This window comes from Enterovibrio norvegicus FF-33 (assembly GCF_000286835.2).
Classification (GTDB): Bacteria; Pseudomonadota; Gammaproteobacteria; order Enterobacterales; family Vibrionaceae; genus Enterovibrio; species Enterovibrio norvegicus_A.
Window position 1 is genome coordinate 1,959,664 of sequence record NZ_AJYD02000038.1, and the last position, 55,224, is coordinate 2,014,887.

A 55,224-nucleotide genomic window follows, 5' to 3' on the forward strand; every position below is an offset into this window, starting at 1 on the left:
TGAAACATTAGATTAACATTTCACTATTGGGGCAAATTAAACGTATTTCAACCCAAACATTATCTCGACGTTGCTCAAGTATATTCACGAGTAACTTCAATCTGAAATTCGCCGACTTTCAACTTCTCTTCACGACAAATCCGATGCATACAGGTGTTCAAGCAGAGTGATTGTACGACTTGTTTTGATTCGGCATTCAAGCAACTGAACTCGGCGGCACAAAGCTGTCCTTGAACAAACAAACGTTCGAGCGTGTTTGCGCTTATTTCGATCTTTACCTTTTTTGCGCTAGCTCTCGATTTCCTCTCAAAACAATCAGGTTCTCTGAGTCTCTGATTGGTGTACTCATCGCCTCTGTCGCTCTGCATACTCAGCCTCCCATTTACGTTTACTTAACATTAAATGAGAATGGGTATCATTACAAATTAAATTACAGTGTAAATTTCCACCCTATAAGGTCAGATATATCGCGCTGGAGTGTCACCCGTCATCTTGCGAAAGAAACTAATAAATGCACTGTCACTGGAGAAACACAGCTTTTTGGCAACCTCAGAAACACTTGCACCATCAGACAAACATTCGATAGAGGCTTGTAACCGCCACTGTTGTCGCCATGATTGGTAAGGCATCCCCGTTTCTCGGGTGAAAATGCGGCTGATGGTTTTTGCGCTCGCACCAATTTTATCTGCCATATCTGTGAGTGGTTCTGGTAAGTGCTTCCCTTCCATGACATCTTCTAACCATACCTTTAAGCGCCTATCAGTCGGGAGTTTGAGAGATAAGTATTCTTCTTCTGCAGCATTAAGCTCTTCACAAAATACGGATAAAATCGTTTGCTGTTCGTTAATCGATTTATCCCATTCCCAATACGCCATTCTCTCGATGAGTTCTCGCAGCAGCCCATTAACTTCAATGATTTTAATGTCTGTCGGCAGTGTCAAAGAAACACAATGCTGAAAATACAAAGAGCGATAAGCAACGACATTTCTCATTACTGCGCAATGCTCAGTACCAGAAGGGATCCACGCTGCACGCGAAGGTGGCAGCACGCACCACACGCCAGCAAAATTGATGCTCATGCAGCCCGATGAAGCCAACAATAGTTGATGTTTCTTGTGTTTATGTATACCAGAATCGTGCGTACCTATTCGGGCAGCGACGCCGACGACCAAGTTGTTTATTTGATCTGCGTTGAAACGGGTATTTTCAGTAATTTCGGCCATTCGTCTATATATCAGTCGTTATTATGCTTGTATCCAAACAGCCATCGTTACACTAGTGTCAGCACGACAAACCTCACGATTATGCCAGCTCAAGAGTGTCACAGGCGTAAAATACAACCACATTGTCTCTTGCTAATACGGGGTAGGCATCAGTGTTGGTTTACTTTTTGTATCGAGGAAAACTGGCTAGGCGCTCATTAATCATACAGATCATGTTAGGCATATTGATGAATCAAAGACTTGGGCGAGAGTTTATGGCCGATGAGAAAACCGCCCGTATTCACGGGCGGTTTGCGATTTACATTTTAATGGCGGTGCAAAAGCTCACATCTGCTTGATGTGTCTTTGGATCAAAGCTGTGGTAAAGCTCAAAGCAAGGTCGGCTGTCGGTTTCAAAGCCCGACGCAATCACATCAGCCATGATCTCGTCCCATGCTGTAGGGTACTGACTGAAATCGGTGATCGTTTTTCGCATCACGCCATAGTGACCACCCGGAAAATCTTGTAACTCAATACCAGCAGCTACTTCTGTGTCTGATGGCACCATTAAACAAATATCAGTTCGGCATTTTTCAGCAGGCGTAATTTCAGGGTTATCGTGATAAATAAAAATACACGTGCTGCCAGCCAGCCCTTTGGCGCCCGCCCATTGATAGAGGCGACCTGATGCCGCTTCGTAACCATGCCCATAAGGTCCAGTGACACGAACATAAGCCAGTGTTGCTTGGTCGAATAATTGCGTTTCCATATATGCACTCCGTTGTGATGTGTTGGAGCCAGTATATGGATTGTCATTTGTGTCAGCGTTTCCAATCTTGCGCAGTGCGTGTCCAATCTTGCTGTTTCGAGAAAGCGTCGCAAACGCAGGGAGATCTTCACACTCTCGAAAAGCCGAAGGTGTGACACCGAAGTGTTGATTAAACGCTTTGGCAAGGCTTTGAGAGGAAGAAAATCCATACTCTAGCGCCACGTTAAGCACGGCCTGCTTTTTCTTAAAAAGATCATCGGCAGCAGCTTCTAACCTCAAGCGTCGGATGTAATCAGCCAACGTTTCTCCTTGTACCGCTTTAAAGGTGCGATGAAAGTGATACGGCGATAAGTTGGCCAGCGCTGCAACTTCAATCAAATTCAAGGGTTGATTAAAGTGTTTTTCCAAGTGACGGATCACGGGGAGCAAACGTTTTTGATAGTCGACTTTCATGGCGGAATATTCGCTTTGGGCAAGAACAGAACATCTAGCCTAGCTGAAGTAGAAGACCGTTCAATGGCACATCAAAACAAATGGGACAACTGCCCAACTTCAGCCAGAAATTACACGTCTTGTCGAACTCGTCACGCGTCTTGTTTTACCCATGTCGCGGGAAAACAGTGAAATCCTCATCCCAACGAGAGCAGGGTCACCAAATACGTTTGCATCTCTTCAATATGCAAATGGTTTAGGTATAGTTTCAGCACTGAGTTGTAGATAGTGAATGAACATGGATTTTGAGCAACAATTGGACCGCGCACATCAAGTGCTTCTCAAAAAGGGTTTTTCTGGCGCAGCCATCAACCCCATCATTTATCGCCTTGTGCGAAAAGCGGGCCTAAAAGTCCCCCCACCCCAATTTGCCCATATTGGCATTAACATTCTCGTTGGCACAGTTTGGTTCGGCACCTTGTGGGGCGTGATCATGTGGTTTATGCAATGGCAGAGCCTTGGTGTAACGTTGAACTACGCCGTCAATGCTTCTCTTCTGACGGGAATGATTTTCGGCTTAATGATGTCCATTTGGTACAAGATAAGTGCTAGACGAAAGTCATTGCCTAGCTGGCATTCTTTAGCCGAGTAAACGTTGAACAGCAATGTTTAATCAAGCACTGCTGAACAATTAAGCGTCAATGAATAAACAGTTTGGTTTGCCGGTTACCTTATTTGGGGGAATGGGTGACTGGCACACCAACCTTCAAAAGCACGATGAAACTGTCATCGTGCTTTCTTGTTTTACACACTATTTTTTCAATTCAGTGCGCTAAACGCTGTCTTCTAAGCGCTATCAACACGTTTAGTCATTAGAGTGTTTATTGGCTTTTCGCTTCCATCAGCTTTTTCAAGTTGCCCAGTCCTGCTTGATATAACCCTGTTACACCTCTCACTGCCGCATCATCAGTCAGGTACGGTGGAGGATCGCTTTCTGGAAAACCGCGAAAAAACTCGCCGCTCCACGTGACTTCACTGGCACTGTCTCCTTTAGCGACAACTGAAATGGTCGATTGATAATGTGTCACTGGCAACAAGTCGACATTCTCTTTCACGATTTTGTATTTCAATGTCATCGCAGCAGGGTCAATAGACACCAATTCTTCTTCGACAGATGCATCACCAATGAACAATTCCCTGACCGCGCCCGCCTCGTTCGGCGAACCTGAAATGAGGACATTTTTAGAAACACCCGGCACCCAAAAATCCGTCCCATCAAAGCCTATCACCCTCTGCCACACCTTTTGAGCAGGTGCGGCAATCTCAACTTTTTCTTGCACTGACAGTTGTTCCAAACCGTCTAGCGCCTTCACGGGTGACGCTATCAAACAAACCGCGAAAATTGCTGCATTTCGGACACACGAATTCATTGTTATCTTCCTTAAACGAAAAGAGATCTCAAATGAAACTAGTTGAATTTAGCGAGTGACAGATGGCATAAACATGGGAATGAGAAATTGAAATTTACGGTTTGGACAAGCATGAACCACCTGCGCAGCATTGCAGCCGCACAAGTGTGTCATCGCGTGAAGTTCAGTTAGTCTTCAAGACCACGCAGTCTTGCACTGCGACGGCGAAGCAGTTCAAGCGTGGTCAACAAGGCAATTGAAAGCACAACCAGCAAGGTCGCCGCAGCCAGAATTGTTGGGCTGATTTCTTCCCGTATGCCTGACCACATTTGGATAGGCAAGGTGGTTTGTTCAGGCCCCGCAATAAACAGCACCACCACCACTTCATCGAATGACGTGATAAACGCGAACAGTGCGCCAGAAATCACACCCGGCGTCACCAATGGCAATACCACTTTGAAGAAGGTCGTTACAGGGTTGGCCCCTAAACTTGCAGCAGCACGTGTTAGAGAGTGGTCAAAACCGCTTAAAGTGGCGGTGACAGTGATCACCACAAATGGAATACCCAACGCGGTGTGCGCAAGCACCACGCCTAAATAGGTGTGGGTCATCTGAAATCGGGAAAAGAAGAAAAACATCGCAGCGGCAGAGATTATCAAGGGCACGATCATTGGCGAGATCAGTATCGCCATGATGACGTCTTTGTAAGGCATGTAGCGGCTAGATAAGCCAAGTGCCGCAATGGTACCGAGTACTGTCGCCAAAATCGTTGAAGCGATTGCGACAATCACGCTGTTCTTCACGGCGGACTGCCAAGCGTCTGACGTAAAGAAATCTTCATACCAGCGCAATGAATATCCCGCAGGATCAAAACTCAGCATCTCAGGAGTAAAGGTAAAATAAGGTTCAGCGTTGAAGCTCAGCGGTAAAATGACGAGCAGCGGGCCAATCAGAAACAAGAATATTCCTGCACAAATCACGCGAAAGACCACAAACCATACTTTTTCGCCTGTCGTCGCACATTCTGGTAATGCCATCGTTATTTCCTACCCTAACTTCACGTTGTCGACGCCAACTAGGCGGTTATAAAGCCAATACAAAACCATCACGACCACCAGTAATATCGATGCAATTGCCGCTGCCAGACCCCAGTTCAGGGATGTTTGCATGTGATACGCAATAAAATTAGTAATGAAAGTACCGGTTTGACCGCCTACCAACGCTGGGGTGATGTAGTAACCAATCGAAAGAATGAACACCAGAATCGACCCTGCGCCGATGCCAGGTAGGGTTTGCGGGAAATAGATCCTTCGGAACGCCAGCGCCTGTGGCGCACCCATTGAGCGGGCAGCACGGACATAGCTCGGCGAGATGGTTTTCATCACGGAGTAAAGCGGAAGGATCATAAACGGCAGCAAGATATGCGTCATCGCAATCAAGGTGCCCGTTTGGTTATAGATCATTTGAATGCGGTTATCATCATCCAGCACACCCGCCCCCACCATTAAATCGTTCAGCACGCCCTGTTGCTGCAAAATGGCTATCCAAGTTGCGGTGCGAACCAATAGTGACGTCCAAAATGGCAGCAATACCAAGATCATCAACATGTTGGCTTTTTTGGCAGGTAAATTCGCCAACAAATAAGCGACGGGATAACCCAATAGCAAGCAAAGAAAGGTGATCGCCATACTCATATAGAGCGTGCGCCAAAATAGAGAGGTGTATATCTGTAAATATTCGGGTTGAGCAACAATATCGCCGTTGTCGTCGTAACGCAGGTCAACGGCATTAAGATAGTAAGAAAGCGTGTAAGGCGACGACTCTCGCTCGATCAGCTTCCAAGTGCCGATATCCATCCAGCGCTTATCCACTTTGGCCATCGCGTCTTTGTATGGCCCTTCTGTGATTCTTTTCGATTTTCGCGCCGATTTCATGATCAGCGAACGCATTCCTGATTTTTCATAGTTTAAGCGAGACGCAACTTTGCCGATGTTTCTCGCTTCAGCACCGATCTGTAAATCAGACACCAGTGCTGCATAAATTTCTTCATTCGGCAGTTCATTGCCGTCCCAGCTTTCGAGCGCTACCGTCGTTTGCGGCATGTAGGTAGCCACTTCTGGGTTTTCAACACTGCGTTGCAGCATATCAAAAATGGGGAGCACAAAAGCCACCAGCAAGAAGGCCAGCAAAGGAGCAACAAGCAAGAAGGCTTTGATTTTGTTACGACGAATTGAGCGCTGTTGGCTCACGCGAAGTGATACACCATCTGCCGTTTTAATATCGTTGGCTGAAGTTTCCTGCACCACACTCTCCCATTAGATAAAACGCAAAAAGGCGAGGATCGATATTCGAATCCTCGCCTACAACATCAACTTATTTCACTAACCACGCATTGAAGCGCTGTGCCAATTCGTCACCGTTATCCGCCCAGAACACATCGTCCTTCGGAATTGCGGTCGCGAAATTAGGTCCATAGGTTGGCATATGCGGTTTCATTTCAATGCCAGAGTCGGCATGGGTTGTCACCATACCTGCTGATGAGTTACGTGCAGGCCCATACGAAATGTATTTGGCTTGATCAGCAAGGCGCTGCGAATCCGTCGCAAAACGGAGGTAGTCTTTCACCTTGTCCAACTTACCTTTTGGCACAACCCAACCATCCAGCTCAAACACTTGGCCATCCCAAATGATGTCGAACGGCTGCTTCTCGTTAACGGCTGCGTTAAAGATGCGACCATTGTAGGCAGACGCGAACGCCACTTCTTTATCAGCCAATAGTTGTGGCGGCTGCGCACCCTCTTCCCACCAAATAACAGAATCTTTGATGGTATCCAGTTTCTTAAACGCGCGTTGAACGCCAGCTTCGGTGCTCAATACGTTATAAACATCAGAGGCGGGAACACCATCAGCAATCAAGGCCCACTCAAGGTTATTGATCGGCTTTTTCTGCAAAGAACGTTTACCAGGGAAGTTTTTCAGGTCAAACACATCTTGAATCTTGCTTGGTTGTTTACCGTCAAACATCTCAGAGTTGAACGCAACAATATTGGAGTACACGATGGATGGGACAAAACATTCACCCAAAGATCCTGCAAGGAAGTCTTTCGTCGCTGGCGTGCCATCTGGCGCCGCAGCAAGCAAAAGATCGTGATCGAGAGGCTCTGCTAGCCCTTCATCACAAGCAACAATGGCATCAGACGGCAGAATATCGACCAAATCCCAAGTCACGTTTCCAGCTTCAACCTGTGCACGCAAACCAGAAAGGCCATTTTGCGCCTTGTCGATGTTAACCACTTTTTGGCCTGTCTTTTCAGTCCAAGGTTCGTGGTAGGCTTTGGTTTGGCTCGCAGTATACGCTCCCCCCCAAGACACAACGTTCAGAGTTTCTTCAGCCATTGCTGTGGAAGCAACGCCAGTCAACCCAGCCAAAATGGCAATATGTAACGCAAGTTTCTTCATCGTCTTCTTCTCCGTGAGTCTTTCACTTATTGACGTCTGAGCAGGAGTAGGAATCCACTTCTTCGCCTAACGATCGACGATAGAAAAACTGCGTTCCATACTTACCCAATTCTTTCCCAACCATTGATCAACTAGCTTTGTGACCAGTCGAACATTTCCTTTGCATCAAAAAACACGAACCTAGAACGTATTAAGAGGCGTCCAAGGCTCTGCAATCTTCTTCAGACCAACCAACACTGATCATGTCCCCACGGCGAAGGTCTGGGTGACCTTCTGCATTGGGTGTTTTAATGATGAATTCGTTGCTGTCACACACTTTGACGCGTGTGCGAAGGTGATCGCCGAGGTAAATCACTTCCTCTACCTTGGCATTGAAAATATTAGGTAGCGCCCCTTGTTCAGGGTTGATGATAATACGCTCAGGACGAAGCGATAAGGTGGACACGTCCCCCTGCTTACCGACGGCAACGGGCTTGGCGGTAATGATGTCGCCATTAGGAACTTGAACCCTGCACAGGTTGTCGTCCAACGAAATTACATTCCCTTTGAGGCGATTGTTCTCGCCAATAAACTGAGCAACAAAGGCATTCGCAGGGCGCTCATAAAGCTCTTCAGGTGTCGCAAGTTGCTGCACCACACCATCATTAAATACCGCGATTCGATCTGACATAGTCAACGCTTCTGACTGATCGTGAGTCACGTAAATCATGGTCACGCCCAAATCTTCCTGAATGTGTTTGATCTCGTATTGCATCTCTTCACGTAGGTTTTTATCCAACGCGCCGAGCGGTTCATCCATTAATACCAGCTCAGGTTCAAATACCAATGCGCGTGCCACGGCAACACGTTGCTGCTGACCGCCCGACAAATGAGCAGGACGACGATGGCCGAATTCCGTCAAGCGCACCATATCGAGTGCTCGCTTCACTTTCTTTTCGATATCGGATTTTGAGAGATTGCGAACCTGGAGGGGAAAAGCGAGGTTTTCTTCCACCGTCATATGAGGGAAAAGAGCGTAATTTTGGAATACCAGACCAATACCGCGTTTGTGCGGTGGGAGCGTTTTGATCGGATTGCCATTGAGATAGATATCACCGTGAGTAGGCTGCTCAAAGCCTGCCATCATCATCAATACGGTGGACTTTCCTGAGCCCGATGGGCCAAGAAGAGTAATGAACTCACCTCGCTCGATATCCATCTCAAACCCTTTGACCACCAAAGTTCTGCCATCGTAGCTTTTCTGGATATTATCGAACTTTACAAAGGGGAACGCCGTGCTGTTTGAATTGCCATCCTGTTGCATGATCCATGCATTCCTTACACCTCTAAACAACCTAAAGCGTATAACACGGTGTTAACAATGATCAAAGTGCATGCTAACTAGTGAGAGGCTGATCATGAGCAATGCTTAAAATTCTTTCACAAACGCGTGGTGAAACTGTGCATTCAAATGTTAGAAACATCACGTTTATCAACAAATGCTAAACAATCCTTACATTCCCTTTGTTATCGTGGGCACAAATATAACAGTACACAATTTTCTATTGCTGGAGGCTTTGTAAATGCTTGCACGTTTAACCCCCTTGGCACTTCTTGTGCTCTCACCTCTCGCTAACGCGAGTGAATGCGGCGATGTCACCATTGCCGATATGAACTGGAATTCCGCGACGCTGATGGCGCACGTTGATCAATTCATCTTGCAAAATGGCTATGACTGCAACGCGGAGTTGGTTCCTGGCGATACCATGCCAACCGGCGTTTCGATGACAGAAAAAGGCGAACCGGATATTGCACCTGAATTTTGGAGTAACTCACATAAAGAGATGCTTCAAAAAGGCGTTGATGCCGGCAAACTGCGATTTGCAGGTAAAGCCTTCGCCGAAGGGGGAGAAGAAGGTTTCTGGGTGCCTAAGTACATGGTTGAAAAACACCCAGAGCTGGCCACCATCGAAGGGATTAAAGCCAATGCGAAACTATTCCCGCACCCTGAGGATGATAGCAAATCTGCCTTTATGACCTGTCCGTCAGGTTGGACATGCCAGATCACCGCAGGTCATCTATTTGACGCATTGAATTTAGAAGCATCTGGCTTTGAGCTGGTTGACCCCGGTTCTGGTGCAGCGCTAGCTGGCTCAATCGCCCGTGCTTACGATCGCGAAAAGTCGTGGTTTGGTTACTATTGGTCACCCACCCCTGTGCTGGGTCGCTACAACATGGTAAAAGTCGACTTTGGCGTTGACGCCGATCCTGCCCACTATGAAAGTTGCATCACTCAAGAAGATTGCACCAATCCAAAAGTGACGGCATATCCACCCTCAGCGGTGAACACGATCACCACAGAATCCTTTGCGCAGAAATCACCCGCGGCATATGAATACATTGCAAATCGCGCTTACGCAAACGCTGACATGAGTGCCATGATGGCATGGATGGAAGAAAACCAAGCCGACGGTGAAATAGCCGCGCTGGAATTTTTTGAATCCTACCCACAAGTGTGGACCCAATGGGTACCCGCAGATGTGGCAGACAAGGTTAAAAAAGCACTGTAGCGCGTTAACTGACCAGCAAACAAAGAAGCGGCCCAATGCTTTCACCTTGGGCCGCTTTTTTAGCCCCTTCGCAACGCCAATATTTCATTGATATCGGTGGTTTCTCGATACAGATTCAATGCTTCGTCTTTACGTTCAATCGCCAAAATCGACATTCGGTCAGCCAGTTCATTACCTTCAATGCCAACATGACCATTGACGTGATAAACAGTGATGTGAGATTTCAACGTTTGATAGAGCGCGTAAGCGGGCTGAATAATGTCGAGATTTTTAATTTCTCCCCCTGCCTTTTTCCATCCTTTCGATTCCCAACCCGACGCCCACTTGGTCACGCAATCAATCGAGTATCGAGAATCACAATAGATCGCCACAGACAGCCCTTGAGCAAGCTTCTCTTTGGCGATAATAAACGCTTGGTATAGTCCGTGAAGTTCTGCCGTGTTGTTGGTACCAACCGCCTGATAAAGCCCGTACCACAACTCACTGAGTGCATTGTTGTTATAGACCGCCAACCCTGTTCCGGCTTCGCCAGGGTTCGGTTCACAGCCACCATCCGTAAATATTTTGATATCAAACGGCATCTCAGTGATTTGCGTTTGTGTCAGTGCTGCGGACTTAGGTTTGGCGATTTTTGTTGCCGTTGCGGCCTTGCTTGACGTTGCGCTAGCCTTGCCGCCATAAGCTGCCTCAGCTTCGCCTAACGTAGGAAACGATTTGAATTTTGCGCCTTGAAAGCCGTCAACTTGCGCCTTGCACTGTGTCCAGTCAGTGTAAATACCGCTCTTACGACCTTTCCACACCACATAGTATTTTTTAGCCAAACTGATCCCTTACTTAAATTCCGACGATGCATTTAGCAAAAAGCACCCATCATACGGCTATTGCCGTGCAACATTCATTATTCATAAATCTGGCTTGCCTGCTACCGATCAGTTTGCACAATATTGCTGATGGCGCTGAAACAACCATGGGAAAGAATGCGTCAGCTGAATGAGCCAAAGTAGTATTTCTCACCTAAACAGGTAAAATCACGCCCCCATCGTGTTGCTGATAGATATTGACCATGCACCCAGACGCATTGTTTACCCCAGACGAACTGTTTACCCGCTTTAACGCCACCATCGATCAATTCGAGTTGCCGAGCGCGTTTACGTTCCCCTTTTACTATCAGCCACATCCGCTTTGTGTGCTTGCTGCCACTGAATTGCAGCAACACTTAGCCACGCAAATCGATTGGCAGCATGACTTTGGGCTAAGCGATGATTTCGAGCTAGACAATGACAAGGCATCAGCAGGCATGGGTAAAATGTTTGGCGTCTTGCTTGTACGTTCTCCAAGCGGTGAGCTCGGCTATTTCAGTGCTTTCTCTGGCAAAATTGCTGAGCAAAACATCCTGCCGAATTTCGTACCACCTGTGTTTGACATGCTGGCCGAAGCGTGTTTTTTCCAAACAGAGTTGGAAGCGATCACTGCCCTTAACGCGCAAGTCACTGCCCTTTCTGCCAACCCTCAAATATCGCACTTGAGTGGCAAAGTCGCGCAATACCAAGCCGACTACAAAGCGCTAGAGCAACAACAGCGCCAAACCATGATTGAAGGACGCGCCGAGCGTAAACAGCAGCGTCAAGACGCGGAACAAAAACTCAATGGAGAAGCTTTAAAATCCGCACTAGACGCGCTTGCTAAGCAAAGTGTTGCGGAAAAGAACGACCTCAAATATCTCAAAATGGCATGGGACAAAAAGATCGATGCCCTTCACTCTGAGTTAACCGCGCTAACCGCTGCAATCGACCATGCGAAACAGCAGCGTAAAACCTTGTCGAACGCACTGCAAAACAAACTGTTTGAGCAATATTGCTTCCTCAATGCGAACGGTGAAGAAAAATCCCTCAAAACCATTTTTGCTCCAACCACCAGCCCAACGCCGCCTGCGGGTGCAGGGGAATGCGCTGCGCCTAAGTTGCTGCACTATGCCTACAAGCACGGATACACCCCGCTCGCGATGGCAGAGTTTTGGTGGGGCGTTTCACCGAAATCAGAAGTGCGTCAGCATAAAAAGTTTTACCCATCATGCCACGGTAAGTGCAATCCTATTCTTGGGCACATGCTAGAAGGGTTAACGGTTGATTCAAACCCGCTCGAAACCAACTGGGCACAAGATAAAGCGCTAGAGGTGGTTTATCAGGACGACGCCATCATTGTCGTGAATAAGCCATCAGGCCTGCTTTCCGTGCCGGGCAAAACCATAAAAGATTCGGCCTACACCCGTGTGATTGCCATGCTTCCTGAGGTTAAAGAGATCTTTGTTCTGCATCGATTAGACATGGCGACATCGGGCTTGTTGGTCTTTGCCCTCACGCGACGTGCGAACAAGAGCTTACAAAAACAGTTCATTACTCGCGGCATAGAAAAACGCTATATCGCCATGGTGGAAGGCGTTGTTGAACAAACTCAAGGTGAGATCAATTTGCCAATGCGCGGCGACCCAGACGACAGGCCTCGTCAATTGGTCTGCTTTGAACATGGCAAGCCAGCAACAACTTATTGGCAGTTAATTTGTATTGAAAAGGGTCGCAGTAAGCTTCATATGTACCCGAAAACAGGCCGTACTCATCAGCTTCGCGTGCATTGCGCACATCACATGGGGCTGAATATGGCGATGGTCGGTGATGGTTTATATGGCGATAGAGATGCTCGCCTTCACTTGCATGCGGAACAACTCGCGTTTGATCACCCTTACACGCACCAACGCATGACGTTTAGCGTTGATTGTGATTTTTAATCAATAGAAGACAGAAACAACTGGCGGGCACAGCATACTCATATTTTGTTAAATGAGAGCCCGTGCCTTCCTATCTCTTCGAGAACTGGGAACATGGGATCACTCGGCTTTCAAACCACGCTCCACTCTCGCATCGCTAATACCCCCCGCATTAAACACATTCTGATAGCCTGCACCTTTAAGTGCATTCATTGCTTTGCCTGAACGAACGCCGCTGAGGCAATACAAGCGAATTTCCGTGTCTTTGTCAGGGTAAAGCGCACTGACTTCTTTAACGATCTCTGAATGAGAAACCCTTGCGTCACCCGGTATGTTATCGAAAAAATGCTCCGCAGCACTGCGGGTGTCTATCCAAACAGCCTCAGCATGGGCTGTCGCACTGAGCAGAATAGCCATTAGGGCAATGACAATGTGTTTAGTGCTCTGAAACGTCATGGTTTTCTTTTCCCTTAGCGATGAATGTTCCTATGGTTGCTGTTCCAATCTCTAACATTACCCATCTCCAATGCAAGCTTTGCTGAATGAGGTTCAGGCTTTACTCGCAGTTGTCTTGGTCAGATCAACAAACGTTTTTCGATCACCGAGCCTTTTTTATCTGATTGGGTGTTTTTCCATATTTCAATTTAAACACTCTGATAAAATTAGACACATTGTCATACCCCACCTCTAAGGCCGCATCCGTCACCGATATCGCCCCTCGTTCAAGAAGCGTATTTGCACGAACCATCCTTTTGTCTCGCAACCATTTTTGAGGCGTCACGTTATAAATATTTTTGAAGTCCCGATTAAAGCTAGAAATGCTTCTTCCAGATAATTGAGCCAAATCACTGACCGTTAAGTGCAGTATGTCTTCCGATTCAAGCAGCCGACGGAGATTTCGTTTGTTAGATATTGCCTTTTGGGCAAGCAATGCATGAATCAAATTTTTGTCACCCATATATGCTACAAGGTGCAATAACTCTTGGAGTTTAATATCCAAATAGCTTGAAGATTTTATATCAGACTGAATCGTACTGAAGAAATTGGCTAAGCCATTATCTTTTTCTTCCAGAAGGCAAAAGCCCTGATCTGTGTTTGAAACCAAATCGTCACTTTTCACCTTTTTCAAGTATTCGAGGATCGCCTGCTCATCAAAAAAGACCAAATAGGCTTTCAATGATTCGGTACTTTTTACGAAATCAGAATGCAAATTTAATCCTTGAGCAAGAAATATCGCCGACCCAGGGAACAACTCTGTTGTGCCGTTATCACTGTTAGTCAGCGTTTCACGACCACTTTCGATGTATATCAAACACGGTTGATTGGTATAAAACTCAATATCTGACAAGTCTTGTTCAAGCTGCTTTCGAAACACCACAGCATCGCCACTTTGCATCAGGACACTGACATCTTTCATCGCAAATAATGCCTGTGGAAGCACTAAAATATTCGTTTGTGTATATTCGTAAATTGTTTTCATTCTTGGCATTTACACCCATTCCATCGCGACCTACAGACTATAGCAATGACCAGCACAGAGCTTCACTCATCATGGGACATAAAGGAGCAAGTGGCCATCGGCGTCATGATAAAGTCACGCCAAACAGCCTTAAGTGGTGTGCCGATTTGGTGCTGCGCCCCCCTTTCCACCCTCCATGACCTCTTTATCTATCACAAGCCACTGTTTCGTCCCAACAAGGAAACACTCCTAACTTGCTCGCCGCATATACTTTTTACTGAAAGTCACCAATGAAGTGAGTGAACATGGCGTCGCAAACCGTGCTTTTGATCCGGTGCTACCTCTCGAACCACGAGACAAACACCCAGCCTGATCACCCAAGCGAAACCTTCCATGTTTTGCTGTATTCCCATGCCAATGTGGTCTCGTCATGGGCGCCTTCACCTTCACTTTTTGAACCATCAATTTGATAAGAGCATGGAGATTCACACATGAGTAAGTGGGTAATAGGGATGATAGTGATTGTTGTGCTCGCCTTCGGCACAGTGATTGGGTTCAACCTCTTTGTGAATAAAAAAATCGAAAACACACTGGCCAACTTGCCCGAGCCTGTGTATCCCGTGACCATCGAAAAGCTCACACCAACAGTGTGGCCACAAGGCATTAGTGCTATCGGTTTTATCGAACCCAACCAAGGGGTAGATGTATCCAATGAAGTCGCCGGTATTGTCACCGCGATTAACTTTGACAACGGTGGTTCAGCGAAACAGGGCACTGTGCTACTCAGCCTTGATGCTTCGGTGCAAAAAGCTGACCTCAAAGCGCAACAAGTACAACTTCCTTCCGTACGTGATGATTACAACCGCCTCGTCAAACTCTACAAAGAGCGCTCTGTATCTGAACAAAGCGTTGAAACAGCACAGTCAAAATACCAAGCAATGCTCGCCAATATTGAAAGCTTGCAAGCAACTATCGCATTGCGAGAAATCAAAGCCCCGTTTAACGGCCTACTCGGTATTCGAAACGTTAACCTCGGCCAATATGTGTCAGTAGGAACAGACATTGTTCGCCTTGAAGATCTGTCTGTGATGCGCGTGCGTTTTAGCGTGCCTCAGGCTGAATTAGGCAATATCAGTATCGGCCAAGCCATTTCGCTCACAGTCGAAGCTTTCCCTGGTCGCACCTACAAAGGCGCGATCAATGCTATTGAACCGGTAGTGAACAACCAAACGGGGTTAGTGATGGTGCAAGCCGAGCTGCCTAACGATGACAACTCCTTACGCGGCGGCATGTTTGCCGATGTGAACATCGCGCTGTCCAACCTCGACAATCAATTTGTGGTACCACAAACCGCCATTGTGTTCGCGCTATACGGCAACTCGGTTTATGTGGTGGAAAAGAAAGACAACGAAACCCGCGTCAAACAAGTCACGGTTGAAGTCACTCAACGCAATGGCAACGACGCATTGGTCACTGGCGCACTGAAATTTGATGATGAAGTCGTCACCACTGGCATATTGAACTTAGGTAACAACGCAAAAGTAGACATTGTGCCTAACCCAATTTCCGTACCCGATAAGATGCCGCAACTTTAAGGAGCCGGAAATGAAATTTACCGATATTTTCATACATCGTCCGGTAATGGCGGCGTCTCTCAGTGTGTTATTGCTGTTGCTTGGTTTGAACGCACTGAAAGATCTGCAAGTACGCCAGTACCCAGAAATGACCAACACCGTTATCACAGTGACCACGCCCTATCCCGGCGCTGACGCCAATTTGGTGGAAGGCTTTATTACTCAGCCACTAGAGCAAGCACTGGCACAGGTTGATAACCTGGATTTCATGACGTCAGCCAGTCAACTTGGCAGTTCCAGCATTGTGCTGAACATGATGCTCAATACCAACCCCGAAGGGGCTCTGGCAAATGTGCTTTCGCAAATTAACTCGGTGAGTAACCAGCTTCCTAAAGAAGCCTATAACCCCTCGGTCACTTCATCGACGGGTTCCACCACATCCATTATGTATATCTCGTTCTTTAGTGGTGATTTGAACTCAAGCCAAATTGCGGACTACTTGGAACGCGTGGTCAATCCGCAGCTCTCAACCGTTAATGGCGTGTCTAATATCGTCATGATGGGCGGTGCGCCGTTTGCGCTGCGAATATGGCCAGATCCGAAAAAGTTAGGACAATATGACCTTTCAACAACGGACCTCGTCAACATTTTGCAGCAAAACAATTACCAATCTGCCGTCGGGCAATTCAATAGCTATTTCACGGTATTGAACAGTACCATCGACAGTCAGGTTGACACCGTTGATGGTTTGAAAAACCTGATCATCAAGAGTCAAGATGGCCAAGTCGTGATGCTTCAAGACGTTGCCGAAGTGAACATGAGCAAAAGCAGCGACAGTTCCCGTGCGTTGGCCAATGGACGTGAAGCGGTGATCATCGGCATTAATGCCACACCCACGGCGAACCCACTTGATGTAGCGGCAGGTATTCGTGTGCAGTTTGAATCTGTTAAGCGCAACCTGCCTTCTACGATCGATGCAGAAGTGCTGTACGACTCCACCTTAGCGATTACGGATTCTATCGACGAGGTGGTGAAAACCATCATCGAAGCCGCGGTGATTGTTATCATCGTGATACTGCTTTTCCTGGGCTCATTCCGCGCGGTGGTCATTCCAATTGTGACGATTCCGTTGTCATTGATTGGCGTCATGGCTGTTATGCAAGCCTTTGGTTTCACACTCAATTTGATGACGCTGCTCGCGATGGTATTGGCTATTGGTCTGGTGGTGGATGACGCCATTGTGGTGGTAGAAAACGTCGATCGGCATATCAAAATGGGCACCAAACCCTTTAAAGCCGCTATCGAAGCGACCCGAGAAATTGCCGTTCCGGTTATCTCGATGACCATCACACTCGCTGCCGTATATGCGCCGATTGCCTTAATGGGCGGCGTAACAGGGGCATTGTTCAAAGAGTTTGCGTTAACGCTCGCTGGGGCGGTGTTTATCTCCGGTTTTGTGGCACTCACCCTCTCGCCCATGATGTGTTCGAAAATGCTGAAGCCTCACGTGAAGCCAAGCAAATTTGAATCTACGGTAGAAAGCGTGTTGGGGGGAGTCACTAAGCGTTATGAACGCGCGCTTCATGCCGTATTAGATCACAAGCGTGTTGTGGTGGTCTTTGCCCTTTTTGTATTGGTATCACTGCCAATCCTCTTCAGCTTTATCCCATCACAGCTCGCACCCGATGAAGATCAGGGCGTGGTCGTCGTGATCGGCAGTACACCATCGACTTCAAACAATGACTATATCCAGTCCAACATGGAATTGATCGGCAAGATCATTTCCAAGCAACCTCAAGCGGAAGCGTCGCTTGCCATGATTGGTGTGCCTACCAGCAGCCAAGGGATTGCTATCGGGCCATTAATCCCATGGAGTGATCGAACGCAGAGCCAGAAAGAGATCTCAGCCACCATCAATAAAGAGGCAAAAAAAATCCCCGGCATTAATGCCACCGCATACCAAATGCCATCATTGCCCGGCGCGTCTGGCGGTCTACCAGTGCAATTCGTGATCACCAGCCCGGCAGATTTCGAAACCCTGTATAGCATCGGCAGCAAAATGCTGGAGAAAGTGAAGAACAGCCCGCTATTTGTGTATTCGGACGTTAACTTGAAATACGACTCAGGTTTGGTGCAATTAACCATCGACCGAGAAGCAGCAGGTGCGTATGGCGTCACTATGCAAGCGATTGGCGCCACATTAGGAACAATGATGAGCGGTGGCTACATTAATCGCGTCAACATCGATGGGCGTTCATATGAGGTCATTCCTGAAGTCGAACGAGCCAATCGTGCCAACCCTCATCTCATCAATCAGTTCTATGTCACGGCGCAAAATGGTTCCGCCGTTCCGTTGTCGAGCTTGGTGAGTTTCACCGTTAACGGACAGGCCAGAACGTTGCCGCACTACAACCAAATGAACGCCATCTCAATTGAAGGTGTGCCTGCACCCAATGTTGCGATGGGTGATGCGATCAGCTTCTTAGAAGGACTCGCAGCCACGGACCTACCACAAGGTTACACCTACTCTTTCATGGGAGAAGCAAGACAGTTTGTGGAAGAAGGTAGCTCCCTGTACCTAACCTTCGCACTGGCATTGGCGATTATCTTCCTCGTGCTTGCTAGCCAGTTTGAAAGTGTTCGCGACCCTTTGGTCATCATGTTCACCGTACCGCTCGCCATCAGCGGTGCATTGATCGCGTTGGGCTGGACACACATGTCTGGCGAGACATCGATGAACATTTATTCTCAAGTTGGCTTGATCACCTTGGTCGGACTCATCACTAAGCACGGGATCTTGATGTGTGAAGTGGCAAAAGAAGAGCAAATCATGAAAGGCGTGTCTAAACAGGAAGCCATTGTTGAAGCCGCCACTGTGCGTTTGCGTCCTATTTTGATGACAACGTCAGCCATGATTGCGGGCTTGATACCTCTGTTGTTCGCAACCGGTGCAGGTGCAGCGTCACGCTACAACATTGGTTTAGTTATCGTGGCCGGCCTTGCCGTGGGTACGCTGTTCACCTTGTTCGTTCTTCCCGTGATGTACACCTATATCTCAGGCGGTCACAAGCTCCATGAAGGCGAGATGGATGATGAGCCCGATGAGCCAACCGCTATCCCTGAACAGCCTGAAACAACCCACTAAAGAACGTTTATAGGCCTTAGAAGATAGATAAAAAAGCGCTCAGCCTTTTTGACTGAGCGCTTTTCTCGCTTAACGGCTTCATCATCACTACTTTTAATCTTTGGCTTTGCGTATATACTGCGCCCCTTTCGTTTTTATCCAACGGCTTTCGACCTATGATTATTTTCACCACTAACTTCGGCGACATTGAAATCGAATTGGACTCAGACAAAGCACCAGTCTCGTCTAAGAACTTTTTGAAGTATTGCGAAGACGGCTTCTACGACAACACCATCTTTCACCGAGTGATCAAAGGTTTCATGATCCAAGGCGGCGGATTCACGGCGAAAATGAAAGAGAAGCCAACCGACGCCCCTATTGTGAATGAAGCGAACCGTGGATTGAAAAACCGTATTGGCACTATTGCAATGGCCCGCACGGATGCACCGCATTCAGCAACTGCACAATTTTTCATTAACTTAGAAGACAATGGCTTTTTGGATTACACCGCGACCACTAATCAAGGCTGGGGCTATGCCGTATTTGGTAAAGTGACAGCAGGAATGGACGTGGTAAACAACATTGGTAACGCAATGACAACACGCGTTGCAGGGCACGATGATGTGCCGATGGATCCTATTGTTATTCAAAGCGTCACCATTAAGTAATACGTTCTAAGCGGTTATTTATATAAACAAAAGGCAGGTTCAGAACCTGCCTTTTTTGATACTTGATTTTTTGTTTAGTCAGTATGAGCCTGCGACTATTTCGAAAGGCTTCGCTGTGACCACGTCGCTTCAACTTGCTGAACACCACAACACAACGCCATGATGATGCCGAAGCATGCGCCCTGAGTGATCATCGCCGTTCCCCCATAGCTAATGAATGGCAATGGGCTTCCCATCACAGGCAGTATGCCGCTCACCATACCAAGGTTAATGAATGCGTAGAGAAAGAAACTCATCGCCAAAGCACCACTCACAAGACGTGAAAATGCTGACGGGGATTGACTCGCCAACCACAAAGTTCGACCTGAAATAAATAAGTACAGAAGCACCACAACTGCACTGCCCATGTAACCCCACTCTTCCGCAAGTGTCGAAAAAATGAAATCAGTGTGGCTTTCGGGAATAAATCCGAGTTGCCCCTGCGTAGCGCCCATGAATCCTTTTCCATCAAAACCACCAGAACCAATCGCAATCAAAGACTGGATGATCTGATAGCCAGATCCGAGCGGATCGGATTCAGGGTTCAAAAACTGAGTAACACGCATTTTCTGGTAGTCTTTCATAAAGAAAAACCACATCACGGGCACTATCGCAGCCACGGTTGCCAATACACCGCCAATGATTTTCCAACTCATCCCCGCAAGGTACAGCACAAACAGCGCGTACATCACGGTGAATATTGCGCCGTCCAAATCAGGCTGGATCACAATCAATAACACAGGCAAGGCAGTGACTACGGCACACAATGCTATTTTCTTTAACCCTGGTCGCCCAGGATCTTTCACAATTAGCCATGCCATCATCATTGGCATGGCCACTTTGATCAACTCAGAAGGTTGAAAGCGAATGGGCCCCAATGCTAACCAGCGTTTTGCGCCATTCACGGTATCACCAGCAATGATAACCCCGAACAAAAGCACAATCGCGATAACGAAAAGCTTAGGCGCGAAATCTTTATAAATTCTTGCCGGAATAGTGGATAAACCCACTAGTGCCAAAATGGCCAACGCCGCGCGCGCTAAATGGCGTTCAAGGATTGGCAAGCTAAAGCCACTTGCACTCCAAACACTTATCGATCCCAAAGCAATCAACGCACAAATCGCAACAAACAACGGATAATCAATCCGCAAGCGATAGATGTTCACAACATTCTCTATTTCACTCGGTAAAAAGGCGCGCAAGAATACCGCTAGCACGCAAAAATGCAACCTTATACGGTGGGATTAAGGTCTGCTCGAAGCGCTTTACGAATACGCCATGTCACCGCAGTTAGCATTCCGATACACAAGGTAATGACAGGTGCAGCCATCAACCCCATGGTCACTAAACGGCTAATGGGCTCAGGAAGCGAAGGCAGCAAGTAACCCATACCCGCCAACAAGAACACCCACATACTGGCACTCAGCCACGCGAAACGATGAAATCTCGGCACTTCATCCACACGCATTCCCATCATCATTGGCAAAACAGAACGCACACCCGGTACAAAGCGAGCAATAAACAGCGCAACCAAACCGTGGCGACATAAAAGCGCATCCACTGTACGCATTTGTTTTTCCGGTACCTTTGTTAACCAAGATTGCACCAGCGGAAATTTGTTAAGCCAGCGGCCTTGTAAGAACGCTAACCAACTTCCTATCGACGCGGCAATGATCAGCATTGGAAAGGCAATAAAGGGATCCAATACACCTACAGCTGAAAGCGTACCAACAAGTACAACGATGCTGTCACAAGGCAGCGGTGCGGCGGGAAGAAAACCGCTTTCTAGGCTGATTAGCATCGCCACAAGAATATAAATTAGGGTTGCACTACCAGGGGTTAGCAGTGCATTGAAATCTTGGTGCCAAATGGCGACCAATACGTCTTGGATTGCTTCAAACATTGTTTCTCCAAAATACCAAGGTGCAAGGAATGCGAGTTACGGGTTTCATTGGCTTTTTGTTGTCTATATTGATACTTCTTTGCGTGAATACAAAGAGTCAGGTGTGAATGTATCGTTCGACGAGAATGAATAAATCGATACTGCAAATTGGCACCTTGCCAGCCCGCGAGGCGATCACTATCAATGAAAGAATATGTGCGAGGTAGCCCGAACAAAACATGCCCCAAAGCCAATAAGCTCGCTATCGAAGTGAGCAATATTGGCCAACATAGTGGGTCTTTTTGTTCAGGGTTTGAAGCAGAAAAAAGGACACGTGACGAAGCCATACGCCGAGCCAACATGTCAATTTTAACATCGGGTGCGGATTCTTGATTAACAGCACTGTTTATCACATTCTTAGCGTGATTTAACCCAATCACACCAAGGGTGTAACCGCAAAATAACACCGTGAGCAATGCCATGATAAGCGGAAGCTTTTTGAGCAGTTTTTCCACGCAAAAACCAAGAAAATGAAGATGGTAACTATTTACTTCTAAACCCGATAAAAGACAACATTTTTGTCATGGATATATCATGTAAAGTTGAGCAAACCCTCAGCTTTACATATTAGTGAAAGGCGCAACAAAAAAAGGCCGAAGCTTTTTTAATGAATGCGCTTGTTGAGCGTTCAATCTCGCCGAGAAACAGCAGCCCATAATCTAGCGGCACACGCTTTAATAATGTCATACTGTAAAGTCAAGCTGCCGTCAGCAAGAACCCTGCCGAACCCGCAGATCAGAACAACAACGTCGTGCCTAAACGCACCTTCACTCAAGGAAAGAGTAGAAAGATGGAAATGAATAATCTGCCATTTGGCACAACAGACTGGGAAACAATCACGCCGACTGAACACACTGGCGAAACAGGTGTGGCTTACTGGCGCACTCAAAAATTCGGCGAGATAAGAGTGCGTATTGTGGAGTACTCAGCGGGTTACCTCGCGGACCATTGGTGCTCAAAAGGACACATTCTATTTTGTCTGTCGGGTGAATTAACCACAGAGCTAGATGACGGCAGCATTCACGTATTGAAGCCCGGCATGAGCTATCACGTTGCGGATAACGCCGAAGCGCATCGCTCTTCCACTGAAATTGGCGCAAAGCTGTTTGTGGTTGATTGATTTTGTAGGCAAGCGTTAGTCAACAGCGCCATTACTTAAGCAATCTTCGACTGATAAGGGATGACAAGAGCGTATGTTCTCCCTGCACCGATCAAACCTCCCATTGATTGCCGTAGATTGGATAAAGGTGTACCTTCTCGCACTTATCAGAAAGGCCGTATTTGCAGTGATTTAACATAGAGGCGAAATGCTTACTTTTAAAAATGATGCCGTAGAATGGCTTTCAACGCTCGCGGACGGGAGCGTTGATCTTTTCATCACAGATCCACCCTATGAATCACTGGAAAAGCACAGGAAAATTGGAACAACGACAAGGCTGAAGGTAAGCAAGTCTTCAAGCAATCAGTGGTTTGATATATTCCCCAACGAACGTTTTGAAGCGCTTCTAAAAGAGATCTATCGCGTTCTAAGAAAGAACTCTCATTTCTATTTATTCTGTGACCAAGAAACGATGTTTGCAATCAAACCGATTGCAGAAAAAGTAGGCTTTAAATTCTGGAAGCCGATCATTTGGGATAAAGTCACGATTGGCATGGGTTACCACTATCGTGCTCGTCATGAATATATTCTGTTTTTCGAGAAGGGAAAAAGAAAACTCAACGACTTAGGCATGCCTGATATTCTCGTTAGCAAAAGAGTCTACAACGGGTACCCCACTGAGAAGCCAGTTCCGCTGATCGAAATGCTCATCTCTCAGAGCAGCACAGAAGGTGAATTAGTTGTCGACCCGTTCTTCGGATCAGGTGCAACGTTAGTCGCCGCAAAAAATCTTGGGCGAAATTATATGGGGTGTGACCTGTCTGATTCTGCGCACGAACATTTTCACAAAAGAGTGTCTGAAAACTAGCCATTCCGTCGTTATTTCTTACCTCCTAGATTGCTTCAACACGGTCTCTAGGAGGTCATCACATTGATCAGAACGTTCGCCTTACGCTCCCCACCCACTGCACCACAAATCTCTCGCGTCTTTGTCCAAAAATGTCCACGCAACAACACGAGTGACCTTCTGGCCTTGTGCCATGTCGATGGTTTTCACTTCTTTGGCACCAACCGCTTTCAATGCCTGATAAATGGCGGGGAGATTTTCTTTCTTCGACACCATCGTCGTGAACCAAAGACATTGATGCTTGAAGTCTGCGCTTTGAGTGATCATGCGATTGACAAACGCGGCTTCACCACCGGGACACCAAAGCTCTGCGTTTTGACCGCCAAAATTCAAAACAGGTTTGCCCTTCCCTTTAGTGAAGTCTTTCGCGTTTGTATGTGACATCGCGTGGAAAGGACGGTTTTCGGCGCCTTTCTTGCGCGCATTGGCTGCAAGGTTACGCACTTTACGCTCAGAACCTTTGGTCGCCTCTTCCATTGAGGTATGGAATGGCGGATTACACAGGGTGAAATCAAAACGTTCTTTGGCGTTAATCATGCCGGTGAAAATATTGTCGGGGTTGTTTTGCAAACGACACTCAATACCGCCTTTCAGCGTTGGGTTAGTGTCCACCAGCAGCTTGGCACTTTTAACAGACACTGGATCAATGTCTGCACCCACAAATTGCCAGCCATACACCCGGTGACCGACCATGGGATACACACAGTTTGCCCCCATCCCGATATCTAACCCTTTAACCTTTTTACCCGTCGGAATATTGCCGTTATGGGTGTCAGCAAGAAGGTCTGCAATGTAATGCAGATAATCCGAACGTCCAGGAATAGGCGGGCACAAGTAGCCTTTAGGTATGTCCCAAAAGCTAATTTGGTAGAAGTGATTCAACAGGGCTTTATTCAGGATTTTGACCGCGTCGGGATCAGAAAAATCCACCGACAATTCGCCAAAGGGATTCTTTTTCACAAAAGCGCTCAGCGCTGGCGTACTTTTTACCAACGCTGGGAAGTCATAGCGCGCACGATGCGGATTGCGCGGATGCAGGCCCTTTTTCAATTGTGGGGATGTCTTGCTCGGTTTTGCCATGTTGAAGTCCAGTTGGTGCTGTCTGGGAATCGCAGGGCTGGCATTCTACGCGCTCAATGCCATCTCGGGTAGTCACATTTGAGCAATGCTTTCCGTGTCTCCACGATTTGCTTCCCTTTGTTCAAGATGACGGCACTTGAATACTGTGTTCTGTTGGTTGAGGCGTGATGGTAAGCACTTTCACACCATTTGGAGTATCAAACCGATGCCACACCATTTCTGGCACGACGATCAGCTCGCCTTCAGACAGAGATACTGGCCTTTCTTCCCCGTTTTCCAATAGAAATACCGTGGTTTGTCCTTCAATAATTTGTACTAACTCGTCACCAGGGTGACGCTCCCATTCACTCTTCCCGTCATAGTAAGCGATAAATACCCCTCCATCTCGATACGCCGACAAGGTATCAAATGCGTCAGTGCCTTCTCCACTCAACGAATGTTGTGGCGTCCTTCCGGCGAGAAAGGTGACCTTTTCAAAGGCATTTCTGATGTTGACTCGTGATCCCCTCATTTCTCGCTATCCTTTTCCGTACTTGTGCTCTGTTTGTTGAACCAACTATCGAGTTTCTCGGTAGCTTTCTCACCATGCTCTGCTTTTACATGCATCACTACCGCAGCGGCAGCAGCCACCAGCACACCTAGGTCGTCCGAGAACCCTACCACAGGGGTCAGGTCAGGAATGGCATCAATGGGGCTAATAAAGTAACCCAATGCCGCGAACATGGTGGTTTTCGCCCACTTGGGTGTGTCGTCATCCGTGGCGGAATAGTAGAGCCTCAGCGCTTTTTCCAACACGTCATAACCGGCTTTTTGCGCGAAGTTGCGCGTTTTTGTCCAAAAGCTATCTTCTGAATACTCATCAAGATATTTGTTATCACTCATTACAGCTTCCTTCTTACGCCCTAACAGCATCAAGATGCTTAGAACTATCGCAATTGTTCGACATTAGTGGGAAAGTTTCGGCGCATCCAGCACGAAGATGAGAACTTTTTCACAATCAGCAGTATTGAGAAATTGGCTTTGTGAATAGGCTGTTATAGTGTGCGGCTAAATTTAATAGATACGCCCAAAAAATCTCAAGATGATTGGGTATAAGACACATGTTAAGGAAAACGGCTGATGACAAAGTGGTACATGGTTCGCCGATGGATCACCTCTCAATTTCAGCATCTGAGCGGTAAGCACGTCGCCGTTGCGGTACTGGCTTATGCCGCACTGAGTTGGGTGTTGCTTAAGGCAGCAGGAGAGCAAGAACTTACCACACCAATTGTTGATTTTGTTTACTATTTACTCGTGACCGCTTCGACGGTCGGTTACGGCGATATGTCTCCACAGACAGACGCAGGAAAATGGGTTGCCGCCCTTTTTGTTATTCCCTGCGGTTTAGGTATTTTTGCGATAGGTGTTGGCCGTTTAGCGGGTATCGCCATTCAGTTTTGGCGTAAAGGATTAACAGGAAAAAGGAGCGTTGACGTGTCTGACCACATTTTAATTTTGGGCTGGAATGAAAGCCGTACCCTACACCTCATCGACATGTTGCTCCATGAAGAAAAAAACAAGCGCCCTATTGTGCTTTGTGTTCGAGTGGACATTGAAAACCCGCTGCCGAAAGACATCGATTTTGTTCGCACCACCAGCTTTACCGATGAAACGGCCATGGCACGTGCGGGTGTTAAAGATGCTAGCTGTATCATCATTGATAACCCAGAAGATGACATTACGTTTGCGGCTGCCTTGTTCTGCGCAAGCAAGAATCCCGATGCACACATTCTCGCGTACTTCCAAGACGAGGTGTTAAGCAACCTGTTGAAAACACATTGTCCAAAAGCTGAATGCATTCCGTCGGTGTCTGTTGAGATGATGGCAAAATCCGCGCTCGATCCTGGCTCTTCTGAGCTTCATCATGAGCTACTGAATACCCGCAAAGGAATGACCCAATACGCAGTCAGCTACCCCGCCGATGCAAAATACACGACGGTGAATGCATTGTTTCTGAGCATGAAAGAAAAACATGATGCCACGCTGATTGGCATTCGCCGAGATAGTAATGTGCAGCTTAATCCGCCACTGGATGCAGAAGTAATACCAAACGATTTGTTGTTTTACATTGCTGATGAGCGCGTGACAGATTTTAGCTGGGAGCACTAACGAGCAAAATGCCTTTTGCCTAGGTATGAAATGCCTATATAAAAAGCCAAATGCAACACATAGAGAAAGGGAGCTATCACAGCTCCCTTTCTCTTGCTCATCAGAAAACAACAAAAGTGCTTAGTCCTGATGAAGCGTTCTACGCAAATTACGGCGAACTAAATAGCCAAGTTCCCTACCTTGCTTACCAAGATAAGCGCCAAGCAAGCCACCAAATCTCGCGCCATCTTTCGCGCCTTCGTAAACCAAATCAAACAGATTGTTTTCCATTTCTGTCAGATAATTATTACGATCATCACTTTCATACCATGCCTGCGTTTGTGCGTTTAGCGGCGCATCAATCAAAGTAAGTTTTTTCTCAAGCGGGAGCTTAACGACCATCTGGTTCATGAGTTTCAGCAAATTAAACGGACGAGCTGCTTCATCACGACGTGCGAATTCTGCTGCATAACAAACAGGGGCGATTTCCAGACCCGTTTCATCCAGCATGCAATGACGCAACAAGGTCGCTGTACTTTCAGGCCAGATTTCCACTTCCGTTGACGAGCTGTCGACAACATAGTCCCACTCGTAGCCATAACTGGCGGCATCAACTTTATTGAGCCCGACGACCAATCGGCTATCTAACTTATCGCCCAATGCAGGCACAAGCACTTCTGTTATCAAGCGATAACCACTGTTGAGGTTTCTTTCCGCCGCGTCCAACACCACAACAACCATATCGATAAGCGGATTACCGTCGCTGTCCCGCTCTGTCAACGTTGCTGCCAACTGCATGTCCAGCATAGCGTCTTGTTCAGGGTTGCCCGTGTGCCCAGGGTAATCCCAAACCACTAAATTGCCCATTTCATAGCGACCAGCATCCGACGAACTTGGCGCTAAAAGCGCGCCACCAAACAATGCCTTGATAGTAGATGTCTTGCCAACGCCTTGCGGCCCAGCAAACAGAATGTTCAGGGGTTGTGCTTCCAATTGATGCAAGCGAAGTTGAAGCGCTGCTTTTTTGAATTCATCCAACAAAGAAGAATGGCTGATATCCATTGCTAGTTGCCGAGAAAATGCGGTGCTATTTTGCATGGGGTTGCCCTCAATGAGTACTACGTAACCAAATGCAACTATAAGCAAAGCAACAGAGTGAATCTGTCTCGCTCTTGATAGTCTTTAACAATTTGTTTACTTACGGGTTGTCGTGCGGAATAGAGCTGAGGGATAATCGAAAGGAGGATCGCCCTAATAACGAGCCCTCCAGCGTATTTTTCGAAAATAAATGGATGAGAGAAGATGTTAAATCGTCATACCCATTTGTGCGCGAATTGTGTCTGAAACAATGTCTCCCATCGCTCGACCATGACGCCCCAGAAACGCACCAAGTTGCCCACCGAAACGATCGCCATCTCTCGCGCCAACGTGCAAACTATCAAAACAGAGGTTTTCGATGCTTTGCATGTAAATCAATTTGTCATCATGATCACGCCATTGGTCATCACCACAAGTCAGAGGCTGATTCAGCAACAATAAACGCTTTTCCTCTGGCAGGTCAGCCAACATTTTTGCCATGAGTTTTTGTAAGTTATAAGGACGACCATTTGGCGATTCGCCGGCCAACGCACTGTAAGCCAACGGGCATGTTTGAATACCCGTGTTGTGAGCTAATCGATAGCGCAAGGTCGCTGCGGTGCAATCAAGCCAAATCTCTGCATCCAACGGCATAAGCACATTCGCGTGTGTCCCACGAATATGCCTGGCAACTTTATCGGCTTTGTTCATCAAGATGGTCAAGCGATTTTCTGTCATCGCTCCCATCATGGGCACAATGGAATGGCAGATATCTAAATAGCAATCATCAATATTGCTGCTGGCGGAGTCCAAAACCACAATCACGCGATCAATCAACGGCTCATTATCTGCATTGGTTTCTGATAGCAGTGCGCCAAGCTCACTCCATCGCTCCTGCGCGGGCTCATTTTCGCTCGGCAGATCTGCCTGCCACACGGTGAGTTGATTCAATTGCTGACGGCGAATCTTCGAAGAAGCGTCGCTTTCATCGTTTTTTAAATCAGCAGCTCGCCAATCATACCCACCAAAAAGTGCCTGCACGGTCGCTGACTTCCCTGCACCTTTTGACCCGATGATCAGTAGATTGAGTGTGTTATGGGATAGCACCTGAAGGCGACGGTCAATACGCGCCTTGTAACTGGCATCCATATCAGTAGACGCAGACACTTGCTGAGATATCGCGTCAAACAAGGGCAAACTAGACATCGCGTTAAGCGCTGGCTTCTTGCCGCTCTCGGACACCTGCGAGCGAAAAATTCTTGGATTAAAAATCGATGTGTTGACGTGGTTATCGAACTGCATAGTGCGGGCTCTCCTCTCCATTAGAATCACTGCTGAACCTTACGCTCTTGCTTCCCTACTATATGCATAGATATGACCAGCGAAGTGTCTCGCACTTGATAGGATCGGATAGTTTTCGCCGTGAATTTATCACCCTTGCGCTTTTAGGCCGCTAGACGCTCAGTTGCATTCATCACTAAATTTGACTACTTTATCAACAGTTGTAACCAAACCATCTGTAGCCAAAACATCAAGGAGGATAGCGAATGAATACGTGCACGCATGATGACAGCGCAGTGCTATTCCATTGGTACAACAACGATATCCAACTCGCCTACGACTTCCCTCGCGATTGATCCTCGCTGACGCACTCGCGTCGATATTTCACCTCGTTTAAACACTCACAATTTGCTCGCACGTCCCTTTTTTGTTGGGGTCGGTTTGTGGTTTCTGCGCTTTCCTGATCGCTCACTCGTGAATCATCAGGCGAAGAAAACACCGTCCGTGCGAGCGTAAAAAGGATCAATCCTATGAAACGCTTACCAGAACCGTTCCGTATTAAAATGGTTGAACGCATCAAAATGACCACCCCTGAACATCGCGCGCAAGCATTAGAAACCGCGGGGCTCAACCCGTTTTTGCTCAAAAGCGAAGATGTTTACATTGATCTGCTCACCGACTCCGGTACAGGCGCAATGAGCGATAACCAGTGGGCTGGCATGATGATGGGCGATGAGGCTTATGCAGGCAGCCGTAACTACTACAACTTGTGTGATGCGGTAAAACACTTCTTTGGTTATGAACTCACCGTGCCGACCCACCAAGGGCGTGGCGCAGAGCAAATTCTGTTCCCTTGTTTAATTGAACGGATGCGTCAGGTACGCGGGGGCACAAACCCTGTGTTTATCTCTAACTACCATTTCGATACCACGGCAGGTCACGTTGAAATGAACGGTGGTAAGGCCATCAATGTGCTGACCGAAAAAGCCTTCGACACCGACACCTATGACGACTGGAAAGGCAATTTTGACCTCGATACATTGCGCGAGACCATTGCGCAGCATGGCGCGCACAATATCGCAGCCATTATTACTACTATTACTTGCAACAGCTCCGGCGGTCAGCCGGTTTCCATGGCGAACATGCGCGAGGTTTACCAAATCGCCAAAGAAGCCGATATTCCGGTGGTGATTGATTCCGCGCGCTATTGCGAGAACGCTTGGTTTATCAAACAGCGCGAAACGGGTTACGAAAACCACTCGATCACTGACATCATTCGCGAAATGTATACTTATGGCGATATGCTCACCATGTCTGCCAAGAAAGATCCACTGGTGAATATCGGCGGGCTTTGCTGTGTGCGCGACCATGAAGAACTGTTCCAAGCCGTGCAAACACGCTGCGTGCCCATGGAAGGTTTTATCACCTATGGCGGGATGGCTGGCCGTGATATGGAAGCACTGGCAAGAGGTTTACACGAAGGTGCGGAGGAAGATTACCTTAACTACCGAATTCGTCAGGTGGAGTATTTGGGCGAGCGTTTACGCGAAGGGGGAATTCCCATCCAATACCCAACAGGGGGTCATGCTGTGTTTGTCGATGCGGGGAAAATGCTGCCTCATATTCCCGCCGAACAATTCCCGGGCCATGTGCTCGCTAACGCCTTATATGTGGAAGCCGGTATTCGCGCGGTTGAAATTGGCTCTTTGCTGCTTGGGCGAGACCCATCAACGGGAGATCAGAAACCATCCCCGATGGAGCTGATGCGACTCACTATTCCCCGCCGCGTGTACACCAACGACCACATGGATTACATCGCAGACGCGTTGATTGAACTTAAAGAAAAAGCCGCGTCGCTTAAAGGGCTCGATTTCACCTACGAGCCAACAGTGCTGCGACACTTTACGGCCAAATTTAGAGAAAAAAAGTAGTATCGGATTCATACCACATCTCCTCCCTCTTATCAGGGAGGGGATTTTTAAAATCAAAACTAATTATGAAAGTATATCTCCGACATGTCCTTTCTTATTAATTTAAATAACTTCTCCTCCCTATACCCACATTATCAACAGCATAAAAAAGAGTTTTACCTCAGACTCCATCTAAATAATAAAAGTAATTTCACCATGCCTTAATAATTGGACGTGAATCAAAAGTCATACACAGTGTGAATTCACCAAAAATAAACCATTGCCTTGTTTCAGGCTGTTACTATCCTTTCAGTAGCCTGATTTAATGTTTAGACAATCCCCTTCCTCTCTCACCATTAAAAGTGGTTCAGGCTGTAGTCATTATAAAAAGACTAATAGCTGGCGTTCAAGCCAATCAACATTTAATGGATAAATACCATGTCTATTCATATATATAGAAACAACATCATCACGCATGAAGGTCAATCTACCGTGGATGATTTCATTACTGAAATCCAAGCCAAGTTTGACGAAATAAACGAAGTAGAAAATCTCACTGTATATTCTGGCTATCATGGAGATGAGAATGGAGACTGGTTCATTGATTTTGATGACCAAGAAGTGGCCGACACAAAAAAATTGGCCACAAATTTCAAGAAAGCCTCCGTTTTTTTCATTTCCAAAAAAGCGTCAACGCTACTCAGTGACGAAGATATAAAGTCTGCCTGCAAAAAGGGAAATGTTTTTTTCACATGGTGTGATAGTGACACAAAAATCAAATCAATTATGGGGGAACTTGCCGCATAAAGCACCCCACTCTGGTTTCTAAACTTCCCTATTTACACTGTATGAGGATATTCCCATGGCAGATAATGCAGAAATCAAAGCCACTGAAATAAAACCACCAGCCAGTAACCCGCATAACATTGAGGCGACGAAGTACTACATTTTCAATCAAACGGGCAACATAATGATGTCCAGCACCATAGATTCGAATACACCTATCTCTGAGGACGTTCAGAAGATTTTTTCTGAGGTTTCTGTGTTTTTTGCGGGGATGTCTCGGGCAATGAGCACAACCAAAAACCCTGCAACGGGTAAACCTTACTCCTTGTATAACTATGCCGCTTTAGAGAGTGTCATAAAAGGTTCGGGCTTGTTCGTTCATGTCACAGAAGAAGACGTCACCCACTCCAGCAAAAGCGGCGGCGCAACGTTCAGCAAGGAATTAATTGAATCACTACTTGGGCTCGCAACCGGACTGGGTGGGCTCGCCTTTGCCTCTTCCATGATCTCATCAATTGGCCAAGAAGGTTTAAACATTTCAGCCAGTCAGGATAAAACCAACAGTAAAGTCGGCAACATCGTTTTTGTTTGTGAATACCTCTTGGGCATGCCTTCTATCAGCGCCATTGTTGTCTACGCTGATATGGCGAAAAATGAAGTCGCCTTTAAGGCCGGTCCTTGCATAAAAGGTCATTCGTCTAGCGTTACGCTGACTATGCACAAAGACACCTATATGTTCGTAACACCCACTTTTATTCATGAATATGCTGGCGATCTTGGCTCTATTAATTCCGATCCTCAGTATTTGGCGATGATCAACTGGCTTGGCGGGCTGCTACTTAGAACGCCAACGATATTTAATGTTGCTGATAGGGGTAACGGATACGCATCTGTTGATTCAGGCTCAGCACTTGTTGCCGGACATTCCTACGCACTGCAAGGTCAGTTCCTTCCTACCGATAAAGTCTCTCTCAAATGGGCATCGGGAGCGACAACCTCTACCTTCTCAGAACCGAATTACACTGGCGATCAAATTGCTTTCACCGTCAATGGCACCATGGATGACGAATCAGCCATCAATGTGGTCTTGACCGATGGCGGTAAAGATACCGTGGTTGCTTCCTCTCCAGGATCATTCACCGTCACCAGCGGTACCTAAGCCAGAACGCCGCTTTACCGCCTAGGTAAAACGGCGTTTTATCAATGGTGCTTTGAGCGATAACCATGGAAACGACGCGAATCGAATTGTTCAGTGACTTCTTCCCCCCGCTTCTTCTTGTGATGGCTGGCGCTATTTTATTACTTATTATTTATGCCATATGGGGTAAGCGTCGACATATCGCACCCAAAGAACCCACCCCGAAAGAAAAACTCGCACCATCACGCTATGTCATCCTCAATGAGACGGGAAACATCGTCATTGCAAGCCATCGCCCTCCGAGCGAAAAGCTCCCTGACGACGTCCAAAAGTTGTTTCTCGAAGCCATCAGCATGCTATGTATGATGACAAAAGCCGTCGCCTCAACCACCGACCCACAGACAGGCAGACCATGCTCCATCTACAACCAATACGCACTTGAACAGATGCTGGCGCATCACCCTCTATTTGTTCATATTGGGCAAGTATCGACGGAATATGAGGTACGAAAAAACAATGATTTAATAAAGAAAACGTCTGATGACATGTTTGGTGTGAAAAACAATGACAACGTGAATAAGAAAATCAAAGCGATTTACACCAGCATGGAACTCGCGGCAAAAGCCGTCAGTCAAAGCGGTGAAAATGCACACGCCAAGTTTGGCTATTTAACGCTGTACTGCGAAGACATCATGGGGGTACCTGTGATCACGGCAGTGCTTACCCACTTAGGGAGAGAGGAATCAGCAAAACTTCAGGTGCTTGCAACGAAACCGCTATGGAACATAAAAAAAGACGTCATCAATATGCGAAGAGATTCGTACCTATACAACAGCCCTTCCATGCAAGAGCAGTTCTCTTTGGACACACTGACTGACGCCTTAAAACGTACTCAATCGCCCTCATATCCGCCAGATAACGAAAACGATTAACCCGTTTTCCCCTCAATCAGCGGCGTAAATTAATGGGTCTGAAGCCTGATCGCGCCCACGAGCGCATCCAACCCCGCCTGTACTTTCGAACGTGGACAGCCAAGGTTCAATCGCACATAACCTTGTCCAACCTCGCCATAAACGCCGCCGTCCATGATTGCCACGTTGAAATGTTCAATCAGGTCACTTTGTAGTTTTTGCATATCGAGATTCAAAGCAGAAAGATCGAGCCATGCCAAATACGTGGCATCTGGCACCTGATATTGCACGTTAGCAAAGGCACTATTCAACGTATCACGCACCAGCTCATGGCTTTCTTTCACATACGCATTCAACGCAGTCAGCCATGTTTCTCCGTGGTTATAAGCCGCCATCATCCCGATGACACCCAGGATGGATGGAGACGATAGTCCGTCTACTTCTTTCAGTTTGAACAAATAGTCATTACGCGATTGTTCGCTAGAAATCATGGCATACGCGCCATTGAGCGCCGGAATATTGAAAGACTTAGACGCCGAAGTCACCAATGCCCAACGCTGTTTCATGCCAAAACCCAACCATGGCGCATGTGCTTTAAACGCAACATCCATGTGAATTTCATCCGAGATCAAGGCAACATCGTGTTCATCGCAAAGCGCTGCAATACGCTCAAGTTCTTTGCGGCTCCAAACTCGTCCCGTTGGGTTGTGCGGGCTGCATAACAAGAACACGGTGGTGTCAGGTTGCGCCAACTGCTGTTCCAGTAGCGGCCAGTTAATCTCCCAACCGCTGGCGATTTTTAGCAACGGATTGCGAATACAGCGACGACCTGCGCCTTCGACCAGTTTGTCGAATGCATCATAGGCGGGTGTTTGAAACACGATGCCATCGCCAGCATGGCTCCATTTCTCAATCAACTTGGCAATGATATAAATCACCGATGGGCCATAAACAAGGGTGTCTTTATCAATCTGGGTATCGAATCTGCGTTGATACCAGCGTTCAATCGCGCCTTTAAAATCATCGTGATTCCAACGGCTATAACCCAGCACCGGATGCTCTAAACGTGCTTTTAATGCGTCAATCACGGCATCTGGTGCCGCGAAATCCATGTCTGAAATGGTGAACGGTAGCAAGCCCGCTTTGCCAAATCTGTCCTGCACATAATCCCATTGCGTGCAGTAAGTGCCCATGCGGTCAACCGGCGTATCAAAATTCATTGTTGTCATTTTCTCATCCACACAAACAAGAAAACCCTCGGTCTGACTTTGACCGTCAATCCGAGGGTTTTAGGGGGAACCGTTTAATTAGCTCGCGGTCATCAACGCTTGCATTTCATTCTTCACAAGGTGTACTTGCGTACCAATAACCACTTGCAGGCTATGTGCATCGAGCTTAACCACACCCAATGCGCCGTAAGCTTTCAGCTTGCCAGCATCCACCAAATCCATGTTGTCGACCGTCAAACGAAGGCGAGTGATGCAGTTGTCTAGCGAAGTGATATTCCCTTTACCACCAAGGGCTTTCAGAATCGCTGCACCTTTACCCGATTCGTTGATAAATGCCGCTTCTAGCTCGCCATCTACTTCCGCAGTATCCACTTCACGACCGGGTGTTTTCAGATTGAACTTCAAGATAGCGAACTTGAATACGGTGTAGTAAACCGCAAACCATGCCGCTGCGACCACTGGCACCAAGTACCATTTCGTTGCTGTACCTTGCAGTACGCCGAACACCAAGAAGTCGATGATGTTGCCATCGGTGTTACCAATGGTCACGTCCAGCAAGCCCATCACCATGAAGCCAAGGCCAGTCAGGATTGCGTGAACCACGTACAGCACAGGGGCAACGAATAGGAACAGGAATTCCAACGGCTCGGTAATACCACCGACCACACACGCCACCACACCAGAGATCAGTAGGGCTTTAATCTTTGAGCGGTTTTCAGGTTTAGCGCAGTGGTACATCGCCAATGCTGCACCAGGAAGGCCACCCAAGAACGCAGGCATCTTGCCTTGAGATAGGAATGCAGTGACTTCTGGCGTGAAGCCGTTCGTTTCCGCACACGCTAGCTCAGAGTAGAAAATATTCAGTGCGCCAGAGACTGTCTCGCCACACACCGCCATGGTGCCACCCGCTTCGGTAAAGCGTACCAGCGCCACCAGAATATGGTGCAAGCCGATTGGCAGCAGAAGACGCTCACCCGTGCCGAACAGCATTGGGCCAAACGCGCCAGCACTTGCAATCAGATTGCCGATACCGTTGATGCCAGCCGCAAAGTAAGGCCACACGAAGGGAACCAGCACACCGACCACACCCAGTGTAATAGCCGAAATGATAGGAACGAAACGCGCACCACCGAAGAATGCTAACGCATCGGGCATTTTGAAGGTGTAGAAGCGCTGATGCAGTCTAGCAACGATAATACCGACCATCACCGCACCCAAAATACCAGTGTCTATAGATTCAATGCCAATAATGCTCTTCACGCCATAGGCTTTACTTGCCACCGGATCGCCAAGCACGTTGGCCACTGTCAGGAAGAAGTTGATAGCAAGGTTGAACGCGGCATAGCCAACGAAGCCTGCAAAAGCGGCAACGCCTTTCTCTTCACGCGCCATGCCAAGCGGAATCGCAATGGCGAACATAACAGGCAAATAAATGAATGCCACCAAGCCAATCTTGGTCATCCACATGAACAGGTATTGAAGCAAGATGTTATCTAAAAAGGGGATGGCTTCACGGATTGCTGCGCTCGACAGCGAACTGCCGACCCCAAGCAAAATACCCGAGAACGCGAGGAGTGCCACAGGCAGCATGAAGGTTTTGCCAAGGCTTTGCAGAAACTCCCACATAGTGGTTTTTGTCGCTTTGTTCGTCATAACAACTCTCCGAAACATGAGAACATGACAGAAGTGACGGGTCATCGGACCAGCACACTGAATAAGTGATTTCGGGGCCATCATAGGGGATTTAAATTTTGGTAAAACGTTTTATCAAAACAAATGTGATCTCTGCATACTCCCTTAATCCACAAATTTGATCCGGTTTAAAAAACGGGAAAATAACAGTATCCTTTCGAGGTAAAACGTTTTATCAAGGCACTCTGCCCTAAGACCAAAAAGGAAAACACTTGAAGAAAGTGACGATCACGGACGTGGCTGAGCATGCTGGTGTTTCTGTTACCACAGTGTCGATGGTGCTCGGCAACAAGGGGCGGATATCGGCAGATACGATAGAGAAGGTCAATAATGCGGTGGCTGCGATTGGCTATGTGCGCAATCGCGCAGCGGCAAACTTGCGATCAAACAGCAGTGAGATCATTGGCCTGATTCTTAAAGACATCAGCGATCCTTACTACGCACAAGTTGCAGCTGGGCTTTGTGAAGAAACGGAAAAGCAGGGCTACATGGTGTTTCTGACCCAAAGCGGTGATGAAACCAAATTTGAACAATGCGTGCTAACCATGGCAAGACAAGGCGTGGGTGGCATTGCCTTCTGCCCAGCCAATGAAAACCAACACGTCGATGTGGATGCGTTAAAAGCGCACAATCTGCCGTTGGTGTGTATTTCGCGCGCTTCAGTGAATCAGCAGATTGATTATGTCGGCCCCGATAACGCCAGCGCTGCGAAAATGGCAACGGAACATTTGATCAATCAAGGGCATCGTCGAATTGCATATGTAGGTGGAAAAATCAGTTCACTGTGCCGCGCCGAACGCGTAGGCGGATATTGCAGTACCTTGATGCAGTTTGGCCTACCCTTCAAACCTGAGTGGGTGGTGGAGTGTGACGCAGGGCAAGCGCCCGCCGCCAATGCGGTCGAACAGTTACTGATCAATCACCCGCAAGTCAGTGCGGTGTTATGTCACTATTCGTCGACCGCGGTTGGGGCGGTACAAGGCATTCATCGCCTTGGGCGCTCTGTTGGCACCGACAATCTTTTTAATAAGCAAATCTCAATTGTCGGGTTTGATGCGGTGCAAGAAGCTGAGTTGTCAGAGCCCCCGATTACTTTCGTTAATTCTGATGCGAAAGAGATTGGCCGGCAGGCTGCAAAGCGTCTGATTGAACAGTTTGAAACCAGCGACACTGTCGCCCGTAAAGTGATTGTGGCGCCAACATTGGTCAATGCGATGACAGAGTAAGATGCGTTGGGGCGCATGCGCCCTTCTGTTCTTTTCGTCACCCTCAAAAAACTGCTACATTAGTGCCCATCATTTATCAGATTTAATTACATCATTTTGGAATTATTCAATATTTCGTGCATGGGCAAGCCACTGCGTTTGGAAGGCTCTTTAGCAGGCTGGCAAGCGCTTTACTGGGACAACCAACTCGTGTCTCAACTTGCCGCCAGTGCCGACCCAGACGGCGAGAAAACCCATACCTTTCAGCTTACTGCCAATGACAGCATCATCACGGTGGATGTCTCTACCGATATCCATTGGCAACCTTTCAATGTCGACTATCGTGTTACCGTTGATGGCGAGGTCATTGAATCTGGCTCACGCAATGAAAAAGACATTGAACGTCAGCAGCCTGTCGTGACACCCCAAACGAAACCAAAATTCAGCGTTGTGGGTTTGGCCTCACTCGGCTTCAAGCTTTTAAAAAGCGCCAAAGTCATCAAGGTAGTGTTGGCGGGTGCCAGTGTTGCGGCTTATTCGTGGCTGTTTTCTTGGCAGTTTGCATTGGCGTTGATCGCTTGTCTTGTCGTGCACGAATACGGACACATTCGCGCCATGAAATACTTCGGTATGAAAACCAAAGGCATTTACTTGATCCCCTTCATGGGTGGCTTGGCGCTGTCTGATGAAAAGATAAACACCCGCTGGCAAGATGTGGTTATCTCCATCATGGGGCCAACATTTGGTTTGTTCATGTCGTTATTAGCCTTGGTCGCTTATTGGATCACAGGCAATGTATTCTTTGCGGGCATCGCAACCTTTAACGCCCTGCTTAACTTGTTTAACTTGCTGCCTATTCTGCCGCTGGACGGCGGGCATATCCTTAAAAGCATCAGCTTTTCAATGAACAGTATTGCGGGCTTAGTGGCCTGTATTGCAGGTGCTGCCGTCGGTGTGTACGTCAGTTACGCATTTGGCTTGGCGCTACTGGGTTTTCTTCTGTTGATTGGCAGTGGCGAAATCATCTTTGAATGGAAGTACCGCCATCACACGCATTTATTGCCGCTTAACCGATATGGCCAAATTTTCAGCACACTTTGGTATTTTGCTACCGTTGCTTCGCTGATTGGCGTGATCATCTATTTCGCCACAAAAGGCGATGACATGTTGGCCCTGCCGTTAATGATTTTGCAAAGCTAACTTTCCATTATTGTCCACGTTGAACGCCAGCCTAGGCTGGCGTTTTTATTGCCACAAAAAACGTTAACCACTTCGCAAAACAGTGCAAACGGTATAGTATTCGCCACCTTCATTTTTCCTGGTGAATTTGCTTGAACACACAGCCCTCCACTGCGCTCTATTCTGACCTGTCTGGTTATTACGATTTGATGTGCGCTGACATTAACTACCAACAACAAAGTGACTGTGTACGCAGACTCCATCAAATGTTTGGTAGTGAAGGAAAAACCCATTTAGACCTTGCATGTGGCACGGGTCCGCATGTGCGTTTCTTCATCGATAATGGCTATGAAAGCAGTGGGTTAGACTTAAATCAGCCTATGCTGGATTTAGCGAAACAGCGCTGTCCTGAAGCCCAATTCTCGCTGCAGAACATGTGTGATTTTGTGGTTGATGAACCTTACGATTTGATCACCTGTTTTCTCTATTCGATTCACTACAGCGGCAGCCTTGAACAGCTTCGCGCCTGCATTGAGCGCGTTCATGCCGCGCTGAAACCAGCCGGCGTCTTCTGTTTCAACGCCGTTGAGAAAAAACTGATCAACAATGACTCTTTCGTTCGCCACAGCGTGGAGCACGAAGGCAGCCACTTTGTGTTCAAATCAGGATGGTTTTATGGCGGTAATGGCGACAAGCAAGCGCTCAAGCTCAGCATTGAAAAAACCACCAACAAAGTGACCGAAGAATGGCACGATGATCACCCGATGGTCGCGGTCGGATTCGATGAACTGACAGCGCTACTTGCGCCGTATTTCGATGTGACGATTTTAGAACACGATTACGACAAATTGCTGCCGTGGGACAACGCATCTGGCAATGCAATTTTCACCTGCGTGAAGCGCTAGCCAAACTGAGTTTCTCTATCGAGCTTGTCAGCCTGCGCTGACCTTTACATTTGAAAAATGCATATACTCAAGCAACCTCAAGATGCTTGGGTATAATGCATATACTCAAGCAACCTCAAGATGCTTGGGTATAATGCAAGGCAATCTGTTACACTCGCGCTCCTTTTTCTAGGTCGAATTTTTCATCATGTCTGACAGCGCCTTTTCACAACTTCACCCTACCTTGCAGCAAACACTGGTTAGCCTTGGTTACACCGAGCCTACGAACATTCAGCAGCAAGCCATTCCTCAGGTTTTAGCAGGGAATGACGTGATGGGCGCAGCGCAAACCGGCACAGGGAAAACCGCGGCTTTTACGCTGCCACTGATCCACCAGTTGCTCGAAAGCGGCGCAAAAGGCGCAACGCGAGTATTGGTGGTCACACCAACGCGCGAATTAGCACAGCAGGTGTATGACAAAGTTATCGAGTACAGCCAAAACACATCACTTAAATGTGTCGCTCTGTATGGCGGTGCCAACATCAACCCGCAGAAAAGTCAGCTGCAAAAAGGCCCAGAAATCGTAGTGGGCACGCCCGGTCGTCTTTTAGACCATCTGCACATTGGCACGCTGAACCTTTCGAGCCTCGACACGTTAGTATTGGACGAAGCGGATCGCATGCTAGACATGGGCTTTATTTCAGACATCAAACGATTGATGAAAAGAATGCCCAAAGAACGTCAGACACTGTTTTTCTCCGCCACCTATCCAAAACAGGTATTGGAGTTAGCATATGGCCTACTCAACCAGCCAGTGCGTATTGAAGTGTCTACCTCAAACAGCACCGCAGATACCGTTAACCAATTGGTGCACCCTGTCGATAAGAAGCGAAAGCGTGAATTACTGTCATTTTTGATTGGTAGTCGCAACTTAAAACAAGTGTTGGTGTTTGCCAAAACCCGCCAAACCACAGAAGCCTTAGCTAACGAGCTAAAGCTTGATGGATTAGCCGCTGAAGCTATTCATGGCGAGAAAACCCAAGGTGCAAGAAACCGCGCCTTAGAAGGCTTTAAAGAAGGTAAAATACGCGTGCTGGTTGCAACAGATGTGGCGGCACGTGGTTTGGATATTCCTTCCCTTGATACCGTGTTTAACTATGAACTGCCACACGCGGCGGAAGATTATATTCACCGTATTGGGCGTACCGGACGTGCAGGAAAAAGCGGAAATGCGATTTCATTGGTGAGTCGAGAAGAAGAAGGCATGCTGGCGGCCATTGAAACCTTAATTGACCAACGCTTGCCACAAGAATGGCTGGAGGGGTTTGAACCGGATTTGAATGCCGAAATCGAACACCGTGAAAAACGCGGCGGACGAGGCGGTGACAAACGCCGTTTGAAGCACCAACTGCTGAAAAAATCTGGCGGTAAAAAACGTTAATTCTGTGTTTATCAACCGCATGCTTTCTCATCATGGGTATGCGGTTTTATCTACATACTGGCTTTATCAACGCTACTCTCATACCCCATCACACCATCGAAGCACGTCTTTCCCTATTCTCTGCCTCCAACGGATCGGTATCCACGGTAGCGTGCAAATAGCAGATACGCCCAACATTCCGCTACAATACTAAGAGTTTTAGACGGAGCTAACATTCAATATGCACATCCCGAATATCGGTTTTAATCATCATAAAACCAATCAGGCAGAGTTGGAAATTATCGAACTCAGTGCGCTTGAACAGGCTCAGCACATAGACCATGCGCCTCAGTTGCCACACCGCGTAAATTTCTTTTTGTTGATATATATTGAGCACGGCGAAGGCAAGCATTGGGTAGATTTCAAAGAGTACGCCTATCAAGCAGGCTCTGTGATTTTCGTGCAAAGAGAACAAGTCCACGCGTTTGATTTTTCTAATATGCCCAAAGGAAAAGTGCTAATTTTCACTCAAGCGTTTCTAGACAATGTACATACCAACATGCGCTTACCTAATTACACGCCTACCCACTTAAACCATCTTCAGTCACCCATATTGACGTTGGACGACCAAAACAACCGCCGCACTGAAACGCTGATAGAAGAAATGACCACGGAGATTGGCCTGGAACATCGAGACCCATTAATCGTGATGTATCTATTTTGCTCGCTTGCCTTGCTTCATCGTCGACTGCAGCCAAAAGAAAATCTGGCAGCACTTTCTCAAACGCAAAGCCAAAAATTTGCTCGTTTATTCGAATTACTTCAAAGCAACTTCCAACGTGTACGAGATGCCAATTGGTATGCACAACAGTTAGCGATGACGTATAAAACCCTCAACCAAATCTGCAAAATCGCAACCAATATGACAGCCAAGCAAATGATTGATGCCTTTACCATCATTGAAATCAAACGACGCTTGGTGGTTAGCAATGTCACCTCGCAGCAACTCACCTACGACTTCGGTTTTGACGATGCCAGCAACTTCCTCAAATATTTCAAAAAGGAAACGGGACTCACGCCGAGTCAATTCCAGAAAATTCACACCACACCGGTGCTATAAAACCCACGTCATATATCCAGCCTATCCGCTCCGGTAAATATCACTAAAGGTTCGACATTCACCATTTAAAAGCCCTTTTTGACTCTGCCACCGCTTGGTGCTCTCACCTAACATAGTCCCCAACATGAAACGTAATTCACGACAAACACATCGTCGAAATCACAGGGACTCCACCATGAAAACATTATCGAATTCAGTTAGCCGCTCTGTCATTGCTGCCAGCATTCTAGGCGTAACCGCTTGTTCTGCGCAGTCTTCCACTGACACATTGAGCAATAAAGACAAAGCCGTCGCACTCATCAGTAGCATCGAAACGGGTGACCATGGCCCAATTGCATACATCAATTCAGATAAGTACATCCAGCACAATTTAGCGGCTGCCGATGGTCTTGACGGGTTTGGTGAATTAATGGCGATGTTGCCAGAGGGGAGCGCTAAAGCTGACGTTAAGCGCGCATTTCAAGATGGTGATTTCACCGTCACACACACAGAATATGATTTCTTTGGCCCAAAAGTTGGCTTTGATGTATTCCGCTTCGAAAACGGTCAAATCGTCGAACATTGGGATAACCTGCAAGCCATTGCCCCTGCTAATCCAAGTGGACGCACACAGCTAGATGGCTCAACAGCGATCACTGACCTCGACAAGACCGGTGCGAACAAAGCGATTGTGGCTGACTTTGTCAAAACCATTTTGATGGAAGGAAACATGGCCCGAATGAACGATTTCATCGACCATGGTGAAGATGCGTATATACAGCACAACAGCGCTGTAGGTGACGGTCTAGAAGCACTTGGTACAGCTCTTGGTGCCCTCGCCGAGCAAGGCATGCCAATGGTGTACAGCACCAACCATAAAATCCTTGGTGAAGGTAACTTTGTGCTGGCCATTAGCGAAGGGACTTTCCTTAATCAAGATGTAGCATTCTATGACCTGTTCCGTTTAGACAACGGTAAAATCGTGGAACATTGGGATGTGATTGAAAACATTCCGCCACGCAGCGACTGGAAAAACGACAACGGTAAGTTTGGCTTCCAATAAGTCTGACTTTTACGGGTGAAAAGCACGCTAATCGACACAACAAAAAGCCGCAAAACGTTGCGGCTTTTTGTTATCCATTTCTGATATCAATAGATGTGTACGAAAGCGATATTCTATTGCTTACCAGCACGATTTTGCTGGCTGGCGGCGTCGCTATTACTGGCAGAATAGTAGTTTTCTCGAAACGCCAAACTCCCCCACATCGCATTAGCGTGAGCACAATTCACAATACCTTGTTCGATATCTTGCTCCTGCAAGGTATCCGCAACCGGATCGTATTGATAGGTTGAGATCCCGAGTCCCGGCTGGATCACGACCACTTTATTGTCTTCCGTCATCCACGCAAAATTCTTGTCACGCTGCATCAATGCACGTTGTTTTTTAACGGGCACCTCTTTCGTTAGATCGTGGCCGATCATCGGGTTATCGCTACTGATCCCCGCCAACGAAAGCAGCGTCGGGGGAAGATCAATCTGGCTCACTAAGCGAGTATCCAAATGTGGCTCAATACCACCACCGAAAATCACTGCTGGAATTTTAAAGTGCCCGATCGGAACCGGTAAATTGCCATACGTGCGCGCATCATGATCCGCGACAACGACGAACACAGTATCATTCCAGTAATTTGATTTTTTCGCTTTATCGATAAATTCACCCAATGCAAAATCAGCATACTTCACCGCATTTTCAACGGTTTTCTTGGGCTTGTTATAGGGTTCAATGACGTTATCAGGGTATTCAAAAGGACTGTGATTGGAGGAACTGAATACCAAACTAAAGAAAGGCTTACCTTCTTTTTCCAACTGGCTGAACTGTTGATCGGCTTTATTATACAAATCTTGATCTGATGCCCCCCAAGAACCGACAAACGTGGGAGAGCTAAAGGTTGGGAAATCCTGCATATCAACAAAACCGTTGCCCAAAAAGAAGCTCTTCATGTTGTCAAAATGGCTCTCGCCGCCATAAATAAACTGGGTGTGGTATTGATTTGCTTTCAGCAGATCTGCAATCGAAAAAAAGTTGGTCTGACTCTTACCCAGCTTCACCACCGAACGAGCAGGTGTCGGTGAAAAGCCTGTTGTGACCGCTTCAATACCTCGCACTGAGCGCGTACCGGTTGCGTACATGCGTGTAAATGCCCACCCTTCGTCAATCAACGCGTCTAAATTGGGGGACGCATCTATCCCACCAAGGCTTTTGACATAGCGCGCACCATGGCTTTCTAGCAATAAGATCACAATGTTTTTGGGCTTACCTTGATAGGTCGATTCATGATCGGCAAGTGATGGAACCTTGTCTGATATAAACGCTGACTCAGGCACATTCATCGACCGTCTGACTTCAGAAATGATGTCAGCGCTATCCATCTTCGGATAGAAATCAAACGCACTCGCTTCTGAGCCCATTTGCTTGGCAGCAAACAATACCGAGTATGAAGAATTCAACGTTATATCGTTGACCAAAGGGTCACTAGAGAAGAACACCATCGCAGGATTAAGTGGGCGATGACCTAGCGAAGAACGCGCTCCCATCACGCCGATAGCAACAACCAAGACAGCAATCAATGGGCGCCAATACCATTTGGGGTAGCGCAAACCTGAGACCAGAGATTTGCTCCATGTCCATCCCAGCGCCAAGGTCAGCAGCGATACAACAAGCCCGACAAACAATTCGAGTTTATAGCCACTCCAAAGCATGCCAAACACCTCTTTTGGATAGACAAGGTATTCAACAAACAAACGATTAGGCCGAAGGTCGTACTCTATGATGAAAGGCGGCGTCGCCACTTCCATATAGACCACAAACCATAAGCCTAGGGTGATCCATACGCGCAAAATCCAGTGCCAAATTCGCCCAATAACATGGTCTCCGGACAAAAGAGAAGCAAGCAACGCGGGCAGTATGAAGAGATAACAGATTGATGCGATATCTATACGTAACCCACTGAGAAATATTGAGCTCCAGCCATGGGCGTCATTCACGCGGTCGATATGCCAAATGGCGAGACTTAATCGGGACACAGTAAAGATCAAGATCAAGACCAGGCAGGCGCAAACAATCGGGTATAACGGGCCCAACACTGATTTTATATTTTTCAACACAGTCACTCCATGTGATGGCTAAAAGCGTTTTATAAAACTAAACGGGAGGTACTTGGGCTAAATTAATATCCAAACCCACGTAAAAAGGGCAAAGGCTAATGAGACAAACACAGCCGCCGACGCGATGTCTTTGGCTCTGCCACTGAGCTCATTCCACTCATCCCCGACCCTGTCGACAACCACTTCAACCGCTGAATTCAAAAGCTCTGTTATAACCACCAGCATCAACGAACCAATAAGAAGGATTTGTTCAATTTTCTCTACGGGTAACCAAAATGTGAGGATGACAAGCGGCACGACCAGTGCTATTTCTTGCCGAAAAGCCGCTTCGTGCTTCCATGCTGACCGAAGACCAAACATCGAAAATCGCGTCGCATAGATAATTCGCATCAACCCTGTCGCTGGGGATTTCATGTAGGGGATTTTCCTTTCCATCACTAAGTTGTCAGTACTCATGTTTGACCATGACGACGCAAGTCTATGTAACAAATGTAATACATCGATCTATTAGCGAATGAACACACCGTTTTTTCATCGAACAGCGCTCCACACACCGCAGTGTGAGACCAAGCGTGAGCTTATCGTTCGAAACTTAAGGAAAGCTTAAGAGGTGAAAATCAGGCTAGATGCCATGAAAGGTTTTGCGGAAACTCGGGAGGTAAAAATAGCGCGTGGCGCTCGTTGCAAATCAATGTTTAAAATAAAGGTCAATAGAAAAGGGCAGCGAAAGCCTGCTCACTGCCCTAACCTATGAACCTATGAACCTATGAACCTATGAACCTATGAACCTATGAACCTATGCTCGACGAAACCAAGCATCCGTTTCCGAATGTGTCGTATCAACTGCCTTCAGATAAAACATCGGCTGCTTTCACTGGTTCTTCTGCGACGATTTTCGTCACCCCTTTTTGCAGTATAAGGTTATTGGGGTACGTAATTATGTTGCCGCTCGCATGGCGAAGAATCACGTGAAACATCGTGATATCAATGATGACACCACTAATGTCATCATCTTTGTCCGACACTTTGACTTTGTCACCAATGCGATAAGGGAACACAAAAAATATCAACACACTGGCTGTCAGGTTACTCAGTATTGACCATTGGGCAAACAGCGCAACACCAAGCACCGCGAAGATCGAGGACAAAAATAACGAGATATCACCAAATCCCAAATCGAGAACAATAGTGAAGATGGCAACGAACAGCAAGAACGATGCCGCATTGAATGATTTGATCACAAACTGAGTGCGTTTCAGGTTCACGCGCTTGTTTTGAGCCAGTGTTTCTATCCACTTTCGACCGACACGTTTAAACACCAAAAAAGCAACAATTAATAGTAGGCCGAGACCGAATTGCTTCAACAACACATTCGATAGTAATAACTCAATCATTAAATAAATCTTAACCTCTTCAAAACAATCACTTCAATGGCCACCACTGCAACCAGTCCGATACAGAATAAGGTAAACGCTATCGGATTTTCCGTTCCCGGAATCCCACCAATGTTGACACCAAGCAAACCCGTAAAGAAACCCGCAGGTAAGAATATCCCTGCGATAATCGAGAATAAATAGGTATTTCGATTCATTTTCTCTGCTTGTCGCTGGCTTAAATTCGCCAAGAATACGTTGATTTGATCAATATAAAACTCAATCGACTCATTGATTCTCATTGTGGTATCGAGACTATTTTTGAGATGGTTTTGCGCATCCACGAGTGCTTTAGGCTGTATCTCAATAAGGTCTTCAAACACATACTTTTGCGGCTTCAAGTAACGTCTCAACCTTAACAAACGCGAGTGCAAAGCGTTGAGCGCCTGAGTGTCCTCATCCCCTTCCCAATCTAGGCCATCGAGCAACGTTTCCACAGGAACCAAAAAGCTTGAAATGTGCTTATTGATGCCCGTCACCATGCCAATAATGACGTCAGACAAAGAGGTTGGGCCCAGCCCTTTTTCTAACTGAGCAATCAATCCAGACACTGAGCGAGACGGGACTTTACGCGTTGAAATGAGCGCCCCTTTATACCAAAGAATACGCAAGCTCAGCATATCGTCTGGCTGTGAACCTTCGTTAAAGTTAATGCCGCGTAAGATCATCAAGAAACAATCATCGTCGAAATGCTCAAAGCGAGGGCGCGTATCATCGGCCAACAGCGAATCAACAATGGCTTCAGGAATCGCATTGTCTTCCAGCCACCCTCGTAATCCGTCTGCATCACGTTGACAGTGATACCATACAGAAGGCTGCAACTCCCCTGATAACTTTTTGTTTTCATAAGCTATGCCTGACGAAAACCGCCAACTTGAGATGATAAAATCGTCCATGCGTCTAACTCTTCACCTAATAATGTTCTTATTTAACATATGAAATTTCTATTGCATCAATGTTTTTTATTGCTACATCCAGATCCTTTGCATTACTCTCGCCAGATCGCTTATCTGCTGACTTAAAGAACCCATGGAAAATAACACGATTCAGGACGTAGTCAGTGAGCTTCTCACAGATAGTGGCGACGTTGACTCGCAACACGCTGTCATCGAACAGTGGGAGCAAGACAACTCCCCTGTCGATATTGCATTGTTGCTTGAGTCACTTCCGCTTACCGAGCGCTTGAGCACATGGGAACAACTTTCAGATGCGATGAAAGTTCCCGTTCTGGTCGAGATGCGTACAGACGCCAGTACATCCATCCTCAACAACCAGGATGAAGAGAAATTACTCTCTCTATTTACGGGAATAGATGCAGATACACTGCTTGAACTTCAAGACAGCATTCCAGACCATTTGCTCGAGAACGTGCTTGGGCGAATGGATGAAGAGCAGCAAAATCGCTACTCGGCTGCACAACAATTTGAGGATGACGAAGTCGGGCACTGGTGTGATCACCAGCCTTTAGTTGTGCCTGCAAAGACCAAAATCAAAGTGGTGATGCGACTTTTACGTCGCCATCTTCCTCCGCATAGCCACGTTATTTTCTTGGTCGACAGCAGAGGGAATTGGGATGGTACAGTGCGCATCAATCGCTTGTTTGGTGCCGACCCGACACTTCGCATTTCAGAGTTTTCTGAAGATGACTTTCCGTCACTCAACGCCAAAGAAGATATCTATACGGCCGCAAACAAGGTAGCAGCCAGTGGCGAGTCGTCACTACCGGTTATCACGGATAGTGGCTTGTTGATTGGTCGCTTAGACATGGGCACGGCTTACGAGCTACAAGGTGAAAAAGCCGAATCACAATTGATGGCAAAAGCCGGTCTAGATGAAGATGAAGACCTTTTTGCTTCCGTTCGCAAAAGCGCGCAGAACCGTGCAATTTGGCTTGGCATTAACCTAATGACGGCCTTTCTCGCGTCATGGTTTATTGGCTTGTTTGAAGCCACACTGCAACAAGTGGTCGCATTGGCGGTCTTGATGCCTGTTGTTGCCTCCATGGGCGGCATTGCTGGCAGCCAGACACTCACCTTGATTGTGCGCGGCTTGGCGCTCGGGCAAATATCAAAAGCCAACCTTAAACCGCTACTGACAAAAGAAGTCAAAGTCGGTGCACTAAATGGCGTGTTATGGGCCATTGTGATCGGGCTTGTTGCAGGTTATTGGTTTGACAGCCCAATGCTTGGTGTTGTCATTGGCATCGCCATTGTCGCTAATATTATTTGCGCCGCGATATCGGGGATTTTCATTCCAGTAATACTCGACAAGTTCAAAATCGATCCCGCGCTGTCTGGGTCAGTGATCTTAACCACAGTCACCGATATTGTAGGCTTTGTGGCTTTCTTGGGATTGGGCAGCGTGTTTTTGCTAGGCTAAATCTTAAGTATCTAAATCAAAAACCTCATCGAATTTGCTGAGATTTTTCTAAATACTCAGTCATCAATGATGCGTTTAACAACAACTCAACACTCGTTCAGGTCGGTCACCCATTCGGCACAATTTCTCCATGCTGTCTTGCAGGAAGATTTGATTTGATTCAATGGTTAGCGCTAACACATCTTTTGCCCACGAAGGCAGCTCATTGCGAATGCGATAGAACACCCATTGCCCCTGACGGCGGTCATTAAGCAAACCACTCTTACGCAATTGCGCCAAATGGCGAGACACTTTAGGCTGGCTTTCTTCTAATGCAGCCATCAATTCACAGACACACAACTCACCTTCCTGTTGAAGCAACAACAAGGTCTTCAGGCGCGTTTCGTCCGCTAAACATTTGTAAAAAGTCACGGGTGACATAGATTTCGCCGTATCAATAAGCAATGAATTTTGTAGCAATCACTTTATATATGATTTCCCATATGTAAAGTGACGATTTTCTTTCAATCACTTCAATGCCTGTTCTACGGCTTTTACTGAAAATCCATGCAGCACTTTATCGCCAATTTTGATCACGGGAACGCCACGCGCACCTAATGCTGCGTGCTCTTTTCGCCCACGAGGCGTACCAACATCACACAATCGATAGGTCATTTTCTTGCTGTCAAAGAACTGTTTTGCTGCCTGACAGTGAGCACAGCTTTTGCTGGTGTAGATCACGATTTTTATCACATTGCCTCCATTGCCATGCAAAGATAATTATTCTGCATTATTAAGCTTACAAAGATTAATTATCTTACTCTAATTTAGTATTGAATTGTTCATATCACTACCAATTGAATACATGAGATTTTTAGCCAACCCTAATAAACAATATCTTTAGCGCTAGCAATCCTGAGACAACATACCTGCCACGTTCAACATAATCTCCCATTTGATAACGAGGTTTAACCTCACATAACAATATAAAAAGTAAGGACATATGATGAAAATAAAGATGATTGCCAGTTTGATCATGGCAACAAGTCTCTCTTCTGCAGCATATGCGGATTGTTTCGGTAATGTTTATGCGATGAACGCAGGTCGTGGTCATGTTGGCTTCATGATTGATGTACAAGAAGATAAGCAACTCACTGGCGTTTACAATGGTGACAGGGCACTCAAAGAGTCACGAGCGCTGTTCAGCAGCTCTGCCATGGCGTATGACAAAAACACCAACCGTATCTACTACGTCAGTACACCGCGCCCTGATGACTACCATGTTGATGGGCTTGATGACGAAACGGTGGCCAAAGAATTCTCCAACTTGGACTTTCATGCTTCACGTGTGAAAAACAACCAACTCGCTTACTTCGATCCAGAAACCAACCAACACACCATTGTTGCTGAGGTGCCTAACGTTTTCCGCATGGCCTTTAACCCAGCAACCGGCACCTTGTTCGCCTCTGATAATCGCAAAGTCTTTACGATTGATCCTGTTGATGGCTCAACAACCGCCGTGGGCAATTTTGAAACCAATATGGTCGCGGGTGGGTTTACTAACTGGGGGGATTTTGTCTTCTATGACAACAAGCTTCTTCTCGTCTCCAACACACGCTCGTTCAGCATTGATACCTCAGACGCCTCATCAACGCTTGATTCTTTTCACTACATTGATTTCGTCACCGCCGCTACGCTTGACCAAAATGGACAACTGCTGATTGCCACCAAAAATCAGAATGTCACGGGCAACATCAACAGCACAGGGCTGTGGCGCTTGAACCCAGAGACAGGTGAAAAGGTTTCTGTTGGTTTGTTCCCCAGCCGCATCAGTGCGATGGCGACCAATACCCAAGAAACGTATAAATGTTATGACGAAACCATCTTCCCAAGCGAGACGATTGTTGAAGTAACAGGCGTCACTGGCGACACAGTGACCGAAGGGCAAAGCGCTACCTTCAACGTCAATTTTGATAAAGAACTCAAAGCAAGCAAAGAGGTGACGCTGGCGCTCAAAGATGGCACGGCCTTCTCGGGTACTGATTACAGCCGCGATGTCAGTGTAATATTTGATGAGACAAATAGTGTCGACGTGACACTGACTGATACTGGCGTCAAGGTCACCGTGCCGCCGGGTGTCAGCAGTATTCGAGTGGTAGTATCGACAATCGATGACAACACTGATGAAGATGATAAAACTTTTTCTCTCGACGCTTGGATAAACGACGATCAAAGCGACAAAGCATCTGCACTGGCCACGATTAAAGACAACGATGAACCATTAGGCGCGTGTAGCTCCGGCGTCAAACTGCAAATGGCTGCAAGTGGCGATGGCGCTTGGTCCTATTTTGGTGTGGACTGCAATAAATCCGATGTCTATTTTAATGCGGCGGGTCTATACAGTGATTCGGCCCGTCATACTCGAGTAAGTTGGACCACTGACTATGGCAGTTTTTCAACCACCAACTATGACCGAAACAATGGTGGGATTAGAGGCTATGTCGGGGTAACAGAAATCAAAACACTGAAAACGCTAACCGTCAATGGTAGCTCAACCATTAAACCTGCTTGCCAACATGGTGATGTTCGCGGTACGCCATTGTCTTATGTTTACACAGGCTCAATCACCATAAAGGCAGATGGCACTCAGCAGTGTTACTTGAAATTGAACTACGATTTCTGTGATGGTGCCGATAACCGCGTGTCTAGATCCGCTACCAGTACCAACTGCGGACAGTGAGCTTTCACAGCGCTTTATCCTCGTCTCTTATCATTTTGATTGAAATTAGAGATGCCTAAATCACGCCTTCTTTTTTAAGCAACACCAATATAGCCTCAGCCGCGTCTTGTGGGCTGGGGTTATTCATGACCTGACCACCAGAAGACGCAGGTGCTGCCGTCGCGGCCAAAAAGCGATCGCGCCCTGACGCTGATGCTGCCACGGTTTTGACTCGCTTCGGTTTCTTCTTCGCTACCTGCCATTGCCAAGTCTGTGCAAGTTCATCTTTGTGCGCTGCCACTTGCAATACATTTACGATGCCATCACGTGCCTTGGTAAACGCACTCTGACGCGGCTCTGGCGCAGCGCCACTTGCCAATAGCACCGCAGGCAATGTGATGCGTAAACGACGACGCTGCCCACCTGACAAGGCTTGCAGTACCTCGGCGTGTGTTTCTGTTTGAGTGAGCACATCCACCACGTCGGGCACAACCGTCGCGCTGAGAGATTGAGCAACCAGATACGGCACCATTCCCGAAGATTCGCCCCGTTCGGCTCTTGCGCCACACATCACTATGTTAGGTTTTCGCGCCGAAACATGATCTGCCAAGGCGAGGCTCGCATCGGCGTCTTGCGACACCTTGAGCACATCCAACTGCTTCACGCCCATACCGAGGTATTCTCGAATAGCGAGTGAATCCGGATCGCCTGCGAAAATCACCGCAGGTGCTTCTCCTAAACCCTCTTCTAACTTCAGTGCCAATTCCAAGGCTTTGGCGTCACTTTCCGCCCGACGCGCTCGACCAGACAAGGGATGCTGACCGCAAGAAACCAAAACCATCACACTGCTGTTAGCTTGCATCTTCAATCTCTCCTAACTCGCCTTGCGTGGCGTCAATCAAAGCCTGCATCACGGCAGCGCTATCGGCGATGATGCTGAGATCGGCGCGTTTCACCATGTCGCAAGACGCATCGGTATTAATCGCAATCACGCTGTCGCAATGCGTCATGCCTTGAAGATGCTGAATCGCACCAGAGATGCCGACTGCAATATACACTTTGGCGTTGACATACGTGCCCGATGCGCCCACCTGAGTAGGACGCGGCATGTGTCCGTTATCGACGGCAACGCGGCTTGCCCCTTCGGTGGCGCCCAGTGCGTCGGCACATTGATGAAACAAGGCCCAGTTACGCACGCCATTACCGCCCGACAAAATAAATCGGGTTTCGGGTAACGGGATATCTTTGGGATCAACCGCCACACGACCAAGATCGACAATCTTAGCCTGACCGTTTTCCACATCTGGACAAGCACAAGCCGATGCTTCACTGACGAACCCTGAAATGGGGTCGGACACTTGCTCTTCCACCAGCAAGAAGCGCGACAGCACTCGGGTCACATAGTGCTTCTCGTCGCCGCTACCGCATTCAATCGAACCATGAGAAGCTGCCTTCACCCGCGTGGCGGGACGCTCGCCCAACGACGCACTCAGCTTTCTTGCGAGATCGCCGCCAATTAATGTTTCATCAGCGAAAATCCAATGTTGAGGCGCGAGTTGGGTATGCAATGCATGCAGCACCGCCAACCAATGATCCGGCGAATATGTCGTATTGTCGCCAAGAGAAATGACACGATCCGCGCCGAAAGCCGCCATGTCATCATCGCGGTTAAACAAAGTGAGAAACACAATTGCAGTGTTTGGCGTGACGGTCTTATCATCGAGGGTTGTCGCCAGTTGGTGCGCAAGGCCAAGCATGTCTTTATCAAGAGTGGTGAGCTTTTTGCTGTCAGCGTCAGACACCACCACGATGTAACGTGTTGGCTCGGTGATCTGTCGACGCGGCAAAGATTGAGACTGTGATTTTTTCGCAACGCCTGAAGACGATGATGACATGCCGCCAGAACGATCAATGCGCTTAATGCCATCCGCAGAGGTAAAGCCAACTCCATGCGGATTCTTTCGGCGAACCCCATTCACCATCATGTTAGCCGTACCGCTCTCAACACCCCCATCAGAGCGACCATCAAACGTGGTCAGCTCTTCGTGCTTGGGGTGCAGACGATCACGCAGGATTCTCTCTTTTCGCGGATCGCGCCGCTTTATCTCATCCATTGCGACCCCCTTCGCTTTGCCCCGTATCAATCACCCGTTCAAGCAGCATGACAGCCACATCTTGAACGGCAGGGCGTGGCATCACCACGCCTTCTAGCATTACCGCACATTGCGGGCAAGCAACGGCTACCATGCTGGCCCCCGTTTCGCGGGCATCGTCCATTCGCATATCCGCGATCCGTTGCTCGCCTTGAATATCCGTGATGGGCGCGCCCCCTCCACCGCCACAACAGCGAGAGCGAAAACCTGAGCGCTCCATTTCGTTGATCGTCATCCCCATGCGTTCCAACAAGAATCGCGGGGCATCATAACCACCGTTGTAACGCCCTAAATAACAGGGATCGTGATAAGTGACGCTTTGCGCTTTGGCCGTATTCAAGGTCAGTGACTCGCGTTCGACGCATTGAGCGAGAAATTCAGTGTGGTGCATGACTGAATAGTGACCGCCAAAGTCGGCGTATTCATTTTTCAGGACATGAAACGCGTGGGGATCGGGCGTTACAATGGTGTTGAAGGTGTACTTATTCAGGGTTTTCACGTTGGCCTTGGCTAAGCGCTGAAACGTGGCTTCATCGCCCAATCGACGCGCTAAATCGCCACTGTCGAGTTCTTCATTGCCCAAAATGGCAAAGCTAACGTTTGCGTGTCGAAGCAGTGCCACTAGCGCTCTCAATGTGCGCTGATACGCCAAATCAAACGCGCCATCGCCTGCCCATAGCAACACATCCGTCTTGCCGACACTTGCCATGGTATCGAGCTTAAGATCAACTGCCCAAATGGCGCGGTTTTGCGGTGACAAGCCATTCGGGTTATCCGTCGCAATCAAATTATTCAGGGTTTCTGCGCCTTTTCCTGCGGTTTCCCCTTTCGCCAGTGTCAGATGTCTGCGCATATCAACAATGGCATCAACATGCTCAATCATCATCGGACACTCTTCCACACATGCGCGACACGTGGTGCATGACCACACGGTATCGGTGAAGATGATAAAACTTTTTCTCTCGACGCTTGGATAAACGACGAT

At 47.4% G+C, this 55,224-nt stretch carries 50 protein-coding genes; 21 read left to right on the plus strand and 29 right to left on the minus strand.

The annotated features are described in order from the left end of the window. Positions 1 to 458 precede the first annotated feature (458 nt). Positions 459 to 1,223, minus strand: coding sequence for an AraC family transcriptional regulator (locus A1OO_RS16935; RefSeq protein ID WP_017003776.1), 765 nt, complete (start codon positions 1,221 to 1,223; stop codon positions 459 to 461). Between the two features lie 298 nt (positions 1,224 to 1,521). Further along, entirely contained in the window at positions 1,522 to 2,424 is a 903-nt protein-coding gene (locus A1OO_RS16940) for an AraC family transcriptional regulator (protein ID WP_016958319.1), read from the minus strand. A 277-nt stretch (positions 2,425 to 2,701) separates the two neighbouring features. On the opposite strand from A1OO_RS16940, the gene A1OO_RS16945 reads away from it, so the two are divergent. Then, complete coding sequence (locus A1OO_RS16945; protein WP_016958318.1) at positions 2,702 to 3,055, plus strand: DUF6404 family protein; 354 nt, start codon at positions 2,702 to 2,704, stop codon at positions 3,053 to 3,055. A gap of 229 nt (positions 3,056 to 3,284) precedes the next feature. Here the strand turns inward: A1OO_RS16945 and A1OO_RS16950 are convergent, their stop codons facing one another. From A1OO_RS16950 to A1OO_RS16970, 5 genes are all read right to left on the minus strand, one after another. Further along, a complete protein-coding gene (locus A1OO_RS16950; RefSeq protein WP_017003777.1) occupies positions 3,285 to 3,833 on the minus strand; it encodes an SRPBCC family protein in 549 nt (182 codons plus the stop codon). 167 nt (positions 3,834 to 4,000) lie between these two features. After that, on the minus strand, positions 4,001 to 4,849 hold the full coding sequence (locus tag A1OO_RS16955; RefSeq protein WP_016958316.1) for an ABC transporter permease: 849 nt from the start codon (positions 4,847 to 4,849) through the stop codon (positions 4,001 to 4,003). Between the two features lie 9 nt (positions 4,850 to 4,858). Next, on the minus strand, positions 4,859 to 6,115 hold the full coding sequence (locus A1OO_RS16960) for an ABC transporter permease (RefSeq protein WP_016958315.1): 1,257 nt from the start codon (positions 6,113 to 6,115) through the stop codon (positions 4,859 to 4,861). Between the two features lie 70 nt (positions 6,116 to 6,185). After that, positions 6,186 to 7,271: an extracellular solute-binding protein gene (locus A1OO_RS16965; RefSeq protein WP_017003778.1), complete on the minus strand. Its 1,086-nt coding sequence runs from the start codon at positions 7,269 to 7,271 to the stop codon at positions 6,186 to 6,188. 190 nt (positions 7,272 to 7,461) lie between these two features. Next, positions 7,462 to 8,574 (minus strand): ABC transporter ATP-binding protein, encoded by a 1,113-nt coding sequence (locus A1OO_RS16970; RefSeq protein WP_016958313.1) that lies wholly within the window; start codon positions 8,572 to 8,574, stop codon positions 7,462 to 7,464. 259 nt (positions 8,575 to 8,833) lie between these two features. On the opposite strand from A1OO_RS16970, the gene A1OO_RS16975 reads away from it, so the two are divergent. Continuing rightward, entirely contained in the window at positions 8,834 to 9,820 is a 987-nt protein-coding gene (locus A1OO_RS16975) for an ABC transporter substrate-binding protein (RefSeq protein ID WP_017003779.1), read from the plus strand. Positions 9,821 to 9,879: 59 nt separating this feature from the next. On the opposite strand, the gene A1OO_RS16980 is transcribed toward A1OO_RS16975, so the two are convergent. Further along, a complete protein-coding gene (locus A1OO_RS16980) occupies positions 9,880 to 10,641 on the minus strand; it encodes a ribonuclease H family protein (protein ID WP_017003780.1) in 762 nt (253 codons plus the stop codon). 242 nt (positions 10,642 to 10,883) lie between these two features. Between A1OO_RS16980 and A1OO_RS16985 the strand changes: the two genes are divergently transcribed. Then, positions 10,884 to 12,602, plus strand: coding sequence for an RluA family pseudouridine synthase (locus A1OO_RS16985; RefSeq protein ID WP_017003781.1), 1,719 nt, complete (start codon positions 10,884 to 10,886; stop codon positions 12,600 to 12,602). A gap of 99 nt (positions 12,603 to 12,701) precedes the next feature. On the opposite strand, the gene A1OO_RS16990 is transcribed toward A1OO_RS16985, so the two are convergent. Continuing rightward, complete coding sequence (locus A1OO_RS16990; RefSeq protein ID WP_017003782.1) at positions 12,702 to 13,037, minus strand: rhodanese-like domain-containing protein; 336 nt, start codon at positions 13,035 to 13,037, stop codon at positions 12,702 to 12,704. Between the two features lie 142 nt (positions 13,038 to 13,179). Beyond that, positions 13,180 to 14,070 (minus strand): AraC family transcriptional regulator, encoded by an 891-nt coding sequence (locus tag A1OO_RS16995; RefSeq protein WP_017003783.1) that lies wholly within the window; start codon positions 14,068 to 14,070, stop codon positions 13,180 to 13,182. 461 nt (positions 14,071 to 14,531) lie between these two features. Here A1OO_RS16995 and A1OO_RS17000 point away from each other — a divergent pair, with 461 nt between their 5' ends. The 3 genes from A1OO_RS17000 (at position 14,532) to A1OO_RS17010 (ending at position 19,406) form a co-directional block, all read left to right on the plus strand. Next, positions 14,532 to 15,635, plus strand: coding sequence for an efflux RND transporter periplasmic adaptor subunit (locus A1OO_RS17000; RefSeq protein WP_026023925.1), 1,104 nt, complete (start codon positions 14,532 to 14,534; stop codon positions 15,633 to 15,635). A gap of 10 nt (positions 15,636 to 15,645) precedes the next feature. Further along, positions 15,646 to 18,759 (plus strand): efflux RND transporter permease subunit, encoded by a 3,114-nt coding sequence (locus A1OO_RS17005; RefSeq protein WP_016958306.1) that lies wholly within the window; start codon positions 15,646 to 15,648, stop codon positions 18,757 to 18,759. Positions 18,760 to 18,914: 155 nt separating this feature from the next. Beyond that, on the plus strand, positions 18,915 to 19,406 hold the full coding sequence (locus A1OO_RS17010; RefSeq protein WP_016958305.1) for a peptidylprolyl isomerase: 492 nt from the start codon (positions 18,915 to 18,917) through the stop codon (positions 19,404 to 19,406). Positions 19,407 to 19,501: 95 nt separating this feature from the next. Here the strand turns inward: A1OO_RS17010 and rodA are convergent, their stop codons facing one another. From rodA to A1OO_RS23115, 3 genes are all read right to left on the minus strand, one after another. Further along, on the minus strand, positions 19,502 to 20,611 hold the full coding sequence (rodA, locus tag A1OO_RS17015; RefSeq protein ID WP_017003784.1) for a rod shape-determining protein RodA: 1,110 nt from the start codon (positions 20,609 to 20,611) through the stop codon (positions 19,502 to 19,504). 65 nt (positions 20,612 to 20,676) lie between these two features. After that, positions 20,677 to 21,348: a DedA family protein gene (locus A1OO_RS17020; protein ID WP_017003785.1), complete on the minus strand. Its 672-nt coding sequence runs from the start codon at positions 21,346 to 21,348 to the stop codon at positions 20,677 to 20,679. Beyond that, positions 21,285 to 21,842, minus strand: a complete 558-nt coding sequence (locus tag A1OO_RS23115; RefSeq protein ID WP_017003786.1) for a hypothetical protein — start codon at positions 21,840 to 21,842, stop codon at positions 21,285 to 21,287. The genes A1OO_RS17020 and A1OO_RS23115 overlap by 64 nt, the downstream gene beginning before the upstream one ends. Before the next feature lie 335 nt (positions 21,843 to 22,177). On the opposite strand from A1OO_RS23115, the gene A1OO_RS17030 reads away from it, so the two are divergent. Together A1OO_RS17030 and A1OO_RS17035 are read left to right on the plus strand one after the other, a co-directional pair. Continuing rightward, positions 22,178 to 22,507 (plus strand): DHCW motif cupin fold protein, encoded by a 330-nt coding sequence (locus A1OO_RS17030; protein ID WP_016958301.1) that lies wholly within the window; start codon positions 22,178 to 22,180, stop codon positions 22,505 to 22,507. Between the two features lie 187 nt (positions 22,508 to 22,694). Next, complete coding sequence (locus tag A1OO_RS17035) at positions 22,695 to 23,354, plus strand: DNA-methyltransferase (protein WP_017003787.1); 660 nt, start codon at positions 22,695 to 22,697, stop codon at positions 23,352 to 23,354. Between the two features lie 81 nt (positions 23,355 to 23,435). On the opposite strand, the gene rlmF is transcribed toward A1OO_RS17035, so the two are convergent. The 3 genes from rlmF to A1OO_RS17050 all read right to left on the minus strand — a co-directional run bounded on the left by rlmF (position 23,436) and on the right by A1OO_RS17050 (position 25,355). Further along, positions 23,436 to 24,473: a 23S rRNA (adenine(1618)-N(6))-methyltransferase RlmF gene (gene rlmF, locus A1OO_RS17040; RefSeq protein ID WP_017003788.1), complete on the minus strand. Its 1,038-nt coding sequence runs from the start codon at positions 24,471 to 24,473 to the stop codon at positions 23,436 to 23,438. Positions 24,474 to 24,594: 121 nt separating this feature from the next. Next, the gene (locus A1OO_RS17045) at positions 24,595 to 24,984 is read right to left on the minus strand and encodes a cupin domain-containing protein (RefSeq protein ID WP_017003789.1); all 390 of its coding nucleotides are present in this window, start codon (positions 24,982 to 24,984) and stop codon (positions 24,595 to 24,597) included. Then, positions 24,981 to 25,355 (minus strand): YkvA family protein, encoded by a 375-nt coding sequence (locus tag A1OO_RS17050; protein WP_017003790.1) that lies wholly within the window; start codon positions 25,353 to 25,355, stop codon positions 24,981 to 24,983. The genes A1OO_RS17045 and A1OO_RS17050 overlap by 4 nt, the downstream gene beginning before the upstream one ends. Positions 25,356 to 25,592: 237 nt before the next feature. Here A1OO_RS17050 and A1OO_RS17055 point away from each other — a divergent pair, with 237 nt between their 5' ends. Continuing rightward, positions 25,593 to 26,621 (plus strand): ion channel, encoded by a 1,029-nt coding sequence (locus A1OO_RS17055; RefSeq protein WP_017003791.1) that lies wholly within the window; start codon positions 25,593 to 25,595, stop codon positions 26,619 to 26,621. Between the two features lie 120 nt (positions 26,622 to 26,741). On the opposite strand, the gene A1OO_RS17060 is transcribed toward A1OO_RS17055, so the two are convergent. Together A1OO_RS17060 and A1OO_RS17065 are read right to left on the minus strand one after the other, a co-directional pair. Then, positions 26,742 to 27,698 (minus strand): hypothetical protein, encoded by a 957-nt coding sequence (locus A1OO_RS17060; RefSeq protein WP_017003792.1) that lies wholly within the window; start codon positions 27,696 to 27,698, stop codon positions 26,742 to 26,744. 207 nt (positions 27,699 to 27,905) lie between these two features. Further along, the gene (locus A1OO_RS17065; protein ID WP_017003793.1) at positions 27,906 to 28,979 is read right to left on the minus strand and encodes a hypothetical protein; all 1,074 of its coding nucleotides are present in this window, start codon (positions 28,977 to 28,979) and stop codon (positions 27,906 to 27,908) included. A 509-nt stretch (positions 28,980 to 29,488) separates the two neighbouring features. On the opposite strand from A1OO_RS17065, the gene A1OO_RS17070 reads away from it, so the two are divergent. The 4 genes from A1OO_RS17070 to A1OO_RS17085 all read left to right on the plus strand — a co-directional run bounded on the left by A1OO_RS17070 (position 29,489) and on the right by A1OO_RS17085 (position 33,724). Further along, the gene (locus tag A1OO_RS17070) at positions 29,489 to 30,889 is read left to right on the plus strand and encodes a tryptophanase (protein WP_017003795.1); all 1,401 of its coding nucleotides are present in this window, start codon (positions 29,489 to 29,491) and stop codon (positions 30,887 to 30,889) included. Positions 30,890 to 31,306: 417 nt separating this feature from the next. Next, entirely contained in the window at positions 31,307 to 31,675 is a 369-nt protein-coding gene (locus A1OO_RS17075) for a hypothetical protein (RefSeq protein WP_017003796.1), read from the plus strand. A gap of 55 nt (positions 31,676 to 31,730) precedes the next feature. Further along, the gene (locus tag A1OO_RS17080) at positions 31,731 to 32,813 is read left to right on the plus strand and encodes a hypothetical protein (protein ID WP_016958291.1); all 1,083 of its coding nucleotides are present in this window, start codon (positions 31,731 to 31,733) and stop codon (positions 32,811 to 32,813) included. 65 nt (positions 32,814 to 32,878) lie between these two features. Beyond that, on the plus strand, positions 32,879 to 33,724 hold the full coding sequence (locus A1OO_RS17085; protein ID WP_016958290.1) for a hypothetical protein: 846 nt from the start codon (positions 32,879 to 32,881) through the stop codon (positions 33,722 to 33,724). Between the two features lie 29 nt (positions 33,725 to 33,753). Here the strand turns inward: A1OO_RS17085 and A1OO_RS17090 are convergent, their stop codons facing one another. Both A1OO_RS17090 and malX read right to left on the minus strand, forming a co-directional pair. Next, positions 33,754 to 34,932 (minus strand): MalY/PatB family protein, encoded by a 1,179-nt coding sequence (locus tag A1OO_RS17090; protein ID WP_017003797.1) that lies wholly within the window; start codon positions 34,930 to 34,932, stop codon positions 33,754 to 33,756. A 78-nt stretch (positions 34,933 to 35,010) separates the two neighbouring features. After that, entirely contained in the window at positions 35,011 to 36,585 is a 1,575-nt protein-coding gene (gene malX / locus A1OO_RS17095) for a maltose/glucose-specific PTS transporter subunit IIBC (RefSeq protein WP_016958288.1), read from the minus strand. 251 nt (positions 36,586 to 36,836) lie between these two features. Here malX and malI point away from each other — a divergent pair, with 251 nt between their 5' ends. The 6 genes from malI to A1OO_RS17125 all read left to right on the plus strand — a co-directional run bounded on the left by malI (position 36,837) and on the right by A1OO_RS17125 (position 43,474). Further along, complete coding sequence (gene malI, locus A1OO_RS17100; RefSeq protein WP_017003798.1) at positions 36,837 to 37,850, plus strand: Mal regulon transcriptional regulator MalI; 1,014 nt, start codon at positions 36,837 to 36,839, stop codon at positions 37,848 to 37,850. A gap of 96 nt (positions 37,851 to 37,946) precedes the next feature. Further along, the gene (locus A1OO_RS17105; RefSeq protein WP_026023927.1) at positions 37,947 to 39,029 is read left to right on the plus strand and encodes a site-2 protease family protein; all 1,083 of its coding nucleotides are present in this window, start codon (positions 37,947 to 37,949) and stop codon (positions 39,027 to 39,029) included. 131 nt (positions 39,030 to 39,160) lie between these two features. Further along, positions 39,161 to 39,913, plus strand: coding sequence for a class I SAM-dependent DNA methyltransferase (locus tag A1OO_RS17110; RefSeq protein WP_016958285.1), 753 nt, complete (start codon positions 39,161 to 39,163; stop codon positions 39,911 to 39,913). 187 nt (positions 39,914 to 40,100) lie between these two features. Then, on the plus strand, positions 40,101 to 41,333 hold the full coding sequence (locus A1OO_RS17115; RefSeq protein ID WP_017003799.1) for a DEAD/DEAH box helicase: 1,233 nt from the start codon (positions 40,101 to 40,103) through the stop codon (positions 41,331 to 41,333). 220 nt (positions 41,334 to 41,553) lie between these two features. Then, positions 41,554 to 42,432: an AraC family transcriptional regulator gene (locus tag A1OO_RS17120; RefSeq protein WP_016958283.1), complete on the plus strand. Its 879-nt coding sequence runs from the start codon at positions 41,554 to 41,556 to the stop codon at positions 42,430 to 42,432. Between the two features lie 175 nt (positions 42,433 to 42,607). Further along, on the plus strand, positions 42,608 to 43,474 hold the full coding sequence (locus tag A1OO_RS17125) for a nuclear transport factor 2 family protein (RefSeq protein ID WP_016958282.1): 867 nt from the start codon (positions 42,608 to 42,610) through the stop codon (positions 43,472 to 43,474). A 113-nt stretch (positions 43,475 to 43,587) separates the two neighbouring features. Here the strand turns inward: A1OO_RS17125 and A1OO_RS17130 are convergent, their stop codons facing one another. The 4 genes from A1OO_RS17130 to A1OO_RS17145 all read right to left on the minus strand — a co-directional run bounded on the left by A1OO_RS17130 (position 43,588) and on the right by A1OO_RS17145 (position 47,905). Further along, positions 43,588 to 45,576 carry an LTA synthase family protein gene (locus A1OO_RS17130; protein ID WP_017003800.1) on the minus strand — a complete coding sequence of 663 codons (1,989 nt, stop codon included), beginning with the start codon at positions 45,574 to 45,576 and terminating at the stop codon, positions 43,588 to 43,590. A gap of 57 nt (positions 45,577 to 45,633) precedes the next feature. After that, a complete protein-coding gene (locus A1OO_RS17135; RefSeq protein WP_017003801.1) occupies positions 45,634 to 45,990 on the minus strand; it encodes a diacylglycerol kinase in 357 nt (118 codons plus the stop codon). Between the two features lie 425 nt (positions 45,991 to 46,415). Continuing rightward, positions 46,416 to 46,970, minus strand: a complete 555-nt coding sequence (locus A1OO_RS17140) for a mechanosensitive ion channel family protein (RefSeq protein ID WP_016958278.1) — start codon at positions 46,968 to 46,970, stop codon at positions 46,416 to 46,418. Further along, a complete protein-coding gene (locus tag A1OO_RS17145) occupies positions 46,970 to 47,905 on the minus strand; it encodes a CorA family divalent cation transporter (RefSeq protein WP_017003803.1) in 936 nt (311 codons plus the stop codon). Before A1OO_RS17145 ends, A1OO_RS17140 begins: the two co-directional genes overlap by 1 nt. Positions 47,906 to 48,038: 133 nt before the next feature. On the opposite strand from A1OO_RS17145, the gene A1OO_RS17150 reads away from it, so the two are divergent. Further along, on the plus strand, positions 48,039 to 49,388 hold the full coding sequence (locus A1OO_RS17150; protein WP_017003804.1) for a magnesium transporter: 1,350 nt from the start codon (positions 48,039 to 48,041) through the stop codon (positions 49,386 to 49,388). A 75-nt stretch (positions 49,389 to 49,463) separates the two neighbouring features. Here A1OO_RS17150 and A1OO_RS17155 read toward each other — a convergent pair whose 3' ends face one another. Together A1OO_RS17155 and A1OO_RS17160 are read right to left on the minus strand one after the other, a co-directional pair. Further along, on the minus strand, positions 49,464 to 49,808 hold the full coding sequence (locus A1OO_RS17155; protein WP_017003805.1) for a metalloregulator ArsR/SmtB family transcription factor: 345 nt from the start codon (positions 49,806 to 49,808) through the stop codon (positions 49,464 to 49,466). Between the two features lie 87 nt (positions 49,809 to 49,895). Beyond that, a complete protein-coding gene (locus A1OO_RS17160) occupies positions 49,896 to 50,120 on the minus strand; it encodes a glutaredoxin family protein (RefSeq protein WP_017003806.1) in 225 nt (74 codons plus the stop codon). 250 nt (positions 50,121 to 50,370) lie between these two features. Between A1OO_RS17160 and A1OO_RS17165 the strand changes: the two genes are divergently transcribed. After that, positions 50,371 to 52,107, plus strand: a complete 1,737-nt coding sequence (locus A1OO_RS17165) for a hypothetical protein (RefSeq protein ID WP_241819158.1) — start codon at positions 50,371 to 50,373, stop codon at positions 52,105 to 52,107. A 55-nt stretch (positions 52,108 to 52,162) separates the two neighbouring features. Here A1OO_RS17165 and A1OO_RS17170 read toward each other — a convergent pair whose 3' ends face one another. The 3 genes from A1OO_RS17170 to A1OO_RS17180 form a co-directional block, all read right to left on the minus strand. Beyond that, complete coding sequence (locus tag A1OO_RS17170; protein WP_017003808.1) at positions 52,163 to 52,948, minus strand: hypothetical protein; 786 nt, start codon at positions 52,946 to 52,948, stop codon at positions 52,163 to 52,165. Then, positions 52,938 to 54,200 carry an electron transfer flavoprotein subunit alpha/FixB family protein gene (locus tag A1OO_RS17175; RefSeq protein WP_017003809.1) on the minus strand — a complete coding sequence of 421 codons (1,263 nt, stop codon included), beginning with the start codon at positions 54,198 to 54,200 and terminating at the stop codon, positions 52,938 to 52,940. The genes A1OO_RS17170 and A1OO_RS17175 overlap by 11 nt, the downstream gene beginning before the upstream one ends. Beyond that, the coding region (locus tag A1OO_RS17180; protein ID WP_017003810.1) for a (Fe-S)-binding protein at positions 54,193 to 55,224 on the minus strand (1,032 nt) is incomplete at its 5' end. The genes A1OO_RS17175 and A1OO_RS17180, both read right to left, overlap by 8 nt.

What these genes read in the sequence shown, in the direction of transcription:
- A1OO_RS16935 (WP_017003776.1), bottom strand. Translation starts at nt 1,223, where the DNA reads ATGGCCGAAATTACTGAAAATACCCGTTTCAACGCAGATCAAATAAAC.
- A1OO_RS16940 (WP_016958319.1), bottom strand. Translation starts at nt 2,424, where the DNA reads ATGAAAGTCGACTATCAAAAACGTTTGCTCCCCGTGATCCGTCACTTG.
- A1OO_RS16945 (WP_016958318.1), top strand. Translation starts at nt 2,702, where the DNA reads ATGGATTTTGAGCAACAATTGGACCGCGCACATCAAGTGCTTCTCAAA.
- A1OO_RS16950 (WP_017003777.1), bottom strand. Translation starts at nt 3,833, where the DNA reads ATGAATTCGTGTGTCCGAAATGCAGCAATTTTCGCGGTTTGTTTGATA.
- A1OO_RS16955 (WP_016958316.1), bottom strand. Translation starts at nt 4,849, where the DNA reads ATGGCATTACCAGAATGTGCGACGACAGGCGAAAAAGTATGGTTTGTG.
- A1OO_RS16965 (WP_017003778.1), bottom strand. Translation starts at nt 7,271, where the DNA reads ATGAAGAAACTTGCGTTACATATTGCCATTTTGGCTGGGTTGACTGGC.
- A1OO_RS16970 (WP_016958313.1), bottom strand. Translation starts at nt 8,574, where the DNA reads ATGCAACAGGATGGCAATTCAAACAGCACGGCGTTCCCCTTTGTAAAG.
- A1OO_RS16975 (WP_017003779.1), top strand. Translation starts at nt 8,834, where the DNA reads ATGCTTGCACGTTTAACCCCCTTGGCACTTCTTGTGCTCTCACCTCTC.
- A1OO_RS16985 (WP_017003781.1), top strand. Translation starts at nt 10,884, where the DNA reads ATGCACCCAGACGCATTGTTTACCCCAGACGAACTGTTTACCCGCTTT.
- A1OO_RS16990 (WP_017003782.1), bottom strand. Translation starts at nt 13,037, where the DNA reads ATGACGTTTCAGAGCACTAAACACATTGTCATTGCCCTAATGGCTATT.
- A1OO_RS16995 (WP_017003783.1), bottom strand. Translation starts at nt 14,070, where the DNA reads ATGCCAAGAATGAAAACAATTTACGAATATACACAAACGAATATTTTA.
- A1OO_RS17000 (WP_026023925.1), top strand. Translation starts at nt 14,532, where the DNA reads ATGAGTAAGTGGGTAATAGGGATGATAGTGATTGTTGTGCTCGCCTTC.
- A1OO_RS17005 (WP_016958306.1), top strand. Translation starts at nt 15,646, where the DNA reads ATGAAATTTACCGATATTTTCATACATCGTCCGGTAATGGCGGCGTCT.
- A1OO_RS17010 (WP_016958305.1), top strand. Translation starts at nt 18,915, where the DNA reads ATGATTATTTTCACCACTAACTTCGGCGACATTGAAATCGAATTGGAC.
- A1OO_RS17020 (WP_017003785.1), bottom strand. Translation starts at nt 21,348, where the DNA reads ATGTTTGAAGCAATCCAAGACGTATTGGTCGCCATTTGGCACCAAGAT.
- A1OO_RS17030 (WP_016958301.1), top strand. Translation starts at nt 22,178, where the DNA reads ATGGAAATGAATAATCTGCCATTTGGCACAACAGACTGGGAAACAATC.
- A1OO_RS17035 (WP_017003787.1), top strand. Translation starts at nt 22,695, where the DNA reads ATGCTTACTTTTAAAAATGATGCCGTAGAATGGCTTTCAACGCTCGCG.
- rlmF (WP_017003788.1), bottom strand. Translation starts at nt 24,473, where the DNA reads ATGGCAAAACCGAGCAAGACATCCCCACAATTGAAAAAGGGCCTGCAT.
- A1OO_RS17045 (WP_017003789.1), bottom strand. Translation starts at nt 24,984, where the DNA reads ATGAGGGGATCACGAGTCAACATCAGAAATGCCTTTGAAAAGGTCACC.
- A1OO_RS17050 (WP_017003790.1), bottom strand. Translation starts at nt 25,355, where the DNA reads ATGAGTGATAACAAATATCTTGATGAGTATTCAGAAGATAGCTTTTGG.
- A1OO_RS17055 (WP_017003791.1), top strand. Translation starts at nt 25,593, where the DNA reads ATGACAAAGTGGTACATGGTTCGCCGATGGATCACCTCTCAATTTCAG.
- A1OO_RS17060 (WP_017003792.1), bottom strand. Translation starts at nt 27,698, where the DNA reads ATGCAAAATAGCACCGCATTTTCTCGGCAACTAGCAATGGATATCAGC.
- A1OO_RS17065 (WP_017003793.1), bottom strand. Translation starts at nt 28,979, where the DNA reads ATGCAGTTCGATAACCACGTCAACACATCGATTTTTAATCCAAGAATT.
- A1OO_RS17070 (WP_017003795.1), top strand. Translation starts at nt 29,489, where the DNA reads ATGAAACGCTTACCAGAACCGTTCCGTATTAAAATGGTTGAACGCATC.
- A1OO_RS17075 (WP_017003796.1), top strand. Translation starts at nt 31,307, where the DNA reads ATGTCTATTCATATATATAGAAACAACATCATCACGCATGAAGGTCAA.
- A1OO_RS17080 (WP_016958291.1), top strand. Translation starts at nt 31,731, where the DNA reads ATGGCAGATAATGCAGAAATCAAAGCCACTGAAATAAAACCACCAGCC.
- A1OO_RS17085 (WP_016958290.1), top strand. Translation starts at nt 32,879, where the DNA reads ATGGAAACGACGCGAATCGAATTGTTCAGTGACTTCTTCCCCCCGCTT.
- A1OO_RS17090 (WP_017003797.1), bottom strand. Translation starts at nt 34,932, where the DNA reads ATGACAACAATGAATTTTGATACGCCGGTTGACCGCATGGGCACTTAC.
- malX (WP_016958288.1), bottom strand. Translation starts at nt 36,585, where the DNA reads ATGACGAACAAAGCGACAAAAACCACTATGTGGGAGTTTCTGCAAAGC.
- A1OO_RS17115 (WP_017003799.1), top strand. Translation starts at nt 40,101, where the DNA reads ATGTCTGACAGCGCCTTTTCACAACTTCACCCTACCTTGCAGCAAACA.
- A1OO_RS17120 (WP_016958283.1), top strand. Translation starts at nt 41,554, where the DNA reads ATGCACATCCCGAATATCGGTTTTAATCATCATAAAACCAATCAGGCA.
- A1OO_RS17125 (WP_016958282.1), top strand. Translation starts at nt 42,608, where the DNA reads ATGAAAACATTATCGAATTCAGTTAGCCGCTCTGTCATTGCTGCCAGC.
- A1OO_RS17135 (WP_017003801.1), bottom strand. Translation starts at nt 45,990, where the DNA reads ATGAAATCCCCAGCGACAGGGTTGATGCGAATTATCTATGCGACGCGA.
- A1OO_RS17140 (WP_016958278.1), bottom strand. Translation starts at nt 46,970, where the DNA reads ATGATTGAGTTATTACTATCGAATGTGTTGTTGAAGCAATTCGGTCTC.
- A1OO_RS17145 (WP_017003803.1), bottom strand. Translation starts at nt 47,905, where the DNA reads ATGGACGATTTTATCATCTCAAGTTGGCGGTTTTCGTCAGGCATAGCT.
- A1OO_RS17150 (WP_017003804.1), top strand. Translation starts at nt 48,039, where the DNA reads ATGGAAAATAACACGATTCAGGACGTAGTCAGTGAGCTTCTCACAGAT.
- A1OO_RS17155 (WP_017003805.1), bottom strand. Translation starts at nt 49,808, where the DNA reads ATGTCACCCGTGACTTTTTACAAATGTTTAGCGGACGAAACGCGCCTG.
- A1OO_RS17165 (WP_241819158.1), top strand. Translation starts at nt 50,371, where the DNA reads ATGATGAAAATAAAGATGATTGCCAGTTTGATCATGGCAACAAGTCTC.
- A1OO_RS17170 (WP_017003808.1), bottom strand. Translation starts at nt 52,948, where the DNA reads ATGCAAGCTAACAGCAGTGTGATGGTTTTGGTTTCTTGCGGTCAGCAT.
- A1OO_RS17175 (WP_017003809.1), bottom strand. Translation starts at nt 54,200, where the DNA reads ATGGATGAGATAAAGCGGCGCGATCCGCGAAAAGAGAGAATCCTGCGT.